General features: G+C 71.6%; 52 protein-coding genes (2 of these 52 running past the window's edge). 30 read left to right on the forward strand and 22 right to left on the reverse strand.

All coding sequences use genetic code 11. The annotated features are described in order from the left end of the window. From ACIQU4_RS10900 to ACIQU4_RS10930, 7 genes are all read right to left on the reverse strand, one after another. A protein-coding gene (locus ACIQU4_RS10900) for a response regulator transcription factor (protein ID WP_403728529.1) crosses the window boundary here: on the reverse strand, positions 1-457 show its 5' portion. Its footprint begins 215 nt before the window's first position; only the first 457 of its 672 coding nucleotides appear in the window; the start codon lies at positions 455-457; the stop codon falls past the left edge of the window. 1 nt (position 458) lies between these two features. Then, positions 459-1,115, reverse strand: a complete 657-nt coding sequence (locus ACIQU4_RS10905; RefSeq protein ID WP_403728142.1) for a phosphatase PAP2 family protein — start codon at positions 1,113-1,115, stop codon at positions 459-461. Then, positions 1,112-1,717 (reverse strand): phosphatase PAP2 family protein, encoded by a 606-nt coding sequence (locus tag ACIQU4_RS10910; RefSeq protein ID WP_403728144.1) that lies wholly within the window; start codon positions 1,715-1,717, stop codon positions 1,112-1,114. The genes ACIQU4_RS10905 and ACIQU4_RS10910 overlap by 4 nt, the downstream gene beginning before the upstream one ends. A gap of 425 nt (positions 1,718-2,142) precedes the next feature. Beyond that, entirely contained in the window at positions 2,143-2,358 is a 216-nt protein-coding gene (locus ACIQU4_RS10915) for a DUF6243 family protein (RefSeq protein ID WP_403728146.1), read from the reverse strand. A 218-nt stretch (positions 2,359-2,576) separates the two neighbouring features. Next, positions 2,577-3,587, reverse strand: a complete 1,011-nt coding sequence (locus ACIQU4_RS10920) for a TauD/TfdA family dioxygenase (RefSeq protein WP_403728148.1) — start codon at positions 3,585-3,587, stop codon at positions 2,577-2,579. 41 nt (positions 3,588-3,628) lie between these two features. Beyond that, on the reverse strand, positions 3,629-4,627 hold the full coding sequence (locus ACIQU4_RS10925; RefSeq protein WP_403728150.1) for a hypothetical protein: 999 nt from the start codon (positions 4,625-4,627) through the stop codon (positions 3,629-3,631). A 363-nt stretch (positions 4,628-4,990) separates the two neighbouring features. Further along, on the reverse strand, positions 4,991-5,581 hold the full coding sequence (locus tag ACIQU4_RS10930) for a TetR/AcrR family transcriptional regulator (RefSeq protein WP_403728152.1): 591 nt from the start codon (positions 5,579-5,581) through the stop codon (positions 4,991-4,993). Positions 5,582-5,671: 90 nt separating this feature from the next. Here ACIQU4_RS10930 and ACIQU4_RS10935 point away from each other — a divergent pair, with 90 nt between their 5' ends. After that, positions 5,672-6,889, forward strand: a complete 1,218-nt coding sequence (locus ACIQU4_RS10935) for an alpha/beta hydrolase family protein (RefSeq protein ID WP_403728154.1) — start codon at positions 5,672-5,674, stop codon at positions 6,887-6,889. On the opposite strand, the gene ACIQU4_RS10940 is transcribed toward ACIQU4_RS10935, so the two are convergent. The 4 genes from ACIQU4_RS10940 to ACIQU4_RS10955 form a co-directional block, all read right to left on the reverse strand. Continuing rightward, positions 6,886-7,260 (reverse strand): nuclear transport factor 2 family protein, encoded by a 375-nt coding sequence (locus ACIQU4_RS10940; RefSeq protein WP_403728156.1) that lies wholly within the window; start codon positions 7,258-7,260, stop codon positions 6,886-6,888. The genes ACIQU4_RS10935 and ACIQU4_RS10940 overlap by 4 nt on opposite strands. A gap of 21 nt (positions 7,261-7,281) precedes the next feature. Further along, complete coding sequence (locus tag ACIQU4_RS10945; RefSeq protein WP_403728158.1) at positions 7,282-7,857, reverse strand: NADPH-dependent FMN reductase; 576 nt, start codon at positions 7,855-7,857, stop codon at positions 7,282-7,284. A 38-nt stretch (positions 7,858-7,895) separates the two neighbouring features. Further along, positions 7,896-8,363 (reverse strand): ester cyclase, encoded by a 468-nt coding sequence (locus ACIQU4_RS10950; RefSeq protein WP_403728160.1) that lies wholly within the window; start codon positions 8,361-8,363, stop codon positions 7,896-7,898. Positions 8,364-8,461: 98 nt separating this feature from the next. After that, entirely contained in the window at positions 8,462-9,115 is a 654-nt protein-coding gene (locus ACIQU4_RS10955) for a TetR/AcrR family transcriptional regulator (protein ID WP_403728162.1), read from the reverse strand. Between the two features lie 194 nt (positions 9,116-9,309). On the opposite strand from ACIQU4_RS10955, the gene ACIQU4_RS10960 reads away from it, so the two are divergent. Together ACIQU4_RS10960 and ACIQU4_RS10965 are read left to right on the forward strand one after the other, a co-directional pair. Next, positions 9,310-9,741, forward strand: coding sequence for an ester cyclase (locus ACIQU4_RS10960; protein WP_403728164.1), 432 nt, complete (start codon positions 9,310-9,312; stop codon positions 9,739-9,741). Between the two features lie 134 nt (positions 9,742-9,875). Then, entirely contained in the window at positions 9,876-11,711 is a 1,836-nt protein-coding gene (locus ACIQU4_RS10965; RefSeq protein ID WP_403728165.1) for a glycoside hydrolase family 15 protein, read from the forward strand. A 57-nt stretch (positions 11,712-11,768) separates the two neighbouring features. On the opposite strand, the gene ACIQU4_RS10970 is transcribed toward ACIQU4_RS10965, so the two are convergent. Then, the gene (locus ACIQU4_RS10970; RefSeq protein ID WP_403728531.1) at positions 11,769-11,981 is read right to left on the reverse strand and encodes a MarR family transcriptional regulator; all 213 of its coding nucleotides are present in this window, start codon (positions 11,979-11,981) and stop codon (positions 11,769-11,771) included. Positions 11,982-12,359: 378 nt separating this feature from the next. On the opposite strand from ACIQU4_RS10970, the gene ACIQU4_RS10975 reads away from it, so the two are divergent. Then, entirely contained in the window at positions 12,360-12,788 is a 429-nt protein-coding gene (locus ACIQU4_RS10975) for a nitroreductase family deazaflavin-dependent oxidoreductase (RefSeq protein WP_403728167.1), read from the forward strand. 42 nt (positions 12,789-12,830) lie between these two features. After that, positions 12,831-13,754, forward strand: coding sequence for an NADP-dependent oxidoreductase (locus ACIQU4_RS10980; RefSeq protein ID WP_403728169.1), 924 nt, complete (start codon positions 12,831-12,833; stop codon positions 13,752-13,754). A 196-nt stretch (positions 13,755-13,950) separates the two neighbouring features. On the opposite strand, the gene ACIQU4_RS10985 is transcribed toward ACIQU4_RS10980, so the two are convergent. Beyond that, positions 13,951-15,663, reverse strand: a complete 1,713-nt coding sequence (locus tag ACIQU4_RS10985) for a CocE/NonD family hydrolase (protein WP_403728171.1) — start codon at positions 15,661-15,663, stop codon at positions 13,951-13,953. A gap of 94 nt (positions 15,664-15,757) precedes the next feature. On the opposite strand from ACIQU4_RS10985, the gene ACIQU4_RS10990 reads away from it, so the two are divergent. The 5 genes from ACIQU4_RS10990 (at position 15,758) to ACIQU4_RS11010 (ending at position 23,218) form a co-directional block, all read left to right on the forward strand. After that, positions 15,758-16,474, forward strand: a complete 717-nt coding sequence (locus tag ACIQU4_RS10990; RefSeq protein ID WP_403728172.1) for a TetR/AcrR family transcriptional regulator C-terminal domain-containing protein — start codon at positions 15,758-15,760, stop codon at positions 16,472-16,474. 405 nt (positions 16,475-16,879) lie between these two features. Further along, positions 16,880-17,098 (forward strand): hypothetical protein, encoded by a 219-nt coding sequence (locus ACIQU4_RS10995; protein ID WP_053689200.1) that lies wholly within the window; start codon positions 16,880-16,882, stop codon positions 17,096-17,098. Between the two features lie 156 nt (positions 17,099-17,254). Continuing rightward, positions 17,255-18,061, forward strand: coding sequence for an HlyD family efflux transporter periplasmic adaptor subunit (locus ACIQU4_RS11000; RefSeq protein WP_403728174.1), 807 nt, complete (start codon positions 17,255-17,257; stop codon positions 18,059-18,061). A gap of 5 nt (positions 18,062-18,066) precedes the next feature. Beyond that, complete coding sequence (locus tag ACIQU4_RS11005) at positions 18,067-20,283, forward strand: NHLP family bacteriocin export ABC transporter peptidase/permease/ATPase subunit (protein WP_403728533.1); 2,217 nt, start codon at positions 18,067-18,069, stop codon at positions 20,281-20,283. 1 nt (position 20,284) lies between these two features. Continuing rightward, on the forward strand, positions 20,285-23,218 hold the full coding sequence (locus tag ACIQU4_RS11010) for an NHLP bacteriocin export ABC transporter permease/ATPase subunit (protein ID WP_403728175.1): 2,934 nt from the start codon (positions 20,285-20,287) through the stop codon (positions 23,216-23,218). A 15-nt stretch (positions 23,219-23,233) separates the two neighbouring features. Here the strand turns inward: ACIQU4_RS11010 and ACIQU4_RS11015 are convergent, their stop codons facing one another. After that, positions 23,234-23,923: a YitT family protein gene (locus tag ACIQU4_RS11015; RefSeq protein ID WP_403728176.1), complete on the reverse strand. Its 690-nt coding sequence runs from the start codon at positions 23,921-23,923 to the stop codon at positions 23,234-23,236. Positions 23,924-24,179: 256 nt separating this feature from the next. Here ACIQU4_RS11015 and ACIQU4_RS11020 point away from each other — a divergent pair, with 256 nt between their 5' ends. Then, a complete protein-coding gene (locus ACIQU4_RS11020) occupies positions 24,180-25,976 on the forward strand; it encodes a VanW family protein (protein ID WP_403728178.1) in 1,797 nt (598 codons plus the stop codon). 27 nt (positions 25,977-26,003) lie between these two features. Here ACIQU4_RS11020 and ACIQU4_RS11025 read toward each other — a convergent pair whose 3' ends face one another. Together ACIQU4_RS11025 and ACIQU4_RS11030 are read right to left on the reverse strand one after the other, a co-directional pair. After that, complete coding sequence (locus ACIQU4_RS11025; RefSeq protein ID WP_403728179.1) at positions 26,004-26,225, reverse strand: acyl-CoA carboxylase epsilon subunit; 222 nt, start codon at positions 26,223-26,225, stop codon at positions 26,004-26,006. After that, complete coding sequence (locus tag ACIQU4_RS11030) at positions 26,222-27,496, reverse strand: cytochrome P450 (protein ID WP_403728181.1); 1,275 nt, start codon at positions 27,494-27,496, stop codon at positions 26,222-26,224. The genes ACIQU4_RS11025 and ACIQU4_RS11030 overlap by 4 nt, the downstream gene beginning before the upstream one ends. Before the next feature lie 204 nt (positions 27,497-27,700). On the opposite strand from ACIQU4_RS11030, the gene ACIQU4_RS11035 reads away from it, so the two are divergent. Genes ACIQU4_RS11035 through ACIQU4_RS11050 form a run of 4 tightly spaced genes read left to right on the forward strand, consistent with a single transcriptional unit; the run spans position 27,701 to position 31,484 of the window. Then, positions 27,701-28,762: a type III polyketide synthase gene (locus ACIQU4_RS11035; RefSeq protein ID WP_403728183.1), complete on the forward strand. Its 1,062-nt coding sequence runs from the start codon at positions 27,701-27,703 to the stop codon at positions 28,760-28,762. Positions 28,763-28,778: 16 nt separating this feature from the next. Continuing rightward, entirely contained in the window at positions 28,779-29,996 is a 1,218-nt protein-coding gene (locus ACIQU4_RS11040) for a cytochrome P450 (RefSeq protein WP_403728184.1), read from the forward strand. Continuing rightward, positions 29,993-30,529: a cupin domain-containing protein gene (locus tag ACIQU4_RS11045; protein ID WP_403728185.1), complete on the forward strand. Its 537-nt coding sequence runs from the start codon at positions 29,993-29,995 to the stop codon at positions 30,527-30,529. Before ACIQU4_RS11040 ends, ACIQU4_RS11045 begins: the two co-directional genes overlap by 4 nt. A 49-nt stretch (positions 30,530-30,578) precedes the next feature. Further along, the gene (locus ACIQU4_RS11050) at positions 30,579-31,484 is read left to right on the forward strand and encodes a hypothetical protein (protein WP_403728187.1); all 906 of its coding nucleotides are present in this window, start codon (positions 30,579-30,581) and stop codon (positions 31,482-31,484) included. On the opposite strand, the gene ACIQU4_RS11055 is transcribed toward ACIQU4_RS11050, so the two are convergent. The 3 genes from ACIQU4_RS11055 to ACIQU4_RS11065 all read right to left on the reverse strand — a co-directional run bounded on the left by ACIQU4_RS11055 (position 31,473) and on the right by ACIQU4_RS11065 (position 35,019). Beyond that, entirely contained in the window at positions 31,473-32,990 is a 1,518-nt protein-coding gene (locus ACIQU4_RS11055) for an MFS transporter (RefSeq protein WP_403728188.1), read from the reverse strand. The two genes, ACIQU4_RS11050 and ACIQU4_RS11055, sit on opposite strands and share 12 nt — an antisense overlap. 154 nt (positions 32,991-33,144) lie before the next feature. Further along, positions 33,145-34,296 carry an NUDIX domain-containing protein gene (locus ACIQU4_RS11060; protein WP_403728189.1) on the reverse strand — a complete coding sequence of 384 codons (1,152 nt, stop codon included), beginning with the start codon at positions 34,294-34,296 and terminating at the stop codon, positions 33,145-33,147. 99 nt (positions 34,297-34,395) lie between these two features. After that, positions 34,396-35,019, reverse strand: a complete 624-nt coding sequence (locus ACIQU4_RS11065; protein WP_403728191.1) for a LysE/ArgO family amino acid transporter — start codon at positions 35,017-35,019, stop codon at positions 34,396-34,398. Between the two features lie 69 nt (positions 35,020-35,088). On the opposite strand from ACIQU4_RS11065, the gene ACIQU4_RS11070 reads away from it, so the two are divergent. From ACIQU4_RS11070 to ACIQU4_RS11105, 8 genes are all read left to right on the forward strand, one after another. Next, positions 35,089-36,045 (forward strand): LysR family transcriptional regulator ArgP, encoded by a 957-nt coding sequence (locus ACIQU4_RS11070; RefSeq protein WP_403728192.1) that lies wholly within the window; start codon positions 35,089-35,091, stop codon positions 36,043-36,045. Positions 36,046-36,074: 29 nt separating this feature from the next. Then, a complete protein-coding gene (locus ACIQU4_RS11075; protein ID WP_403728194.1) occupies positions 36,075-36,467 on the forward strand; it encodes a molybdopterin-binding protein in 393 nt (130 codons plus the stop codon). A 66-nt stretch (positions 36,468-36,533) separates the two neighbouring features. Beyond that, positions 36,534-37,616, forward strand: a complete 1,083-nt coding sequence (corA, locus tag ACIQU4_RS11080) for a magnesium/cobalt transporter CorA (protein ID WP_403728196.1) — start codon at positions 36,534-36,536, stop codon at positions 37,614-37,616. Between the two features lie 114 nt (positions 37,617-37,730). Next, positions 37,731-38,576 (forward strand): chitosanase, encoded by an 846-nt coding sequence (locus ACIQU4_RS11085; protein WP_403728197.1) that lies wholly within the window; start codon positions 37,731-37,733, stop codon positions 38,574-38,576. Between the two features lie 431 nt (positions 38,577-39,007). Then, positions 39,008-39,361, forward strand: a complete 354-nt coding sequence (locus ACIQU4_RS11090) for a DUF805 domain-containing protein (RefSeq protein WP_403728199.1) — start codon at positions 39,008-39,010, stop codon at positions 39,359-39,361. A 225-nt stretch (positions 39,362-39,586) separates the two neighbouring features. Further along, positions 39,587-41,806: an NADP-dependent isocitrate dehydrogenase gene (locus ACIQU4_RS11095; RefSeq protein WP_403728201.1), complete on the forward strand. Its 2,220-nt coding sequence runs from the start codon at positions 39,587-39,589 to the stop codon at positions 41,804-41,806. Between the two features lie 127 nt (positions 41,807-41,933). Further along, entirely contained in the window at positions 41,934-42,482 is a 549-nt protein-coding gene (locus tag ACIQU4_RS11100; protein ID WP_403728203.1) for a GNAT family N-acetyltransferase, read from the forward strand. Between the two features lie 70 nt (positions 42,483-42,552). Continuing rightward, entirely contained in the window at positions 42,553-43,041 is a 489-nt protein-coding gene (locus tag ACIQU4_RS11105; RefSeq protein WP_403728205.1) for a hypothetical protein, read from the forward strand. Positions 43,042-43,069: 28 nt separating this feature from the next. On the opposite strand, the gene ACIQU4_RS11110 is transcribed toward ACIQU4_RS11105, so the two are convergent. Then, complete coding sequence (locus ACIQU4_RS11110) at positions 43,070-43,528, reverse strand: hypothetical protein (RefSeq protein WP_403728207.1); 459 nt, start codon at positions 43,526-43,528, stop codon at positions 43,070-43,072. 193 nt (positions 43,529-43,721) lie between these two features. Between ACIQU4_RS11110 and ACIQU4_RS11115 the strand changes: the two genes are divergently transcribed. Then, complete coding sequence (locus ACIQU4_RS11115) at positions 43,722-44,657, forward strand: cation diffusion facilitator family transporter (RefSeq protein WP_403728208.1); 936 nt, start codon at positions 43,722-43,724, stop codon at positions 44,655-44,657. A 12-nt stretch (positions 44,658-44,669) separates the two neighbouring features. Here ACIQU4_RS11115 and ACIQU4_RS11120 read toward each other — a convergent pair whose 3' ends face one another. Together ACIQU4_RS11120 and ACIQU4_RS11125 are read right to left on the reverse strand one after the other, a co-directional pair. Further along, entirely contained in the window at positions 44,670-46,886 is a 2,217-nt protein-coding gene (locus ACIQU4_RS11120) for a germacradienol/geosmin synthase (protein WP_403728210.1), read from the reverse strand. Positions 46,887-46,898: 12 nt separating this feature from the next. Then, positions 46,899-48,311: a family 2B encapsulin nanocompartment shell protein gene (locus ACIQU4_RS11125; protein ID WP_403728211.1), complete on the reverse strand. Its 1,413-nt coding sequence runs from the start codon at positions 48,309-48,311 to the stop codon at positions 46,899-46,901. Positions 48,312-48,652: 341 nt separating this feature from the next. On the opposite strand from ACIQU4_RS11125, the gene ACIQU4_RS11130 reads away from it, so the two are divergent. From ACIQU4_RS11130 to ACIQU4_RS11155, 6 genes are all read left to right on the forward strand, one after another. After that, entirely contained in the window at positions 48,653-49,990 is a 1,338-nt protein-coding gene (locus ACIQU4_RS11130) for a hypothetical protein (protein WP_403728213.1), read from the forward strand. A gap of 110 nt (positions 49,991-50,100) precedes the next feature. After that, positions 50,101-51,429 (forward strand): family 2 encapsulin nanocompartment cargo protein terpene cyclase, encoded by a 1,329-nt coding sequence (locus ACIQU4_RS11135; RefSeq protein WP_403728214.1) that lies wholly within the window; start codon positions 50,101-50,103, stop codon positions 51,427-51,429. Further along, on the forward strand, positions 51,426-52,844 hold the full coding sequence (locus ACIQU4_RS11140; protein WP_403728216.1) for a family 2B encapsulin nanocompartment shell protein: 1,419 nt from the start codon (positions 51,426-51,428) through the stop codon (positions 52,842-52,844). The genes ACIQU4_RS11135 and ACIQU4_RS11140 overlap by 4 nt, the downstream gene beginning before the upstream one ends. Before the next feature lie 80 nt (positions 52,845-52,924). Beyond that, positions 52,925-54,601: an endo-1,3-alpha-glucanase family glycosylhydrolase gene (locus tag ACIQU4_RS11145; protein WP_403728218.1), complete on the forward strand. Its 1,677-nt coding sequence runs from the start codon at positions 52,925-52,927 to the stop codon at positions 54,599-54,601. A 274-nt stretch (positions 54,602-54,875) separates the two neighbouring features. Next, on the forward strand, positions 54,876-56,435 hold the full coding sequence (locus ACIQU4_RS11150; RefSeq protein ID WP_403728219.1) for an alpha/beta fold hydrolase: 1,560 nt from the start codon (positions 54,876-54,878) through the stop codon (positions 56,433-56,435). A 12-nt stretch (positions 56,436-56,447) separates the two neighbouring features. Beyond that, positions 56,448-56,487, forward strand: partial view of an alpha/beta fold hydrolase gene (locus tag ACIQU4_RS11155; RefSeq protein WP_403728221.1) — the 5' portion only. Its footprint extends 1,571 nt past the window's final position; 40 of the gene's 1,611 nt are visible here — the first part of the coding sequence; its start codon is at positions 56,448-56,450; its stop codon lies off the right edge, out of view.

The raw sequence follows: 56,487 nt of genomic DNA on the forward strand, positions 1-56,487 counted from the left end.
TCAGCCGCACGGGCGCCCCCGCGACGGTGCAGGTGTAGCGGACCGGATCGAGCAGCAGGTCTCCTGCCGTGGCGGCCGTGGCGGCCGTGCGCGGGCCTGCCCGCCTGAGTGCGGCCCGAAGGCGGGCGGCGAGCTCGGTGAGGTGGAAGGGTTTGGCGAGGTAATCGTCGCCCCCGGCGGAGAATCCGGTCAGCCGGTCGGTGAGGTGGTGGTGGGCCGTCAGGAAGACGACGGGGGCGAGGAACCCGCGGGCCCTGAGGGCCTGGCAGACGTCCCGGCCGTCCGCGTCCGGCAGCCCGACGTCCAGGACGACCGCGTCGAAGCCGTCCCCGGCCAGCCGCAGGGCGCCGGCCCCGTCAGCCGCGGGGGCCGGGTCGAAGTCCTCCTCGCGCAGGCCGCGCAGCAGTACGTCCCGGAGCGCGTGGTCGTCCTCGACGACGAGGATGCGCCGGCGCACGTCAGACGGCGGGCGCCGGCTGGTCACCCGTACGCCACAGGTATACGAAGGCCAGGAAGGACAGCCAGGCGGTGGCGAAGAGCCAGCCCCCGATGACGTCCGTGAACCAATGGACCCCCAGATAGGCGCGGGTGAGGCCGACGGCCGCCCCCCAGGCCCCGATCAGGACGAGCGCGGTGCGGGGTACCGGGGAACCGCGCAGGAACAGCGCTGCGACCAGGAGTCCGGCGGTCATCGCGGCGGTGGTGGTGTGGCCGGAGGGGAAGGACCAGCCCGAGGCGTGCGCGGCCCAGTCGCCGACGGCGGGGCGCGGGCGGGCGATCACCGTCATGGCCGCGTACCGCAGGGCCTGGCCCACGCCGAGGCACACCATCAGGGCGGCCGCCGTCCAGGCGCGCTCCCGGGTGGTGCGGCCCGCGTACAGGCCCGCCAGCAGGAGAAGGGCGTACGGGACGACACCGGTGCCGGTGTCGGTGACCGCACGGGCCAGGGCCGAGGCGACGGCGGGGCGGTGCTCCACGGACCAGCGGTGCAGGCCCGCATCGGAGGGCAGCAGGTGGCCCGGGGCCCGTACGACCCACACCGTCAGCAGCGCGAAGAGCACTGCGGAGGTCAGGGCCACCAGCCCGGTCCGGCGGACGAGCCGGGCGCGGTTCACGCGGCGGCCAGGAGCGGGCGCAGCGGGCTGCTCTTCAACCGCCCGGCCAGTGCCTTTTGATGCCGCCGGACGGTCCGGGCCGAGACGAAGGCCACGAGCGCGCCGACAAGGAATCCGGCGAGGGCGTCGTGCGGGTAGTGCGCGCCCACCCAAACCCGGGAGGCGGCCATCAGGACGGCGGCGATCAGGGCCACGGCGCCGAGCCGGCGCGATACGAAGAGCAGCGCGACGGCCGCCGCGGCGGCGAGGGCGGCGTGATTGCTGGGGAAGGACCAGTCACCGGGCGCGGGGCACGCTTCCAGGGTGACCACCCGGAGGGTCCGGCACGGCCGGTCCTCGCGCACGGCGAGCTTGACCAGGGCATCGATACCGAAGGCGAGGAGCGTGATCAGTGGTACCGCGAGGGCTGTGACCGCCTCGGGCGTGCCCGCGCGCCGGGCCCGCCACCACCCGGCCAGCATCAGCAGGGCGAACAGGGCCAGTCCGTAGGTCGACCAGGCGGAGATCACCGTGTCCAGCCAGCCCGGAGCGCGGTGGGTGAGGCCGATCACGTCGGTGTAGGCGGAGCCGTCGATGCGCGAGCCATCGTACGGGGGTGACATCAAACGGTTCCGTTCTGGTACTTGCTGCCGGTCCGGTGGGAGCGGAGCGGCTCGATCGTCAGGGGCAGCGGAGATTGGGCGACGACCAGGCCGACGACGGCAAGAGGTATCCCCGCCGCACGTCTACTGCACTGTAGACGGTCGTGGGGTAAGGGCGGGATCAGTGGCCGTGTCGTCAGCCGATCGAGCACCCGCCGGTGATCTGGAACGGGCGGGCGACGCGGGATACGTCCGAGGACGGACCCCGCCGGAACGCACCCTTCCGTCAGGCGGTCAGAACGCAGGTGCGGCGGCTGCGCCGTACGCCGGCTGAGCGACATCCTGTTGTCCCGACCAGCGTTTACGCACGTCGGAGGCCGTTCTCTCACACGTGAGAGAACGGCCTTTTCCATGCCCGTGCGGTGCCGCCCTGCGGCGGCGGTGCGTCAGCTCTGTGCGGTGTCGTCGTCCGCCTGCCCGGCGCCCTCGCCTGCGGCTGCCTTCTCGCGCATCTTGCGCACCAGCTCCGCCTTCTGGTCGGCGGCACCCCGGCGGTCGAGGTTGCGGTGCGGACCGTTGTTCTGCCGTTCGGCGCGGGACTGCCTCTTGCGCTGGCCGCCGCCCTGGCCCACGGGGTTGTTGATGTTCTTGCTCACGGTCACGGGTTCTCCCGGTAATGATGTGAAGTGATCTACGGATTCATCGGTGGGGGACGGGCGGCGACGTCGAAGGACGTCAGCAGGGGCCCGTCACGCTCTCACTCGTAAATCGGCCTCTGGAAGAACATGACAAAGACGGTACCCGGTTCCGTCGGCCCCGCACACCAACTCTTTCGCAGCGGGCTGGTCCGCAGCCGGCCCCGCGGCGACGATTTGGCTGGTCAGCGGACGAGTATGTGGCCGTCTTGGGGGCGGTGGTCGCGGGAGCGGCGCAGGTCGGTGGTCACGTACGTGCGTTGCAGCCAGCGGTCCGCTCCGTCGTATCGAGGGTGGAAGGCGGTGCGGCCGTGGACGCTGACGCGGTTGTCGATGACGACCAGGTCGCCGGGTGTCAGGCGCAGAGTGCGGGCGGTCGCCTCGCAGGCGCGGCCGAATTCGGCCAGCGCCGCTGCGGCCCGAGGGGTGAGCGGGGTGGTGACGAGTTGGGCCATGCGTATGTCGGGATCCTCGACTGCTCCCGACAACACAGGTCGGGGCTTGACACCGGACTCGGTCGCGGCAGCGTCGGGGCCGAAGGAGGGTGGTGGTGTGGTGAGGAACTCCGACGCGAACAGGGCCTGGCGGTCGGCCGGAGTGAGGAGCGGCAGTGCTTGGCGGATGCCGGCGATGCGCATGCCCGCGCGTCGGTCGTGGTCGGCACGCAGGCACAGGAAGACCACATAGTCGGGTGGGTGGGGGTGGAAGCCGTTCTCGGTGTGGAAGGACAGCGGCACCGATCCGGCGTTGCCGTGGAAGGTCTCCTGCCCGGGGACGGGCACGACGTCCTGCACGAGGGCGCCGGATTTCTCCGCCAGGTAGGCGAGGGGCTCGCCGAGCCCGCATGCCACCATGGTGAGCACCGCCGCCGAGAGGGTGGCCTGGCGCTGGACCGATCCCGGTACGGTCGGTGTCGCGGGCAGGGCCCCTTGATCGACGGGCAGGCCGCGGATCACCAAGGTGCCGTACGGGCCGGAATGCCTTCTGAACCGGCGCACCTCACGGCGCAGCAGTAGCGGAAGGTCTTCCCACGCGTCCCGGGCCCGGGCCACCCACTCGGGGCTGTCGACCCGGTCGTGCCCGCGGGTGCACAGGGTGCGGGCCAGCCGCTCGCACGTGGCGGCATCGGCCGTATCCAGCTCCAGGTCTGCGGCGAGGACGGTGCTTCGGGTGGTGTCGGGTGTCGTCTCGGGCATCGGGCTCTCCTGCCGGGGGCGTGGGCGGCGGACGCGCGGACTCACGAGTGGCGCAGGCCGGCCACGGCGTCGGCGATGTAGTGGTCCCCGAATCGGATCAGCGAGGCGTACTGGGCCGCGCGGCGATGGCGCATGAGCCGTAGTTCGGCGACCGCGTTGTCGGGGCCTTCGGGCTTCTGAGCGATGGAACGGCGCAGATGCACCATCGAGTACGCGAGGGTGACGTGCCGTTCACCGTCCACGATGTCGGCTTCCAGGAGAGCACCCCGCGCCTCGGCCAGCTCCGGGGCGCGGGCCGCCAAGTGCTCGTAGGAGTCGGGAACCACCGACAGCAGGTCCTTCATCGCCGCCCGGAACAGCTTGTATCCGCGATGTTGGCGCCCGCTCAACGGGATGTCCACCGACGGAGGCGCCATGGTGTGGCGTATCGCCGCCATGTAGTAGTCGGCCGGGATCGTACTGGCGTGGGCCATCGCTGCGGGGAAGCCGCGCACGTACACCGTCGCATCGGCCAGCCGCGTGAGCGCGGCGTCGCCGTCGCCGTGCCGCAGATGGTGGGCGGCGTCGGCCACGGCGACCGCGGCGCAGACGTTGAACAGGACATGGACCTGGTGACCGATGAGCCACCGGGCACTCCACACGCTCTCCAACGACGATCCCGCACCGGCCTCGGGGACGGCCACCGGCGGGACGGAGTCAGGGTCGGCGCATGGCGCTGCGCCGGTGAGATCGAGCACCGACTGCCGCATCCCGGTCACCTCCAGCGCCAGGTCGGAACCTGACAGCGGAGCATCACAGAGATCTTCCAGACCTCGGTGGATGACCATGACACCGTGCAGGGCAGCCTGTTGATCCGACAGTTCCCCCTCACGGACCCGGAAGAACGACTGACTGGTCGACTCCGCCGGCAGCCCCTCACCGACCACGGCCGGAGCCAGATCCGTCAGCGCGGCCGCCAACTCGCCGGCGATCGTGGCAGCCTGCCGCAGCGCGAGGGTGCGCTCGGCAGGTCCGGCATGGGTCGACACCGCGGCCAGCACGCGCGCGGTCCGCTCCGCCTCGGTATCGACCCGTGGGCCCAACACCGGGACGGGCCGCCCGCCTCGGGGCTCTCGGAAGACAGCGACAGCAGGATGACCGGCAACCGGTGATAAGCCCATGGTTGAAGTACTTCGCCACGAACACTCCGCACGAAACCTGATCCGCAAGACCATTCCTGTGCGGTGCACCGGAGTTGGCCGGGGAGGCGGCGGCGGCGAGCCCGGTCCGCCCCGCGGACTCCGTCTTCTACCAATTGGCGTGGAGCCCCACGGGTCGGCGCAGGATCAGGCCGGCCGGGCCGGGCCGGGCCGGGCCGGGCGCCGGTGTCGTGGTGGTGAGCGTGGGGCCGGGCAGTACGTGGGTCAGGGCTGTGGTGTGGCCGTGCTGCCGAGGAGGCGGTCCACGAGGAGTTCCGGGTAGCCGGAGGCCGGCGGGTCGATGCCGAAGATCGCCCGCAGGTAGAGCGGCGCGACGAGCTGGTCGAGGATCTGGTCGAGGGGCGGGGGGACCTCGCCGCGGGCAGCGGCGCGGTCGCGGATGCGCTCGATCGCGCCGATGCGGCGCTCGAACTGCTGCGCGCGCTCCCCCTGCGCCGTGGCGCTGCCCGGCATCGACAGGGCGACAGCGCGGATGAGCAGTCGCCCTTCGGGCGTGCGGATGCTCGCGACGCCCGCTTCGGCCCACGCCGTCAGGTCGCCGCGCAGGGTTCCGGTGTCGGCCAGCGGCCAGTCCCGTTCGAGGCGGGTGACGACCACGTCGGCCAGGAGCGCCTCCCGGCTGCCCCAGCGCCGGTAGACGCTGGTGTGGTTCACCCCGGCGCGCTGCGCGACCGCGGGGATGGTGAGGTCCGCGCCCTCGGGGTCGGACAGCAGGTCGATGACGGCCTGGTGGACCGCCGAGCGGACCTGCTCGGGGCTCTTGCGAAGGCGCGGGGCCGGCTGTTTCGAAGTCACCCCCACATCGTAAGCACAACTATTTGCTTAACCGCGCCCGCAGGTCTACAGTCCTGCCATACGCACAGATCTGTGCTTAAGGAGAGTGTGATGAAGCCGCTGCTGTTCCCCGGCAACCCCCAGTTCTGGTACGAGACCCTGCGCTCGATGAGCCACATCGCCTACGGCGGCGCCGACTTCGGCGAGGTCGTCTCCACCGCCGAGCGCATCAAGGAAGGCGACTACGACAGCTGGCACGAGGAGTGGATGGCGACCGCCGACCGGGTGGCCGCCGAAGCCCAGCGGGCCCTGGACGCGGGCCACACCATCAGCGCCCGGGACGGATTCCTGCGTGCCTCGAACTACTACCGGTCGGCGGAGTTCTTCCAGCACGGCCACCCGTGCGACCCCCGCCACGACCACGCCTACGACCGCAGCGTGGCCTGCTTCCAGGCCGCGGCCGCGCTCCACACCCCGCGCATCGAACCGGTCCGCATCCCCTACGAGGACACCACCCTCCCCGGCTACCTCTACCGGGCCGACGACTCCGGCACGCCCCGCCCGACCCTGATCATGCACAGCGGTTTCGACGGCACCGCCGAGGAACTCCACTTCAGCGGCGCGCTGGCCGCCGTGGAGCGCGGGTACACGGTCCTGACCTTCGACGGCCCAGGGCAGCCCGGCCCCCGCCACCACCAGGGCCTGGTCTTCCGCCCGGACTGGGAGAACGTCATCACCCCGGTCATCGACTTCGCCGAAACGCTCCCCGAGGTCGACAACAGCCGGATCGCGCTGCTCGGGAGCAGCATGGGCGGCGTACTCGCCCCCAGGGCGGCCGCTTTCGAGCACCGCCTCGCCGCCCTGATCGCCGTCGACGGCGTCTACGACCTCGGCCAGATATCCACCCGCCACGTCCCCGGCGACCGCGACCAGGCCGAACGGCTCCTGCGCGCGGACTCCGCCCCCGAACTCGACGCACGCTTCGAGCAGATCACGGCCCAGGACGCCACCGCGCGATGGGCGATCAACCACGGCATGTACGTGATGGGCGTCGACACTCCCCGGGCCTTCAGCGCCTCCTACCTCGACTACACCCTCGACGGCGGCATCGCCGAGCTGATCCAGTGCCCCACCCTCGTGTGCGACGCCGCCGAGGACGAGTTCTTCAAGGGTCAGCCCGAGCAGCTCTACGAGCACCTGACCTGCCCCAAGACCCTGATGCTGTTCACCGCCGAGGAAGGCGCCGGCGCTCACTGCCACCCCGGCGCCATGCGCCTGGCCCTCGCCCGCATCTACGACTGGCTCGACACCACCCTCGCGACCGCCTAGGACGGCTGGCGGATCTCCGTGACGATCGTGTAGAGCTCGATGATGACGCCGTCCCTCGTGCGGGCGATGTCCATGCCGCTGACCAGCGGCGGTTCACCGTCGGCCGGGCCGTACCGGAAACCGAGCTGACCGATGTCGTCGAGCCCTGACGCGGCGCCTGCGGGTCGGAAGACCCAGTCCGGGTTCTCGGCGAGCAACTCTGTCGCGCGGCGCGCGAAGTCCGTGCGCCCACGGATGATGCGGTCCGGTTCGTGCCACACCACGTCTTCCGCGTAGTTCTCGGCGATGACCGCGGCCCGGCGATCCGGGTCGGGTTCGCTGAACACCTCAAGGAGGTTGACTCGCATCAGATCGGCGGCAGATCTGGTCATGGTGGAGTCCGTTCGTGTGGGTCAGTTCGCGACAGCTGGGGCCGTCCGTAGCGGGGCGAGAGCCGAGGTCCAGGCGATGACCTGGTCGAGCATGGTGTTCAGCGCATGGAGGTTGTGGTCGCCGGGTTCGAAGACGCTGAAGTTCTCGAAGTCGGTGTGCAGGGAGAGCGTGACTTGCTGGCGTACGTCGGCCATCTGGAGTTCGGCGGCGACCAGGCGCAGTTGTTCGGCGGAGCGTGCGCCGCCGGCGGCCCCGTAGGAGACCAGGCCGAGGGCCTTGTTGTTCCACTCGGCGTAGAGGTAGTCCAGGGCGTTCTTCAGCACGCCGGGGACGCCGTGGTTGTACTCGGGGGTCACGATGACGAATCCGTCGTACGCGGCGATGGCCTGGGCCCAGCGCCGGGTGTGCTCGTTCTGGTACTGGCCGAGGGACGGCGGCATCGGCTCGTCGAGGTGGGGGAGGGGGTGGTCGCGCAGATCGATCAGCTCGAAGCCGGCGTCGGTCCGGCGCGAGGCGTGGTCGAGGACCCAGCGTGCCACCTGGTCTCCGACGCGGTTGGGCCGCGTGCTGCCGAGGATGATGCCGATGGTGGGCATGGTTGGCCTGCCTCTTCGTAGTGCCCTGCGTCTGCGGTTCAGCTCGGCACGGCGGTCGACGCCGCGACGGCGGAGGCGAAGTCGGGCTCCACGCCGAGCTGGGCGAGCATGATGCTGAGCCCGACGTAGCAGTTGAACTCCTTGATCTTCCCGTTCTCGACGTACCAGAAGTCGGCGGTGGGGATGTTGAGCTTGGCGCCGGTCGGCCGGATGGTGCCGGCGGGTGTTTCGAACGGGCCGGTGAAGGTGCCCTGGATCGTCAGCTCGACGGTGACGACGTTGCCCATGACGTGGAATCGGTGCAGGTCGCGGTGTACGTCGGGGGCGAGCGCTCCCATGAAGGCGACCAGGTCGCCAAGGTGCTCACCGCGGTAGCTCTCGCCGGCGACGACGTTGTTGAAGACGCCGTCCTCGGCGAACAGGTCCCTGAAGCCCTGCACGTCCAGGACGCTGCCCTCGGCCGCTCGGTACGCCGCCCGGACCACGGATTCCGTGCTGGTGTGCATGGTGCCCTCCCGCGTTGAGAGAATCCATTCAAACCTTTGATTTAAATTGTGAGGAGGGGGTGGCCGTCTTGTCAAGCAACCGATTGAATTCTTCGCGCTCACCGGACTCCTTGAAGCGCCCCGGCCACCACGGGGATGAGCATCCGCTCCACCTCCTCGGCGGGCTCGGCGCCCAGCTCGGCCCCGATGGGTGCCACCGCGAGCCAGTTCAGCATCCCGGCCGCACAGCGCACACGGAAGACGAGCTCCCGCTCGTCGACCTCGGGAAGGTTCGCCGCCAGTACGCGCACCGCCTGCCGCCGGGCCTGCTCGAACTTCCCGGCCAGCCTCTCCCACCCTTCGGGCGGATCGATCCCCACCCGCGCCACGGTCCGTATCACGGCCAGATCCCGCCCCCCGGCCACGAGGGCGCTCAGCATCGGCCGCGCGAAGGCCTCGGCCAGCTCGCTCAGCGTCGCGCTTCCCGCCAGAGCGTCGAGCTCCCGGATCTGCGCGTCCAGGTACCGCTCCAGCGCGTGCTCGATCGCCACATCGCACAGCGCCTTCAGCGATCCGAAGTGGTAACTCACCGCCGCGACGTTGGCTCCGGCGCTCTGGGTGATCTCGCGGAGGGTCACCCCTTCCTGTCCCCGCTGTGCGAGCAGCTCAAGGGCAGCCGCCAGCAGATCGCCCCGCGTTCGCTGACCGGCCTCGCGGCGAAGGTCCGTTTTCTCTGGCCTCACGATAGAACTCAAGCGACTGCTTGACTTCATTGTCAAGTGCTCGCCTGAACACGACTTCCGACGCTGACCCGCGACCCCGCGACCCCGCGGCTCTCGCGGCGGAGCCCGAGCGCGAGCCCAGTGGATCCCTTGACCTTGCCGCGACGTCAGGGTCTGTACTGAGTGGCATCCCGGCCCGGAGCAAACACCGAGCTCGCGGGACGGTCCCCAGAAAGGACATCGAGATGACCACCGCGCCCGAGAAGAACATGACCCTGCTGCGCACCGCGTACCAGGCGGTGGAGAGCGGCGACCTCGACGCGGCCGAGCAGATGCTGACGGAGGACTTCATCGCCAACGTTCCGGGCAGCCCCGCGCCGCTGGTCGGCCGCGACGTCTGGCGCCTGGGCACGCAGGCGATGAAGGACGCCTTCCCCGACCTGAAGATCGAAGTCCGGGACATCTTCGGCGTCGGCGACAAAGTGACGGTGCTGCTCCACTTCGAGGGAACCCATCGGGGCGCGTTCCAGCAGATCGGGGCGACGGGCCGACAGGTCGGCTTCGGAAGTATCGAGGTCTACCGCATCGAGGGCGACAAGATCGCCGAGGAGTGGGTCGCCCCCGACATGATCAGCCTCATGCAGCAGATCTCGTCCACCGCCGATCAGACGCGGTGAGCAGGGGTGGCCTGAAGCGAGCCGGCCGCCGAGTCCTGTCCGCGCCGCTCCGCCAGACCCCGCTTCGAGTAGCGGTCTAGCATGAAAGCGAGACTTCATCTCCAGGCCCGGGCCACAGCGGCAGGGAGGCCGGTATGGCGTTCGCAACGACTGGTTTCGAGCAGGCGGACGGCTGCCGTTACACCCCGATCTCCGAGCACGGCCTGATCGGCGACCTTCGTACCACCGCCCTGGTCGGCACGAACGGCACCATCGACTGGTACTGCTGCCCGCGCTTCGACGCGCCCAGCGTGTTCGGGTCCATCCTCGACGCCGACCGGGGCGGGTCGTTCGAGTTGGCCGCCGAGGTCCCGACCCGCACCAGGCAGTTCTACTTCCCCGACACGAACGTCCTGATCACGCGGTTCTTCGCCGCGGACGGGGTGGCGGAGATACAGGACTTCATGCCCGTGGTCGACGAGTCGCGCGAGGCGGCCCGCCACCGGCTGATCCGGCGGGTGATCTGCGTCCGCGGAACCCTCCCCTTCAGGGCGCGGATCGCCCCCCGCTTCGGCTACGGCACCGAAGCGCACACCACGCACCTCGAAGGCCACGTGGCGGTGTTCCGCTCCCCGTCACTGACGCTCGCGCTGACCGCCACGGCACCCCTGGAGAGCGACGGCCTGGACGTGTGGTCGCACTTCAAGCTCCTTCAGGGCGAGTCCCACGTGTTCGCCCTCGACCGGATCGGCGACGACGTCCCGCCCCGGTCGTGTCCGCGCGCCGAGGCACAGGAGCAGGCCGAGGCGACCGTCCGCTACTGGCGCCACTGGCTGGCCGGTTCGCGCTACCACGGGCGGTGGCGGGAGATGGTGAACCGCTCCGCGCTGGTGCTGAAGCTGCTCACCTACGCGCCGACCGGTGCGATCGTCGCCGCACCGACCACCAGCCTGCCCGAGCAGATCGGCGGCGCGCGCAACTGGGACTACCGCTATGTCTGGGTCCGCGACGCCGCCTTCTGCGTCTACGCGATGCTTCGCCTGGGGTTCACCTCGGAGGCCGAGGCGTTCATGGGATTCCTCTCCGAGCGGGGCATCCTGCGGGGCACGGGGGAGAGCGGTCCGTTGCAGATCATGTACGGCATCGACGGGCGCATCGACCTGCCCGAGTACGAGCTTCCGCACCTGGAGGGATATCTCGGCTCCGCACCGGTCCGGGTGGGCAACGCCGCCACCGGCCAGCTCCAGCTGGACATCTACGGTGCGCTGATCGACTCGATCTACCTCTACGACAAGTGGGGGCAGCCGATCAGCAGTGACCGCTGGGACGAGGTCGGTGCCGTGGTGGACTGGCTCTGCGAGCACTGGGACCAGCCCGACGAGGGGATCTGGGAGACCCGCGCGGGCCGGCGGAACTTCGTGTACTCGCGGCTGATGTGCTGGGTGGGGCTGGAGCGCGCGATGCGCATGGCGAACCGCCGCGGTCTGCCGGCGGACCTGACCCGCTGGCGGGAGTCCCGGGACGCGATCTACCGGCAGATCATGCGGCGCGGCTGGTCGGCGCAGCGGGGCACGTTCGTCCAGGCCCTGGACGGCGGTGAGCTGGACGCCTCGCTGCTGATGATGCCGATGGCCAAGTTCGTCTCGCCCACCGACCCCAAGTGGCTCTCCACCCTGGACGCCCTCACCACGGACCTGGTCTCCGACTCGCTGGTCTACCGCTACGACCCGACCGCCAGCCCGGACGGCCTGCACGGCCCCGAGGGCACCTTCTCGATCTGCTCCTTCTGGTACGTGGAGGCGCTCGCCCGCGCAGGCCGGCTGGAGGAGGCGAGGCTCGCCTTCGAGAAGATGCTCACCTACGCCAACCACCTCGGTCTGTTCGCCGAGGAGATCGGCCCGACCGGAGAACAGCTGGGCAACTTCCCCCAGGCCTTCACCCACCTCTCGCTGATCAGCGCCGCCTTCAACCTCGACCGCGCGCTGGGCTGACGCAGCATCACCGCCGGGACGGCGATTCGGTGACGTCGCAGGAGGCAGCGGCGGCGGTCAAGTCCGTGTCCCGGACGTCGCAGGCGATCCGGCCGAGCAGGGTCCGGAACGCCTGGCGCTCATGCGGAGGGCGTCGACGCCCGGGGCGGTGACGATCTTGCGCTGGCGCCGATCTGCGGGGTTGAGCCGGCGCTCGACCAGGCCGGCCGTGACGAGGTCGTCGATCAGGTAGGTCATCACCGTGCGGTCGATCCCGAGGTACGTGGCCAGGGCGAGGTGGTTTTGCTGTTCACCTCGGACGACGACGGCCGCGTCTGGTAGCCGCGGGCGCCCTGCGGGACGTCATCGAGGGCGTCATGGTCAAGATCGGCATCATCCTCGGCGGCGCCGCCCCGGCGTACTGAACGATGCTCGACCAGGTCATCGCCTGGAGCGCCGCGCTCGCACCGCTGCGCATGGCCTCGGCCGCCGCAGCCTGAGCCGCCCGCCGGGCTCTGTTCACCCATTTGCGGCGCCGATGATGCATCCTCACCTGCCTGGTGGAAGGGATCACAGGGGCCCGCCTCCCGGCAGGAGGCCGCCGGCCGAAGGGAGATCCTCCCTGAGCACCGAACAGCGAGAGAGCCTCGAAGCAACCAGGAGTCAGACATGAGCGAAGCAGTCGACCAGAACGCGAAGACCATCGAGGAGTTCCGAGCGAACGAGGGCAGGGTCGGCGGGATCTTCGAGGGCGCTCCGCTGGTCATCGTCCATCACCGCGGCCGCAAGAGCGGGCAGGAACACGTCAGCCCGATGATGTACCTCGCGCACGACACGGATCCGGACATCGTCTACGTCTTCGCAAGCAAGGGCGGAGCATCCACCAACCCGGATTGGTACCGCAACCTGACCGCCGCCGGTGAGGGCACCATCGAACGCGGCACCGCGACCTACCAGGTGACCGTCCGCGAAGTGACCGGCGCCGAACGCGACCGCATCTACGACGAGCAGGCGCGGCGTTACCCCGGCTTCGCCGAGTACGCCCGCCAGACCGCCGGAATCCGCATCATTCCCGTGCTCGAACTCCGGCGGGCGTAGCCCACACCCCCGTCAGCTTCAGCGAGTCGAAGGAGAGAGATCATGCCCAAGGCAGTCAGGTACGACGAGTTCGGCGGGATCGACGTGCTGCGGGTCGAAGAGGTGGAACGCCCGGTGCCCGGGGACGGGCAGGTCCTCGTACGCGTGAAAGCGGCCGGCACCAACCCCGGTGAGGGGCTCATCCGCGCGGGGGCATTGGCGGACGTGTTCCCGTCGACGTTCCCGTCCGGGCAGGGCAGTGACCTCGCCGGGGTCATCGAGGAGGCCGGCGCCGGGGTTGCCGGATTCTCGGCCGGCGACGAGGTGATCGGATTCAGCCAGGAGCGGGCCTCCCAGGCCGAGCTGGTCCTGGTCGAGGCGGGTGACCTCACGCGCAAGCCGGAGAAGGTCTCATGGGAGGTGGCCGGCAGCCTGTACGTCGTCGGCGTGACCGCAGTGGGGGCCCTACGCGCCGTCCAGCCCGAGGAGGGCGAGACCGTCGTCATCTCCGGTGCCGCCGGGGGAGTCGGCTCGCTCGCGGTCCAGCTCGCGCGCCGTACCGGGGCCACGGTCATCGGCCTGGCGAGCGAGAGCAACCACGAGTGGCTGAAGAGCCACGGGGTGATCCCGGTCGCGTACGGTGAGGGCGTCGCGGACCGCATCAGGGCCGCCGCGCCCAGTGGCGTGGACGCCTTCGTCGACACCTTCGGCGACGGGTACGTCGAGCTGGCCCTCGCCCTCGGCGTAGCGACCGATCGGATCGACACCATCGCCGATTTCGCGGCAGCCGAGAAGCACGGGGTGAAGACTGACGGCGGGATCGAGGCCGGGCCGGGCGCCAAGGTACTCGCCGAGCTTGCCGGCCTGATCGCCGACGGACACCTCGAAGTGCCGATCGCGAACGTCTACCCGCTGGCGCAGGTCCGCGAGGCCTACACCGAGCTCGAACGCCGCCACACCCACGGCAAGATCGTCCTCAGGCCCTAGGGTGTGTCTACGGATCATCCCGGCCCGCGTTCGCCCCCTGGTCCACCCGGGAGGCAGTTTCTCGATCTTCGATGACAGCAGGGTCGAGGTCGAGGGATACGGCGGGGCCGAGACGATCACGGATCAGGGACGGGCCGGCGTGTTCCGCGGGGCGTTCGGGCTGCTTCAGCCCTCCGGCCGTTCGCCGGGCTGGTGGTCAGCCGTTGGGTGCAGCACTGGGGTCGGAACCGCGGGTGTCCATCGCCAGTATCAAGGCCGAGTCCGCGTGGAGCGTGATGCGCACCGGTGTGAAGGTGGTGGCGTCCACCGGCGACTCACCGGTGCCGGGATTGCGGGCGTAGCGCGGGTGGGCGCCTCCGCTGATCTGCCAGCGTATGCGGTGGCCGACGGCGAAGCGGTGGGCGGTGGAGCTCATCGGCACGGTGATCTGCGACGGCTCCCGCCCGTCCGTCCGCAGGCGGCCCAGCCCGTCACAGATGTTGACGGAGCGGCCCTGCGCGTCCACGTCGCACAGGCGGGTGAAGACGTCGGCGTGACCGGTGTCCGTGGAGATGCTCAGGCGGGCGGAGACGGGGCCCAGGATGTCCAGCGGCTCGGTCAGCGGGGGGCTGGTGAAGATGAGGACGTCGTCCCGGGCCTCCAGGGTGCCGTTGTCCCGCGGACCGGCGGTACGGGAGAGGAGAGGGCCGCCGAGGGAGGGGGTCGGGTCCTCCGGGTCGTAGCGGAACGACGCCAGGGGTGCGGAGTCCGTGGGAGCCTCCTCGGTGAGGTGCCCCTGCGGGGTGGGGAACCGCGGGTTGACGTCCGCGGCCGGAGGCCAGTCGTCGAGGTTCCGCCAGGCGTTCTCGCCGCCGACGTGCACGCGCACCCTCGTGGGGCGCAGGCCCGAGGGGTCGGCGTTGAGGTGGGCGCGCAGCCAGGCGAGGCTCTCGGCGAACACCTCGGGCCATCCCTGTTGCAGGGCGGAGGTGTGGGTCCAGGGGCCGACGAGCAGGGCGGTCTCGCAGCCGGCCGCCCGCAGCCGGTCGTACTGCCCGAAGGTCTGGTCGGCCAGGGCGTCGTGCCATCCGGTGATCAGAGCCGTGGGCACGCGCAGTCGCTCCGCCGACTGCGCCAACGATGCGCCGCGCCAGTAGGCGTCCTCGGCGTCCGGGTGCGTCATTACGCCGTCCAGCCAGGGCGGCGGTTCGCTCCCGAGGGCTGACACGTGCGCCCCGCGCAGCGGCTTCGCGGTGGTGACGTCGCGCAGTCGGCGCTGCAGGCGCAGTGTCGCCTTCAGGAACGGTCCCATGCCCTGGTGCTGGTAGGTCATGCCCACGCCGACGGCGAGGGCGGTTTCCAGGTGCAGCGCACCGTCCCTGTGGAACAGGGCATGCGGATCGTGCAGGCCCAGCTGCACCACCATCGCCTTCAGTTCCGGCGGCGGGTCCAGGGCGAGGGCCCACTGTACGTAGCCCAGGTAGCTGGGGCCGACGGTTCCCAGCGTTCCGTTGAACCAGGGTTGCTCGCGCAGCCAGGACACCGCGGCCGCGCCGTCGGCGACTTCGTTGCGCCACAGGTCGAACGTCCCCCCGGAACCACCGGTGCCGCGGCAGCTCTGCAGGACCACGTGGAAGCCCTGTTCGGCGAAGAGCAGGCCGTACATGGGGGACCAGGGCAGGCCCCTGCCGTACGGCGAGCGCACGAGGAGGGTGGGGAAGTCGCCCTCGGCGCGCGGGAAGTAGTGGTCCGTGATCAGCGGGCTGCCGTCGGCGGCCGGCACCACCAGTCCGGGCTCCCACCCGACATCGTGCAGTTTGGCCGGGAGGCGACGCCAGGTCGCCCTCATCATCCGTGCGGACAGCGGCGGTTTCCCGGCAGGCGGTGCCCAGGTCGGCCTCGACACAGGACCGTGCGTGGGTGACGTCATCGTTGCCCTCCTTGATTTCCGTACGATGTACGAGAATAGAGCATGCTTGACTGGGCGAGCACAGGGCCGCCGATCAGGGAGAGGGGCGTGGGCCGTGTCCCGCGAAGGAAGTGCCGGCGGCCCGGGCGTCGACCCCCAGCAGCTCTGGCTGAGCTCCGACCAACCCCGCAGGGGCCGCAGGCCCGCCTACAGCCGAGAGGTGATCACCGCCGCGGCCGTCGCCCTGGCGGACGCGGAAGGGCTCGAAGCGGTCACCATGCGGAAGGTGGCCGCACAGGTCGGAGCCGGCGTCATGTCGCTCTACAGCTACGCCCCCGACAAGGAGACGCTGCTGAACCTGATGGTCGACCACGTCAGCGGCGAACTGCCGACCGCGCACCCGCTCACCGGTGACTGGCGCGCCGACCTGAAGGCGATCGCAGGCCTCCAGCGCGCTCACATGCTGCGCCACCCCTGGCTGCCCGCCGCCCTGACCACCCGCCGCGTCCCCGGACCCCACGCCCTGGCCTTCCTGGAACGCGCGCTCGTCGCCCTGCGGCCCGCCGGACTGGGCGGTGCGGCGAAGCTGGAAGTCTTCGCCCAGCTCACGGCATTCGTGGCCGGGCACGTCGCCTACGAGATCGCACAGGCCGCAACCTCGCACTCCCCGGACCGAGCCGCGGCCGAAGCCCGCTACCTCGCCGCCGTCGCGACGGACGGCCGCCACCCGGAACTCGCCGAAGCCCTCTCCGCGCCCGGAGGCCCCCTCGCCCCGGACGCCACCTTCACCCGGTTCCTGAACCGCCTGGTCGACGGCCTCGACGCCGACTGATCCCGTAGGCCGCCACGGCGCAGCAACATTACGGAGCGTTTCCGGTTCGTTGCGTTGTGTCGCTCCTGGAAATCTTCACCCGGTGAAAGTGGAGGGGGTGCCTCCCATTACATTCCTCCTCGGTGCGGGCGGGGGGATGGGGGAGTTTGGACCGATTTGGGTACGCAGGGTCGCATGCCGCCCTTCTTTGTTACGCGATCTTGTGGAGAACCCGTGGTGATCCGCCGAATCAATCGGAAAGCCCCTCGGGTGAATGGCCATATCGCTTGATCGAAGCCGTCAACACGGTTCGCCCGGTCGCCTGTTCGCGTGCTTACATCTGGCCTCGGGAGTGGTCGAACCGCCTTGTCGCGGAACGGCCACGCCATTTGAGAAACATTCAGACGACTGAAGGGTGCGCACATCATGCGTAACGACATCGAGACCCGTGAGATCGCCGACGACGAACTGGACGCGGTTTCCGGCGGTGTCAGCATCTCCGGTGGGCTTCTCGGCGGCGTGACCGGCGACGTGTTCCACGTCCTGAACACGGTGACCTCGCTCCAGACGGTCCAGGGCGTGCAGGCCCTGCCCGGCCAGGTCGAGGGCATCGTCGGCGTTCGCGCCGGTGTCGCCGGCCTCTGAGCCGAGCCGGTACATCAGGGCGCGTGAACCCCGGGACGTACGCGTTCCGGGGTTCACGGGTGCCCATGGCCGCGTGCGTGCCCGTGCCCGTGCCCGTGCGCGTGCCCGTGCGCGTGCCCGTGTCGTGAAATGCATTCGAAGGACAGGTCGCTGGTCGTGCAGTTCCGTCAAAAGGCGCTCTCCAGGCTGCAATCGCCGGAAGAACTCGATCTGCCCGTACGGTTCGCGCGCCCGCAGGGGCGATTCGTTCTCGCCGTCACCGCCCTCGTCATGGCCGCGGCGAGTTTCTGGGCATTCACCGGATCTGTTTCCTCCAAGCTGAGCGCCCCCGGCATCCTCACCCGGGCCGAGGGCAGTTATCTGCTCCAGAGCCCGTACTCCGGACAGGTCACCGCCGTCCTCGCCAAGGAGGGCCAGAAACTCTCCCCCGGCGCACCCCTGCTCCAGCTCGCCACCGAGCAGGGCGACCGGACCGTGCGCGTCGTGGCCGGCGGGCGGGTGACGAGCCTGGCCGCCAAGACGGGTGCCGTCGTGACGACCGGTGCGGACCTTGCCGTCCTGGAGCGCCTGGGCGGCGCGGACGACCCGCTGGTGGCCGTGCTCTACGTGTCCGGCGCCGGCGGTGCGGAGATCCGCGCCGGGGCCGCCGTCGACCTGGACGTCCAGTCCGCCCCCCGGCAGCGGTTCGGCGTGGTGCGCGGGCGCGTCAAGGAAGTCGGGCGTACGCCCCAGACGCAGGAGCAGATCGCCGGCTTCCTCGGCGACGCCCGCCTCGCCGCCCAGTTCGCCCGCCAGGGCAATCCCGTCGCGGTGCTCGTACAGCTCGAACGTTCCTCCGCGACCACCTCCGGCTACCGGTGGTCCACCGCGGGCGGGCCCCCGTACGCCCTCGACTCCACGACGCCGCTCACCGGAGCCGTCCACCTCCCCGCACAGCGCCCCGTCGATTGGCTGCTCCCGTGACCACCGTGCCGCACGCCCCCCGAGTCTCCTCCCGCGGCCGACCGCGCCGACCCCGCCGCCCGCCGCGGCCCGTACGCACCCCCACCGTGCTCCAGATGGAGGCGGTGGAGTGCGGGGCCGCCGCGCTGGCCATGGTCCTCGGCCACCACGGCCGTTTCGTACCCCTCGAAGAGCTGCGCATCGCCTGCGGGGTGTCGCGGGACGGCTCCCGCGCCGGGAACCTGCTCAAGGCCGCCCGCGGTTACGGGCTGACCGCCAAGGGCATGCAGATGGACCTGGCCGCGCTCGCCCGGCTGGCCCCGCCTGCCATCCTCTTCTGGGAGTTCAACCACTACGTCGTCTACGAGGGCACGGGCCGACGCCTCGGCCGCCGGGGCGCGTACCTCAACGACCCCGCCAAGGGACGGCGGTTCGTCCCCATGGAGGAGTTCGACACCGCCTTCACCGGCATCGCGCTCGTCTTCGAACCCGGCCCGCGCTTCCGCCGCACCGGCCGCAGACAATCCGTCATGAGCGCCATGCCGGCCCGCCTGCGCGGCACCTCGGGCACCATGCTCGCCGCCGTGCTCTCCAGCCTCCTCCTGGTGGCCGTCGGCGCGACGGTGCCCGCGCTGAGCCGTACGTACATCGACATGTTCCTCATCGGCGAGCAGACCTCCCTGCTGGGCGTCCTGTTCTCCGCGATGGCGGCGGCCCTGGTGCTCACGGCCGTACTCACCTGGCTGCAGCAGGCCAATCTGCTGCGCGGGCGCGTCATCTCCTCCACGCTCGGCAGCGCCCGCTTCCTGCGCCACCTGCTCCGACTTCCGGTCGCCTTCTTCACCCAGCGCAACCCGGCCGACCTCGTCCAGCGCCTCCAGTCCAACGACGCGGTCGCCGAGACCCTCGCCCGGGACCTGGCCGCCGCGGGCGTGGACGCCGTGGTGGTCGTGCTCTACGCGGTCCTGCTGTGGACGTACGATCCGCAACTCACCGCCGTCGGGGTGCTCATCGCCCTGCTCAACCTCGTGGCCCTGCGGATCGTGATGCGTCTGAGGGCCACCGGCACGCAGAAGCTGCGCGCCGAGAGCGCCCGGCTCACCAACACCTCGTACAGCGGCCTCCAGCTCATCGAGACGATGAAGGCCACCGGCGGGGAGAACGCCTTCTTCCGCCGCTGGGCCGGCCAGCACGCCGTCACCCTCGACGTGCAGCAGCGGCTCGGCGTCCCCAGCGCCTGGCTGGCCGTCGTCGCGCCCACGCTCGCCGCGCTCAACAGTGCACTGATCCTGATGATCGGCGGCCTGCGGGCGGTGGAGGGGCACCTCACGGTCGGTCTGCTGGTCGCCTTCCAGGCCCTCGTGACCAGCTTCACCGCACCGATCACCCGCCTGGGCGGCGTGGCCGGACGGATCCAGGACTTCGCCGCCGACGTCGCCCGCCTCAAGGACGTCGAGAACTTTCCCGTCGACCCGCTGTACGTGCGGCACGCGCGCGGCGAGAGCCCGGCCGGCACCCGCCGCCTCAAGGGCCATCTGGAGCTGGACGGCGTCACCTTCGGCTACAGCCCGCTGGACGCTCCGCTGCTGAAGGACGTTTCGCTCGCGGTCGGCCCCGGGCAGCAGATCGCGCTCGTCGGCGGCTCCGGGAGCGGCAAGTCCACCGTCTCCCGGCTGATTTCCGGCCTCTACACCCCGTGGAAGGGCGCCATCCGCATCGACGGGATGCGGATGGAGGACATCCCGCGCGGCGCGCTGGCCGCCTCCGTCTCCTTCGTGGACCAGGACGTCTTCCTCTTCGAGGGCACCGTCCGCGACAACGTCGCGCTGTGGGACCCCTCCATCCCGGACGAGGCGGTCGTCGCCGCCCTCCAGGACGCCGCCGTGTACGAGGTGGTGGCGCGCCGGGCCGGCGGCATCCACGGCCGCGTCGAGCAGGACGGCCGCAATTTCTCCGGCGGCCAGCGCCAGCGCCTGGAGATCGCCCGCGCCCTGGTGCGCCGCCCCAGCGTCATGATCCTGGACGAGGTGACCAGCGCCCTCGACGCGGCGACCGAGCGGATCGTCATCGACAACCTGCGGCGCCGCGGTTGCGCCTGCGTGGTGATCGCCCATCGGCTGAGCACCGTACGGGACAGTGACGAGATCGTCGTGCTCGACCGGGGCACGGTCGTGGAGCGCGGCCGGCACGAGCAACTGCTCGCCGCGCGGGGCGCGTACGCCGCACTGGTCAAGGAGCACTGACGTGGCGACCCCGCAACAGGCTCATCAGCCCCACCCCGTATCGGATCCCGTCGTCGCGGCGCTCGGCGGGCTGGGCTCGGCCGTCGACTGCACGGGCCTGCGCAGCCTGTCCCTGGAGGGGCCGCTCGTGCTGTGGCTCGTCGTCCAGGGCGAGCTGGACCTGTTCGCCGTCGATGCCGCGCAGGCGGGCCACTGGCATTTCCTCGGCCGGCTGGAGTCGGGCGCGCTGCTCCTCGGCCCGGTCGAGGGCCCCGCGCACACGCTGACCGGGCGCCCGCTGCAAGGCTGCGTACTGCGCCGCATCGAGCTGCGCGAGTTGAACCGGCCCGCGTACGGCGGATCCTGGGGCGGGCACGGCGAGTACGGAGCGTACGGCGAGTACGGCGAGTACGGGGCGTACGGCGATCACGCCGACCCGTGGCAGACCGCGCCCAGCCCCCTGGAGGACGCCTTCGCCCGCGGCATCGGCCGCGGTCTGCGCGTGCTGTACCAGGCACCGCTGGAAGGCGGCCCCGACACCGCCGCCCGCGGCGGGGCCGACGAGGACATCCTGTGGATGCAGGTCCCGCCGGGGAGCGTGCAGTACGGGGCCGTGTACGAGGCACACGCATCGTACGAGGGCGCGGGCACGGCCGGCACGCTCCTCGTCGACGAAGCCGTGTGGCAGGGCATGGTCGACCGGCAGTACCGGCTGCTCTCCGCCCTGGACCGCCGCATCGAGCAGGACGAGCGCGCCCACGCGGACCGCACCGCGGCCGGCATCGAGGCCGGAGAAGCCGCCCGTACCCAGGCGGACCGCGCCCTGCTCGCCGCCATCGGCCGCCCCCGCCGGGGCTCCCGCCGCGCCGCCGGCGACGACGCGACCTTCGCCGTGTGCCGCCTGGTGGCCGCCGAAGCCGGCATGGCCCTCACCGAGCCCACGGGCGCGGACGCGGCCCCCGCCTCCGCCGCCTCCGCCTCCGCACGGACGGACCCGATCGAACGCATCGCCCTCGCCTCCCGCATCCGCACCCGCCCCGTCAGGCTCGGCGGCCGCTGGTGGCGGGAGTACGGCGGCCCCCTGGCCGGCCGGCGCGCGGACGACGGAACCCCCGTCGCTCTGCTCTGGCGGCGCGGCCGGTACGAGGCCGTCGACCCGGCCACCGGCGCCCGTGAGCGCATCCGCCAGGGCAACGCGGCCGCCTTCGCACCGGACGCCGTCATGTTCTACCGCCCGCTGCCCGACCGGAAGCCGGGCCTGCTGCACCTGATGCGCTTCAGCGTGCGCGGCAGCGGCCAGGACCTGCGCAGCCTGGTCCTGGGCGGGCTCGGAGCCGTCGGCCTCGGCGCGCTCGTCCCCGTGGCCACCGGTCGGGTGCTCGGCGCGTACGTACCGCACGCCGAGGACAGCCTCATCGTGCAGACCGCGCTGGCGCTCATCGCGACCAGCGTGGTCTCGGCCGCCTTCATGCTGCTCCAGAACGTCTCCGTGCTGCGGATGGAGGGCCGCATCGAGGCCACCTTGCAACCGGCCGTCTGGGACCGGCTGCTGCGGCTGCCGGTGACCTTCTTCGCCGGCCGCTCCACCGGGGAACTCGCCGCCGCGGCCATGGGCATCAGCTCCATCCGCAGCGTGCTGTCCGGCATCGTCCCGGTGTCGCTGCAGGCCGGCACCGTCGGCGCGATGAACCTCGCGCTGCTGCTCGTCTACAGCGTGCCGCTGGCGCTGGCGGCGCTCGCCATGCTGCTCGGCGTCGCCGTCGTCTTCCTGGGCCTGGGGCTCTGGCAGCTCCGCTACCAGCGCCGGCTGATCCGGCTCGGCAACAAGCTCGACAACCAGGCGTTCCAGACCCTGCGCGGACTGCCCAAGCTGCGCGTGGCCGCGGCCGAGAGCTTCGCGTACGCCGCCTGGGCGCGGGAGTTCGCCCGTACCCGCGAGCTGCACCAGCGCATCGGCCGGATCAAGAACGTCCTCACCGTCCTCAACGCGGTCTATCTGCCGCTCTGTACGCTCGTGATGTTCATGCTGCTGGCCGGACCGGCCCGGGGCAGCATGTCCGCGGCCGAGTTCCTCACCTTCAGCACCGCCGTGACGATGATGCTGTCCTCGGCCACCCAGCTGACCGGCGTCCTGCTCTCGGCAGCCGCCGTGCAGCCGATGTTCGAGCAGGTCAAGCCGCTGCTCCAGGCGGCCCCCGAGGTACGTGCCGCCGGCATCCGGCCGGGCGAGCTCAGCGGCGCCGTCGAGGTGCAGAACCTCTCGTACCGGTACGCCGACGACGGCCCGCTCGTGCTGGACGACGTGTCGTTCGCGGTGCGGCCGGGGGAGTTCGTCGCGGTCGTGGGGGCCAGCGGCTGCGGCAAGTCGACCCTGCTGCGCATGCTCATCGGCTTCGACCGGCCGGCCTCCGGCAGCGTGCGGTACGACGGCCAGGACCTGGCCGCACTCGACCAGGCGGCCGTACGCCGCCAGTGCGGTGTCGTCCTCCAGAACGCGCAGCCGTTCTCCGGGTCGATCCTCGACTGCATCCGCGGCTCCGGTACGTACTCCCTCGAAGAGGCGGCGGAGGCCGCCGCGCTGGCGGGCCTCGCCGAGGACATCAAGGCGATGCCGATGGGCCTGCACACCGTGCTGTCCGACGGTGGCGGAACCGTCTCGGGCGGGCAGCGCCAGCGGCTGATGATCGCCCAGGCCCTCATCGGCAAGCCGCGCATCCTGTTCCTGGACGAGGCGACCAGCGCGCTGGACAACGAGGCCCAGCGCGTGGTCATCGAGTCCACCCGCGCCCTGCGCGCCACCCGCATCGTGATCGCCCACCGGCTGTCCACGGTCATGGACGCCGACCGGGTGATCGTCATGGCGGACGGCCGGATCGCCCAGCAGGGCCCGCCCGCCGAGCTGCTCGCCGATCCGGCGGGCCCGTTCCACGAACTGGTGCGCCGCCAGGTCGGGTGAGCCCGGAGCAGACCGTCAGCCTTGGGCCGGGGCCGGGGCCGGGGCCGGGGTCTGCGTGTCGGCCTCATGGTCCGAACGGTCCGACGCGTCCCCGGCCGGGGACGGAAGCGCGAAGACGCGGAGGAAGAGCTGCGAGAGCGGGCCGATGGCCAGGGCGTACGCCACCGTGCCCACGCCGGCCGTGCCGCCCAGCAGGACTCCGGCCGCCAGGACCGTGAGCTCGATCCCGGTACGGACCAGCCGCAGCGAGCGCCCGGTCCGCCGGTGCAGCCCGGTCATGAGGCCGTCGCGCGGGCCGGGCCCGAAGCACGCGGCGATGTAGAGGCCGGTCGCGGCGCCGTTGAGGACGATGCCCGCCGTCAGCAGGGCGGCCTGCGCGACCGTGCCGTGCACGTCCGGCAGCACCGCGAGGGTGGCGTCCATGGTCAGGCCGACGGCGAACACGTTGGAGACGGTCCCGAGCCCGGGCCGCTGCCGCAGCGGCACCCACAGCAGCAGGACCAGCGCCCCGACGGCCACCGAGACCGTGCCGATGCTCCACCCCGTGCGCTCGGCGAGCCCCTGGTGGAAGACGTCCCACGGGTCCAGCCCCAGCCCGGCGCGGACGAGGAAGGCCGAGCTCGCGCCGTACAGCGCGAGCCCGACGTAGAGCTGCAGGAGCCGGCGGGGCAGACGCCGGGCGGGGCGGACGGGGGCGAGGGACACCGGTGGAGCCTTTCAGGGAGCCAAAGACCGACAGGTCTTACCGTGTGGCATCCCCTGAACGGCCCAACAGGGCCAATCCAAACCAAGTGGCCTTACTTTCTCCGATTCGATCCGGGGGCGCCTCAGCGCGTCCCGCCTCGTGAGAACTGGCACATTTTCGCCCCGTTTAGTCCGAATTGGTGAATGCTGGTTTCCGGGCCGCGACCCTCCACACGCGCCCCCACCAGCGCCACCGGCACCGGAAGAGACGAGAGACATGCGACGCGTACACGGCCTGACGGTCAACCGGCGGACAGCCCTCCCCCTCGTCGGCGGAGCCGCCGTCCTCGGCTTCGGCGGCCTCTACCTCACCGGTCTGGCCGTGGCGGGCGACGCCATCGCCGACGGCACCCACGTACGGGGTGTCGACATCGGCGGCATGAGCCGTACGGAGGCCAGGACCGCGCTCGACCGCGCGCTCGGCCCCGCCGCGGCCGCCCCGATCGAGCTGCGGATCGGCGACCGCGCCGAGCAGGCCGCCCCCGCCGCCTTCGGGCTGTCGCTGGACACCGCCGCCACCGTCGACCGCGCCGCGCAGACCGGATCCGACCCCTTCACCGTGATCGGCCGCCTGCTCACCCCGGCCGAGAACCGGGACGTGGAGCCCGTGGTCCGTACGGACGGCCCCACGAGCACCGCCGAGGTCGACCGGATCACCGCCGCCGGCCGCGAGGCCCGCGACGGCGACATCACCTTCGAGGGCGGCACGGCCCGGGCCACCGCCCCGGTCACCGGTGTCGCCGTACGGGCCGACCGGGCGGCCGACACCGTACGCGCCGCCTACCTGCACCCCCAGGGCGGGCCGGTCGCCCTCCCCGTGGACCAGAAGCCGCCCGCCGTGGGACAGCAGGAGACCGCGCGGGCCCTGACGGAGTTCGCCCAGCCCGCGATGTCCGGCCCGGTCACGCTCAAGGTGGCCGGAAAGACGGTCACCCTCACCCCCGCCGTGCTCGGCAGGCACCTGTCGGTCGATCCCGACGGGCAGGGCCGGCTGGTCCCGAAGCTCGACGCCAAGGGGCTGCTGGCCGAGCCCGCGGTCGCCCGGCAGGTCGCCGCGGCCACCAGCCCCTCCCGCGGGGCCACCTTCCGCGTGGACTCCACCGGCCGGGCGGTCGTCGCCCAGGACGGGCGCTCCGGGGTGCAGGTCACCGAGAAGGCCTTCGCCGACGCCGTCGTCCCGCTGCTGACGCGCACCGGCGCCGCCCGTACGGGGGAGCTCGCCGTGACGACGGTCCACCCGCGCCTGACCGCGCAGAACGCACAGCGCCTCGGCATCAAGGAGAAGATGTCCTCCTTCACGGTCAAGTTCCCGGCCGCGCCGTACCGCACCACCAACATCGGGCGGGCCGTCGAGCTGATCAACGGCTCCGTCGTGCTGCCGGGCGAGACGTGGAGCTTCAACAAGACGGTCGGCGAGCGGACCAAGGAGAACGGCTTCGTCGACGGCATCATGATCAACGACGGCCAGTTCGTGAAGTCCCCCGGCGGCGGTGTCTCGGCGGTCGCGACGACCATGTACAACGCCATGTTCTTCGCGGGAGTCCACCCGCTGGAGCACGGGGCCCACTCGTTCTACATCGAGCGCTATCCCGAGGGCCGCGAGGCCACCGTCGCCTGGGGCACCCTCGACCTGCGCTGGAAGAACGACTCCGGCCACGCGATCTACGTCCAGGCCGAGTCCACCGACACCTCGGTGACCATCAGCCTGCTCGGCACGAAGAAGTACGAGGAGATACGCGCGACCCAGGGCCCGCGGACGAACACCACCCCGCCGGCCAAGCGCACGGGCTCCGGTCCGACCTGCGAGGTGCAGACCCCGCTGGAGGGCTTCGACGTGGCCGTCGACCGGGTCTTCGTCCAGGGCGGGCAGGAGGTCAAGCGGGAGACCTACAAGACGCACTACACCCCGCGCGACGAGGTCACCTGCGACCCGCAGACCTCGCAGACCCCCGCGCCCCCGAGCCCCTCTGCGGCCCCGACAGGCCCGGCCGCCACGCAGCCGGGCCGCGCCTGACACCCGGGGTCCTTCCGGCGACACTCCCTAGACGAACCCGGCAGGCGGGCGCGCCCGCCAGGAGTGGGCGGGACAGTGCACGACCGACGACATGTTCCGGTCCCAGTGGGCCCGGTGGCGCCGGACGGAGTGGGGCGCGCACGGCACGGCGGCCGTGCGCGCCAGTATGAGCAGGGCGGCCGTGAGGGCCGCCAGTTCTATGTGGTCCGGGGTGCCCCGGACCACCCTGATCCGGTGCCGGCGTATCACCAGGTCACCGGCAGGGTCTTGGGCCCCCGGATCAGCGCCCCGGCCTGCCATTCGAGCTGCTCGGGCGGCACGGCCAGGGCGAGGCGCGGATAGCGTTCGATCAGCGTGGTGATGACGATCTCGGACTCCATACGGGCCAGCATCGAGCCCACGCAGTGGTGGGGCCCGTTCCCGAAGGCCATGTGGGCGATGGGCCCGCGGTCGAAGTCCAGCGCGTCCGGGTTCGGGAAGACCTCGGGGTCGCGGTTGGCCGCGAGGTACGAGGAGTACACCGTGTCCCCGGCCTTGATCGTGACGCCGGCGATGTCCACGTCCCGCGTCGCGATCCGCGGCAGACCGACCCCGCTGCGGTGCGGGATGAACCGCAGCAGCTCGTCGACGGCCTGGGGGATCATCTCCGGCTCCCTGCGCAGCCGTTCGTGGTGCTCCGGATGGGTGAGCAGGGCGTACACCATGTTCGCGCTGTTGTTGCGGACGGCGTGCGCACCGCTCACGAGGATCGCGGTGGCGATGGAGACCGCCTCCGGCTCGGTGATCTCACCGGCGTCGGCGGCGCCGGCGAGGACCCCGGCGAGGTCGTCGCTCTGCTTCTCCCGCCGCATGGCCAGCAGGGCGACCACGCATTCGCGCACCGTCTTCAGGGCGTCGGTGCTCTTGTCGGGGGACGGGCCCGGGGTCATGATCACGTTCGCCCAGGAGGTCATGTCCTTGCGCATGTCCTGGGGCATTCCCAGCAGGTCGGCGACGGCTGCGAGCGGGAACGGGCCGTGCAGGTGCTCGACGAGGTCCGCAGGCGAACCGTGCCGCTCCATCTCGTCCAGGAGGCCGTCGGCCGTCTGCTGCACGGTCGGCCGCAGCTTCTGCATGCTCTTGCCGGTGAACGCCCGGGCGACCACGCGGCGCATGTCGTTCAGGCGCGGCGGGTCGGCGTAGTTCATCGACGCCTGCTGCGAGGCGATCGCGTGCGGGGAGGAGGCGGTGATCGTCCGGCCGACCAGTTCAGAACGGCTGAAGCGCGGGTCGGTGGTCGCCGCCTTCACATCGGCGTAGCGCGCCATCAGCCAGGCGGTGCCCTGCCCGAACGGCAGCCGGATCCGGGTGGCCCGTTTGTCCCGCAGGCGGTCGTGCAGGAACGGGTCGAAGTCCAGCGCCTCGAAGTCGTCCAGGTTCCAGCAGTGCACCGGTTCGCCCGAGGCCGGGTCCAGCTCCGTGGCCGTCTCCGGGTCCATCTCCGGGTCCGGCCTGAGGGCGGTTTGCGGGTCTGACGTCATGGTTCATCTCCCTGCGTGGATGTCACCCCCCAAGGCGCGATTCCGCGGGAAATCGGCACAGCCATCCCTTCCCTCTCGTCACACGCTCCGCTGCCTCCACGGCTCAGCGTCACCGGATTGGCTCATGTCACCAACGCCGTAGTCCCGCGCGCGCTTCCGGCGGAGGTCGATGAGGCTGTGTCAGACACGAAAGGAGAGCCACCCATGGCGACTCTGTGCAGGCCAACGGTGTGCGTGCCCGAGCACGTGATCACGATGGAGCAGACCCTCGATCTGTGCCGGTCCGTGCACGCGGACCATCCGCAGCTCGACCTGGCGCTGCGCCTGATCCGCAACACCGGCGTCGCGAAGCGGCACATCGTGCGCCCCATCGAGGAGACCCTCAAGCACCCCGGTTTCGAATCGCGCAACGCCGTGTACGAGACCGAGGCCAAGGCGCGGGTCCCCGCGGTGGTGCGGCAGGCGCTGGAGGACGCGCAGCTGCGTGCCCAGGACATCGACATGATCATCTACGTGTCGTGCACGGGCTTCATGATGCCCTCGCTGACCGCGTGGATGATCAACGCGATGGGTTTCCGGACGGACACCAAACAGCTCCCCATCGCCCAGCTGGGCTGTGCGGCGGGCGGCGCGGCGGTCAACCGGGCCCACGACTTCTGCACCGCCTACCCGGAGGCGAACGCGCTGATCGTGTCCTGCGAGTTCTGCTCGCTCTGCTACCAGCCCAGCGACCTGGAGGTCGGCAACCTGCTCTCCAACGGCCTGTTCGGCGACGGAGTGGGCGCCGCCGTCGTCCGCGGCCGGGGCGGAACTGGCATGGAACTGCACCGCAACAGCTCGTACATCATCCCCCAGACGGAGGACTGGATCATGTACGACGTCAAGTCCACCGGGTTCCACTTCAAACTCGACCGGCGGGTCCCGGGGACCATGGAACCGCTCGCGCCGTCCCTCAAGGACCTGGCCAAGCTCCATGGGTGGGACGCCGCCGCGCTGGATTTCTACATCATCCACGCAGGTGGGCCGCGCATCCTGGACGACCTCAGCAAGTACCTCGGTGTGGCACCCGAGGCATTCCGCTTCAGTCGGGCCACACTGACCGAGTACGGCAACATCGCCAGCGCCGTCGTCCTGGACGCACTGCGCCGACTGTTCGACGAGAACGCCACCGCTGACGCCGCGCGGGGCCTGCTGGCCGGTTTCGGCCCGGGCATCACCGCAGAGATCTCACTGGGCAGCTGGACCTCGGGACGAGGGACCGGGTGAGGGAGGAATCCGAAGAATGCTGAAGGACGGCCCCGCAACCGCAAGGCCACCCATCACGCACTGGCCCACCCCGGCACTGGACGGGGTCGACTTCGACCCCGTCCTCGCCGAGCTGATGCGGGCGGGTCCGATCACCCGGATCCGCATGCCCAACGGAAGCGGGTGGGCCTGGCTCGTCTGCCGGTACGACGACGTGCGCATGGTGGCCAACGATCCCCGGTTCAGCCGCAAGCTGGTCGCGGAACACGATGTCACCCGGCTGGCCCCGCACTTCATCCCCGCGCCGGGTGCGGTCGGGTTCGAGGACCCGCCCGACCACACCCGGCTGCGGCGCACCGTCGCCGCGGCCTTCACCACCCCCGGGGTTGAGCGCCTGCGCACCCGAGCGAAGGAGATGCTCGACGCCCTCGTCGACGGGATGCTGCGCGACGGCCCGCCCGCGGACCTGACCGAGCGCCTGCTGGCGCCCTTCCCGCTCGCCGTCGTGTGCGAGCTGATGGGCGTCCCTGAGCAAGACCGGCCCATGGTCCACGAATGGACCACGCTGATCCTCTCCTCGGCCCAGGGCGTCGAACGCAGCGAGCAGGCGAAGAACGACATGTGCGCCTACCTGGGCGGGCGCATGCGCACCGGGGAAGTGGCCGGCGGCGACAGCGTCATCGGGCTCCTCGTCAAGGCCGTCGAGGCCGGCGAGGTCACCGCCGAGGAGGCGACCGGCCTCGCCCTGCTCATCCAGATCGGGGGCGAGGCCGTCACCAACAACGTGGGCAACATGGTCTACATCCTGCTCACCCGGCCGGACCTGATGGACCGGATGCGCAGGGAGCCCGGCCTGCGGCCCGCGGCCATCAACGAGCTGCTGCGCTACATCCCGCACCGCAACGCGGTCGGGCTCTCGCGGATCGCCCTGGAGGACGTCACCGTCGCGGGCCAGCTCATCCGGGCGGGCGAGGCGGTCTACGTCTCGTACCTCGCGGCCAACCGCGACCCGGAGGTCTTCCCCGACCCCGAGGAACTGCAGCTGGAACGCAGCCCCAACCCGCACGTCTCCTTCGGGTACGGACCCCACTTCTGTCCCGGGAACATGCTGGCCCGCCTCGAATCCGAGCTGATGGTGGACGCCCTGCTCGACCGCTTCGAGGACCTGCGCTTCAGCGTCCCCGTCGGCGAGCTGCGCTGGCGGCCCGGGGCCCTCATCCGCGGGCCCGAAGGTCTGCCCGTGACCTGGTCATGACCGCGCACGTCGCCCGCGACGGGCTGCTCGTGCCACCGGGTCACGGCCGCAAGCTGCACACCGAGGCCCAGCAGGTCACGTTCAAGGTCACCGGGGAGCACTCCGCGGTGGCCTCCAGCTTCGAGGTCGTCGTACCGCCCGGGTTCGACGTCGGGGCGCACCTGCACACCCGGAGCGAAGAGCTGTTCTACGTCCTGGAGGGTGAACTCGACGTCATGGCCTTCGAGCCGCGCGTCCGTTCCGCGGACGACTGGCGACACTGGGAGTCGCTCGACGGACGCCAGGTCGTCCGTGCCACGCCCGGAACCGTCATCGTGGTTCCGCCCGGTTGTCCGCACGCCTTCGCGAACCCCACCGGCGAACCGGCCCGGATGTTCTTCCAGGCCTCCCCGCCCCCCGATCACGAGCGGTACTTCGAGGAGCTCCTCGAACTGCTCGACACGAGCGCCACCCCGGATCCCGCCGCGATCCACGCACTCCGGAAGCGCTACGACATCGAACAGCTCACGCCGCTGCGCCACGAGCTGTCCTGACCACCACCGCAACAACCAAAACACACGCACACCACGCTCGGGAGAATTCATGCTGCGCACGCGCCGCAAACTTCGCACCGCCTCGTACGCCCTCGCGACCATGGTCGCCGCCAGTGCCTCGCTCGCCGTGGGCCCGGCCCGGGCCGCCGAACCCCTGCCGTCGCACTGGTGCTACGTCAACGGTGTCGAGGCGAAGCCCGGATCGCAGGTCAACGGCACATCGGCCGATGACACCATCGTCTGCGAGAACGACGTCGAGAACGCGATCATCTACGGCGGCGGCGGCAACGACAACATCCGCGTCAAGGGCATGCTGATCGACTCCCAGGTGCTCGGCGGCGAGGGCGACGACACGCTCCAGGTCAACAACCTCTCCCCGCGCAACGGCAGCTCCTCGGTGCGCGGCGGTGCGGGCAACGACACCATCATCACCGCGCTCGTCGTGGGCACGGCGGAGCACGGGGCGAGCGTCTACGGCGACCACGGCGACGACAAGATCACCACGGGCAGCGTGATGGGCCAGCCGGGCGAGTACGAGCGCGGCGGCGGCCAGGTCTTCGGCAACGACGGCAGCGACCTCATCCGCACGGGCAACATCGACCTGGGCGGCCGGGTGCTCGGCGGCAGCGAGAACGACGTCATCGAGCCCAAGTCGGTGGGCGCCGAGTCCGCGGGCATCGTCCAGGGCGGCCCCGGCAACGACACGGTCCGCGGCCTGAACGACACCGTCCTGACGATCGGACCGGGCTACGGCCAGGTCGACGGCGGGATCGGGACCAACTCCTGCCGGGTGAAGCACTTCTCCACCGGCGACCGGGTCCGCAGCTCGCTGTCGAACTGCCTGACGGCCGACGGCACCCCCGCGGCGCCGACCGCCCCCGCAGCGCCCGCCTCCCCCGCGAAGCCCGCCCAGCCGGCGGCTTCCGCGGCCCCCGGCGGCCACTCACCGCGCTGACGGGCGGCGGCCCCCGGGCGCGCCGTGCCGGCGCTCCACGGACAGGCCGCCGGGCAGCATGAACAGGGTCAGCACCGCGCCGACGGCGAAGATCGCCGCCGCTGCCGTGAAGACCGTGTGGTAACCCTCCAGGGCAGCCCGCGCCGCCAGTTCCGGCGTGGGCTGCCGGCCCGCCAGCGAGCGGGCGATGGCTCCGGCGGCAAGGGTGCTCATGAGCGCCGTGCCGACGGAGCCGCCCGTCTGCCGCATGGCGTTGACCGTCGCGGAGCCGACGCCCGCGTCCCGCGGGTCGATGCCGGCCGTGCCGAGGTTCATGGCGGCCGCCGTGATCAGGCCCATGCCCAGTCCCGTCGCCACCTGGCCCGGCAGCACGTCGACCACGTAGGGGCCGGTCGCCGTCACGTTCGTCATCCAGGCCATGCCGCACGCCGAGAGCAGCATGCCGGTGACGATGCGCGGGCGTCCGCCGATCCGGCCGAGCAGCCCCATGTTGCTGCCGATCGCGCCGATCATCGTGCAGCCGGACATCGGCATGAAGGCCAGGCCGGTCTGGGCCGGGCTGTAGCCGCGGGCGTGCTGGAGGTAGTACGTCAGGAACAGGAACACCCCGAACATGCCGACCCCGGTGATGAACACGGCGATCAGCGCCGCGCCCCGGACCCGGTCGAGCACGATCCGCAGCGGCAGCAGCGGGTGCGGGCTGCGGCGCTGCCACCACACGAACCCGGTGAGCAGCAGGGCGGCCATGACCAGGAAGCCCAGGGTGCGGACGGACTGCCAGCCGTGGGAGCCGGCCGTGGCCAGCCCGTAGACCAGGCAGAACAGCCCGGACGAGGCGAGCACCGTGCCCGGCAGGTCCAGCCGGGGCGGGGTGGTCGGCGCCGAACGCCCGAGCAGCAGCACACCGCCGGTGACGGCGACGGCGGCGAACAGCAGGTTCACGTACATCGTCGAGCGCCAGCTCAGGTGCTCGGTGAGGAAACCGCCCAGCAGCAGCCCCACGGCGCCCCCGGACGCGGCGAGCGACCCGAACACGCCGAAGGCCTTCGCGCGCTCGGCGGGCGCGGAGAACGTGGTGGTCAGCAGCGAGAGCGCGGCCGGAGCCAGCAGCGCCGCGAACACCCCTTGCAGGGCGCGGGCCGTGACGAGGGTCCCGAAGGTGGCCGCCGCGCCGCCGAGCGCGGAGGCCGCGGCGAAGCCGATCTGCCCGATGAGGAAGGCCCGGCGCCGCCCGAACTTGTCGGCCAGCCGCCCGCCGAGCAGCAGGAGACTGCCGAAGGTGATCGCGTACGCGGTCACCACCCACTGCCGCTGGCCGTCGGAGAACCCGAGGTCGGCCTGGGCGGAGGGCAGGGCGATGTTCACGATGGTGGCGTCGAGGACGACCATGAGCTGGGCCAGGCCGATGACGCCCAGGATCCACCAGCGGCGCGGATCGGGCGGCGCCGCGGCGTCGGGGGCGGCGGAAGCGGTGCTGGTTCCGGGACGGGTCGGCTCTGCGGACATGGTGGCGCTCTCCATGGGTTCCGCGCGTTCTCGCCGGTGGGAGGGCGTACGCGTTTGCGTGGACTGTCTGTCTCGACGATGCGTGAGACGGCCCCGTCACCCGCGCGCCACGCCATGACGCCGTCCGGATGGACCAGTGGAGCGGTCGTTTCTCCTACCCTTTCCCCTTCTTCTTCCTGTTCTTCTTGCGCGGGGCGTCGACCGGGCGGCCGGCGTGGAGTTCCAGCGGGCCCGTGCCCTCGCCGCGGGCGCGCAGGCAGGCCTCGATCTGACGGCGCAGGGAGGGTTTGACCAGGGCGCGCAGCTCCGAGGCGGGCACCGCCCGCCAGCTCAGCAGCTCGAAGGGGGCGAGCCGGATCCGGGCCAGGGTGGCGGCGTCCAGCACCCCGCCGTCGTAGAGGAAGCGGATGCGGGCCGGATAACCGGGCTTGTGGGCCCAGTTGACGCCGAGCAGCCGGCCCGGTGCGAGGTCGAGGCCGAGTTCCTCGTACACCTCCCGGCGGGCGGCGGCGCGCGGGGTCTCGCCCAGGTCGCTGTCGATACCGCCGCCCGGCAGGTTCCAGCGCCCGGACTTGTCGTACGAGGGCTCCACCAGCAGGATCCGGCCCGCGGCGTCGGTGAACAGCACGCTGGCCGCGGTGATCGCCTTGGGGCGGGCGGCCCGGTGGCTCGCGGCGTCGAAGGACCCTGCGTGTTCCAGGGCCGTACGCCGCTCCGGGTCCAGGCCGGCCGGGGAGCCGGGCTGCGGCACGCCGTCGACGAGGTGCGCGAGGGAGCCGGCGTACAGGGCGGCCAGGGCGGCGCGCAGCCGGGGCGCGAGCCGGGCGGGCAGCACCGCGTACGCCTCCTCCGGCGCGAGCCAGCGGGCCGGGGAGGCCTCACCGTCCGGGAGGGAGAGCGCACTGGCCTGCTTCGGCGAGAGCGGCCCGACCAGGTGGACGTGGGCGATGAGGGAGCGGCCGAGGGAGCCGGGCCGACGCGAGTCCACGGCGAGCAGCCGGCCGACCGGTACGGACAGGCCCAGCTCCGCCTCCAGCTCCCGGGCCAGCGCCTCCTCCGGGGTCTCGGTGTCCTCGACGGTGCCGCCCGGAAGCTCCGTCTCCGCCCGGTACGAGGGCGCCAGTACGAGGACCCGCCCGGCGGAGTCCAGGACGATCGCGGTGGCGGCGACGAGCGGGGACGGCCGGGCGGCGTAGTACAGGCGGACCTCGTCGGGGGAGGGGCCACCGGAGGGCCCGTCGGGCGGTTGGCCGTACTGCCGGACGGGAGGGCGGTCGGACGGGCGGTCGGACGGGCGGTCGGGCACTGGGGACTCCCATGATCTAGGGGGTGCCCGGCGGATCCCCGTGTCGTGCCACCGTACGGGGCGGATCCGTACCCCGCCCGGCCCCGCCGCGCTCGGCGGTCAGGCCCGGGCCAGGAGCATCCCGCCCATCGTGACCATGGTCGCCGCGACGAGCCCGTCCAGCACCCGCCAGGCCGCGGGGCGCGCCAGCAGGCCGCTCAGCAGCCGGGCGCCGTAGCCGAGGGTGCCGAACCAGATCAGGCTGGCCAGCCCGGCCCCGATGCCGAAGGCCCAGCGCAGGTCCCCGCGGTCGGCGGCGAGGGAGCCGAGCAGCAGGACGGTGTCCAGGTAGACGTGCGGGTTGAGCCAGGTCATGGCCAGGCAGGTCAGCACGGCCCGGCGGCGGGACCCGGCGGTGGCCCCCTCGGTGCCCAGGGCGGCGCCGGGGGTGGGCCGCAGTACCCGGCGGGCGGCCAGGAATCCGTAGCAGATCAGGAATCCGCCGCCGGCGATGGCGACCGCGGTCAGGGCGGCCGGCCAGGCGGTGACGAAGGCGCCGACCCCGGCGACGCCGAGGGCGATGAGGAGCGCGTCGGAGACGGCGCAGATCGCGACCACGGCGAGGACGGCGTGCCGGCGCACCCCCTGCCGCAGGACGAAGGCGTTCTGCGCGCCGATGGCGACGATGAGGGAGAGTCCGGTGCCGAAGCCGGCGAGTGCCGCCGCGATGATGCCGTGTGTCATGTCTCCGACCGTAGGCATCGGCGTGGTTTCAGTACAGCTAAAGATTTTTACGTACCCTTAGCGCTCGTGATGGACGAGCTACCCCTGGACCAGGTACGGACCCTGCTCGCCGTGGTCGACGAGGGCACCTTCGACGCGGCGGCCGCGGCCCTGCACGTGACCCCGTCCGCCGTGAGCCAGCGGGTCAAGGCGCTGGAGCAGCGGACCGGGCGGGTGCTGCTGATGCGCACGAAGCCGGTACGGGCGACCGAGTCCGGGCAGGTGGTGGTCCGGTTCGCCCGGCAGCTGGCCCGTCTGGAGCGGGACGCGCGCGCCGAGCTCGGCATGGCGCAGGAGTCGGGAGGTCCGGTGCGGCTGCCGATCGCCGTCAACGCGGATTCCCTCGCCACCTGGTTCCTGCCGGCGCTCACGCGGGTGCCGCAGGATCCGCCGGTCTTCTTCGAACTGCACCGGGAGGACGAGGGGCATACGACGGCCCTGCTGCGGGAGGGCCAGGTGATGGCGGCGGTCACCTCCTCGCCGGACCCGGTGGCGGGGTGCACCGTACGCGGGCTGGGGCTGGCCCGGTACCTGGCGGTGGCGAGCCCCGGATTCGCGGCCCGGTACCTGGCCGGGGGCCTCGAACAGGGCCTGCGGGAGGCTCCGGTGATCGTCTTCGACCGGCGGGACGAGCTCCAGGACGTGTTCGTACGGTCGCTGACCGGCGATCAGGACGCCGGGGCCGGGCCACTGCGCCACCACGTACCGACCTCGGAGGGGTTCTGCGACGCGGTGGCGGCCGGGCTGGGCTGGGGGCTGGTGCCGGAGCCCCAGTCGGAGCCGCTGCTGCGTGCGGGCAGGCTGGACCTGCTGGTGCCGCGGCGGCCGATGGACGTGCCGCTGTACTGGCAGCAGTGGAAACTCGACTCCCCGGCGCTGTCGACGGTGGCGGAGGTGGTCGCGGGCGCGGCGGCCGAGGCCCTCCGCCAGGACGGGACCCTCCGCCGGGACGGGACCCGCCACCCGGCGGGCCGGGGTCGGTCCTGATCCCTGCGGACACCCCCTAAGCTGCGGGTATGGAGTCCTACACGATCGGCCAGGCCGCCCGGCTGCTCGGCGTGAGCGTCGACACGGCCCGGCGCTGGGCCGACGCCGAGCGGTTCCCCACCCGGCGCGAGGGCACGCGGCGGATGGTGGACGGGCCGGACCTGGCCGCGTTCTGCGTACAGGCCGCCCAGGAGGCCGGCGAGGGCGAGGACGCCCCCTACACCTCGGCGCGCAATGCGTTCCCGGGCATCGTCACCGCCGTGAAGCTCGGCACGGTCGACGCCCAGGTCGAGATCCAGGCCGGCCCGCACCGCATCGTGTCGCTCCTGACCCGGGAGGCGGTGGAGGAGCTCGGCCTGGAGGTCGGCGCGCGGGCGGTGGCCCGGGTCAAGTCGACGAGTGTGTTCATCGACAAGGTCTGACGGGGGCCGGTCGGCGGCGGTGGCAGACTGGCCGCTGATCCGCCGAAGGGGAGTACCTCGTTGTCCATGTTCAGCAACCTGCGCCGGGCCGTGCGTCGCGGCTACCGTCGCGCCGTCGACCTCAGCCACCCGTCCCGCTCCCCGCTCGGAAGCGCGGTGGTCAACTGCGTGGTCTACGTCGACGGCGTACGGCAGGACGGCTGCGCCGAGGTGGAGGAGGCGCTGCGGCGGGTCCGCAAGACGGGCGACGGGTTCGTCTGGATCGGCCTCCACGAACCGACGAATGAGGAGCTCGCCGGGCTCGCCGAGCTGTTCGGCCTGCACCCGCTCGCCGTCGAGGACGCGGTGACCGCGCACCAGCGCCCCAAGGTGGAGCGGTTCGACGACATACTCTTCTCCGTCTTCAAGACGGTGCGCTACGTGGAGCACGAGGAGCTCACCGCGACCAGCGAGGTCGTGGAGACCGGCGAGCTGATGGCGTTCACCGGCGACGACTTCGTCATCACCATCCGGCACGGCGGCCACGGCACGCTGGGACCGGTCCGCGAGAGCCTGGAAGCGGCGCCGGACCAACTGGCCAAGGGGCCGGCCTCGGTTCTGCACGCCATCGCCGACCACGTCGTCGACGACTACGTGGCCGTCACGGACGCGGTGCAGAGCGACATCGACGCCGTCGAGACCGCGGTGTTCAGCGAGTACGGCGGCCGGGGCGACGCGGGCCGGATCTACCAGCTCAAGCGCGAACTGCTGGAGCTGCGCCGGGCGGTGGCCCCGCTCAGCCGCCCGCTCCAGCACCTGGCCACGCAGCCGATAACGGTGATCCCGGCGGAGGTCCGCGCCTACTTCCGGGACGTCTCCGACCACCTGACCCGGGCCACCGACCAGATCAACGCGTACGACGCGCTGCTCGACTCCATCCTCCAGGCGCACCTCGCGCAGGTGACCGTCGCGCAGAACGAGGACATGCGCAAGATCACGGCGTGGGCTGCCATCGTCGCCGTGCCCACCATGGTCTGCGGGGTCTACGGCATGAACTTCGACAACATGCCCGAGCTGCACTGGACGTACGGCTACCCGATCGTGGTCGGCGTCATGGCCCTCGCCTGCTTCGCCATCCACCGCGGCTTCCGCCGCAACGGCTGGCTCTGACTCCCGGCAGTCCTACAACACGCATGGCGCGCACGGGTATTGAGCTGTCCCGACCTCTGGTAGTAAAGTTTCCTAACGAAGCCGCTCAAGTCTCAACTTCCCCATGGAGGACTTGTGTTCGCCCCCCACCGCAAGAAAATCGCCATCAGCGCCCTGCTCGGTGGCGCGCTCCTCGCCGTACCGGTGACCGCCCACGCGACGGCGGCGCCCGCGTCCGCATCCGTGTCCCCCGCCGCGGCATCGGCGAAGGCCGTCGGCCTCGACGACCCGGCGAAGAAGGACATCGCCATGCAGATCGTCTCCAGCGCGGAGAACTCCTCCCTGGACTGGAAGGCGCAGTACAAGTACATCGAGGACATAGGCGACGAACGCGGCTACACGGCCGGGATCATCGGCTTCTGCTCCGGCACCGGCGACATGCTCGACCTCGTCGAGTACTACACCGACGTCAAGCCGGGCAACGTGCTCGCCAAGTACCTCCCGGCCCTCCGGAAGGTCAACGGCACCGACTCGCACAAGGGCCTCGACCCGAACTTCACGAAGGACTGGGCGAAGGCGGCCCAGGACAGCGAGTTCAAGAAGGCCCAGGACCACGAGCGCGACCGGGTCTACTTCAACCCCGCCGTCAGCCAGGGCAAGTCCGACGGGGTCGGCACGCTCGGCCAGTTCATGTACTACGACGCCATCGTCATGCACGGCGACGGCGACGACTCCACCAGCTTCCGCAACATCCGCAAGCGGGCCCTGTCCAAGGCCAAGCCCCCGGCCCAGGGCGGGAACGAGACCACCTGGCTGAACGCCTTCCTCGACGCCCGTGTCTGGGCGATGAAGCAGGAAGAGGCGCACAGCGACACGAGCCGTGTCGACACCGCGCAGCGGGTCTTCCTCAAGAAGGGCAACCTGAACCTCAACACCCCGCTCGACTGGAAGGTCTACGGGGACTCGTTCCACATCGGCTGAACCGGTCGGTGAGTTCAGGGTGAGTTCAGGGTGAGTTCGCGGCGTCCCGCGCCGGCCCCAGGGTCCGGCGCGGGACGCCGTTCGCGTACGTGACAGAGGCTGACAGGGTCGCGGAGGCGTAACGATGTGGGTGCGGATGGGCGTGCTCCGCCGGGGGTGAGGGCGTACGAGGGTTGCCGCCGAGCGGCTCAGGAGGCTCTCGGGCATCACGAATCGGTCCCTATCACCCCTGTTTCGTCACCCCGTGTGACCCGGCACGACCAGCGGGTTCCAAGTGGCCGTCGGGGCCCGTGATTTTGACCGGTGAACCCTGGAAAAGCGGTGATTCCGGCGTGTTGTGAACTGGCTTGACCGCCACATAAGCGGGGCATAAGTTCTGCCTCGGCTTGCTCCAGCAGGACGGGCCGACGAACCGTCCTCAGGGGGGACTCATGAACTACTACACCGACGTCCTGAAGAAGTACACCGTCTTCTCCGGCCGCGCCCGCCGCCAGGAGTACTGGATGTTCTTCCTGTTCAACTTCGCCGCCGCGCTCATCCTCGCCATCGTCGACGGTGCGCTCGGCACGTACCCGCTGCTCTACGCGATCTACGCCCTCGCGGTCTTCCTCCCGAGCCTCGCGGTCGCCGTCCGCCGCCTGCACGACACCGGCAAGTCCGGCTGGTGGATCCTCATCGGCCTCGTCCCGCTGATCGGTGGCATCTGGCTCATCGTCCTCATGGCGACCGAGGGTCAGCCGCAGCCGAACGAGTACGGCCCGAACCCGAAGGCCGTCCACGCCTGAGCAGGCTCGCACGCCTGATCGCCTGAGCGCCTCCCGCGGCTGGAAACAGCCGCGGGGCGGCGCTCTCGCCGTTTGCGGGGCCCGGCGGCGCCCCGGCCGGGCGAGGGTGACGCGCGTCTCCCCGGGACTCGGGCAGGGGGCTGTCCGGACCGGTCCGATCACGAGATATCTTGATGTCGAGCAATGTTGCAGACGAGAGACGCAGACTGTGGAGCGGAGCATCCGGTGACTGACTCGACCATCATCTACACGCACACTGACGAGGCCCCGGCCCTCGCGACGTATTCCTTCCTGCCTGTGATCCAGGCCTACGCGTCGACGGCCGGTGTGAATGTCGAGACCCGTGACATCTCCCTGGCCGGTCGGATCATCGCCAGCTTCCCCGAGTACCTGGAAGAGGGCCAGCGGATCGCGGACGCCCTCGCCGAGCTCGGTGAACTGGCGAAGACCCCGGGCGCCAACATCATCAAGCTGCCCAACGTCTCGGCCTCGATCCCGCAGCTGAAGGCCGCGGTCGCCGAGCTCCAGGGCCAGGGTTACGCGCTCCCGGACTACCCGGACGACCCGAAGACCGACGAGGAGCGCGAGAACCGCGCCCGTTACGACAAGATCAAGGGCAGCGCCGTCAACCCGGTCCTGCGCGAGGGCAACTCCGACCGCCGCGCCCCCGCCTCGGTCAAGAACTACGCCAAGGCCCACCCGCACCGCATGGGCGCCTGGACCTCCGAGTCGAAGACGAACGTCGCCACCATGGGCGCCGAGGACTTCCGCTCCACCGAGAAGTCCGCGGTCGTCCGCGAGGACGGCGTGGTGCACATCGAGCACGTCGCCGCCGACGGCACCGTCACCGTGCTCCGCCCGTCCGTACCGGTCCTCACCGGTGAGGTCGTGGACGCGTCCGTCCTGCACGTCGACGCGCTGCGCACCTTCCTGAACGACCAGATCGAGCGCGCCAAGGCCGAGGACGTCCTGTTCTCCGTGCACCTCAAGGCCACGATGATGAAGGTCTCCGACCCGATCGTCTTCGGCCACGTGGTCCGCGCCTTCTTCCCGAAGACCTTCGCCCGCTACGGCGAGACCCTGGCCGCCGCCGGCCTGTCCCCGAACGACGGCCTCGGCACCATCCTGAACGGCCTGGGCGCGCTGCCCGACGCCGACGCGATCAAGGCCTCCTTCGACGCCGAGATCGCCGAGGGCCCGGCCCTCGCGATGGTCGACTCGGACAAGGGCATCACCAACCTGCACGTCCCGTCCGACGTCATCGTCGACGCCTCCATGCCGGCCATGATCCGCACCTCCGGCCACATGTGGGGCCCGGACGGCAACGAGGCCGACACCCTGGCCGTCCTCCCGGACAGCAGCTACGCGGGCGTCTACCAGGTCGTCATCGACGACTGCCGCGCGCACGGCGCCTTCGACCCGTCCACCATGGGCTCGGTGCCGAACGTCGGCCTCATGGCCCAGAAGGCCGAGGAGTACGGCAGCCACGACAAGACCTTCGAGATCGCCGCCGCGGGCACCGTCCGCGTCGTCGACTTCGAGGGCAAGGTCCTCCTGGAGCAGCAGGTCGCCAAGGGCGACATCTTCCGCGCCTGCCAGACCAAGGACGCGCCGATCCAGGACTGGGTCAAGCTCGCCGTCACCCGCGCCCGCGCCACCGGCGTCCCGGCCGTCTTCTGGCTCGACGAGGGCCGCGCGCACGACGCGCAGCTGATCGCCAAGGTCAAGACGTACCTCGCCGACCACAACACCGACGGTCTCACCATCGAGATCCTCTCCCCGGTCGAGGCCACCAAGTACTCCCTGGAGCGCATCCGCCGCGGCGAGGACACCATCTCGGTGACCGGCAACGTGCTGCGCGACTACCTGACCGACCTCTTCCCGATCCTGGAGCTGGGCACCAGCGCCAAGATGCTGTCGGTCGTCCCGCTCATGAACGGCGGCGGCCTCTTCGAGACCGGCGCCGGCGGCTCCGCCCCGAAGCACGTCCAGCAGCTGGTCAAGGAGAACTACCTGCGCTGGGACTCCCTCGGTGAGTTCCTCGCGCTGGCCGTCTCCTTCGAGCACCTCGCGACCACCACCGGCAACGCCCGCGCCCAGGTGCTGGCCGACACCCTGGACCGCGCGACCGGCACCTTCCTCAACGAGGACAAGTCGCCGAGCCGCAAGCTGGGCGGCATCGACAACCGCGGCAGCCACTTCTACCTCGCCCTCTACTGGGCGCAGGAGCTGGCCAAGCAGACCGACGACGCCGAGCTGGCCACCGCGTTCGAGGCACTCGCCAAGACGCTGGGCGAGCAGGAGCAGACCATCGTCGGCGAGCTCATCGCCGTCCAGGGCTCCCCGGTCGACATCGGCGGGTACTACCAGCCCGACGCCGCGAAGGCCTCGGCGGTCATGCGGCCGTCCGCGACCTTCAACCAGGCGATCGCGACCCTCGCCTGAGGTCAGGTTGTCTTGATCGATTCCGCCCCGGTCGGCAGCAGCCGACCGGGGCGGACCCGTACGCCGCCGCCCGCGCGCGCAGGAAACCCGGTTGCGGGGCGGTTCCGCCGACGGCTAGGAAGTCCCCGTGATCCAGGGAACCCTGGCCGGGCTGCGCGCCCGGTGCGCCGATGACGTAGCCGTGCTCCACGCCGGGCTGTACGAGGACGTGGCGACGCGCTCGCGCGCTGAAGCCGGGCCGTGGCGTCCGATAACCCCGAGCACCGGCCACTCCCCGTACGAGCCGTCCGCCCCGTCCGAAACCGCGTCGTTCTTCTCGGTGGTCGAGGCCGGCTCCGGATCGCTCGCGGGCGACGCCGGGCTGTGGGGCATCGACACCCACAACCGCAACGGCCACCTCGGGATCTCCCTCCTGCCCGGCTCCCGCGGCCGCGGCCTGGGCGCGGAAGTCGTGCAGCTGCTGTGCCACTACGGGTTCACCGTGCGCGGGCTGCACCGGCTCCAGGTGGAGACCCTCGCCGACAACGCCGCCATGATCGGCGCCGCGACCCGCGCGGGCTTCACGCCGGAGGGCACGCTCCGGCGTTCCGCCTGGGTGGCGGGGTCCTTCGTCGACGAGGTCATCCTCGGGCTGCCGGTGGAGGAGTGGAAGCGGGGGGCCGAACCGCGCCAGTGACCGCCGGCGGCCCCTGGCGCCCCTGTGGCGGGTGCGTTAGCGTGCCGCCGGGAATCTGGGGGGAGTTCGGGTGGCGCGTCGCAAGAACACGTTCCGGGTCCGGGTGGCCGCCGTGCTCGCCGCCGTCGCGGCCAAGACGGTCGGCGCGCGCCCTCGGCCGGGCGAGGTCTGGCTGGCCATGGTGCCGCTGCGCGAAGACCCCGAGCAGCGGCTGCGGCACTACTGCGTGGTGCTGGAGACCGGCTCGGGCGCGGCCCGGGTCGCCCAGATCACCAGTAAGGACAAGGACGGCCGGCGTGACCACATCCGGATCCCGAACCACGGCTGGGACGAGTTCTCGGGCCGCTCCCACTGGGTGGAGATCGGCCGCGAGCCCCGTGTGGTGCCCTACCGCAGGTTCCTCAAGTTCCGGCCGCAGGGCCCCTGCCCGGACGCCGTCTGGTCCGAGCTCCAGGCCCGCCGTCCGGCGGCCGTCCGTACGGCCGTGGCGGCCGCGGGGGCCGCGGGGCCCGCGGGGACGCCCCTGCTGAAGCGGATCCTGCGCAAGTACCGGGGCTGACGGGACCGCTCGCGCGTCCGGCTCCTGGTCAGAGCCGGTGGACGCGTTCCCCCTCGAAGGCCAGCGGGGACCGGCCCGCGGCCAGGATGCGCAGCCCCGGGGCCGCCGTGAGCAGGCGCCGCAGCCAGGCAAGCGCCTCCGGCGCGAGGTGCTCGGTGCCGTCCAGGACGAGGAGCATGTCCCGCTCCGCGAGCCATGACACGGGGTCCGTCGTCCCGTACGGCAGGAACGGCATGCCCGGTACGCAGCCCAGCGCGGCCGTCAGCTCGCGTACGCCGAAGGGCCGGCCCATCGTGACGACGGCCGCGCCGTCGCAGAAATTGGACGCCAGCCGCTCGGCGATCTCCCGCACCAGCCGGCTCCGCGGCTCTCGGAACCGCCCCGTGATCGTCAGCACCCGTCCGCGCCGGACGGCGGTCAGCAGCCGCGACAGCTCGTCGGATGTCGCCGGCAGCGTGCCGGCCCGGCCCGAATCCCTCATCGGCACGATGCCCCCCATTGCATGCGTGTCCCATGCGCGGCCAAGGGTTCTTTCGAGCCGCGTAGCGATGATTATGCGCCAGTTCTGCCGGAAGGCCAGGGGAATGTCGGATTCCGGATAAGTTGTACACACGACGTGCTTTTGTCCATTCGTCCAGGTGGGGGACGATGGCGGGCGGGAGCGGCCGCCCTGTGCTCGGATGGTGATCATGGGCCATGACCACGGAGCTCCCTCGGCGGCCACCGGAACCGTCAGCGGGACGTTCCGCGCCCGCCTGCTCTGGACCATCGGCATCAGCGTCACGATCACCGTGATCCAGGTCGTCGGCTCCCTGCTCTCCGGCAGCCTCGCCCTCCTCGCCGACGCCGCGCACAGCCTCACCGACGCCGTCGGGGTCTCCCTCGCGCTCGGCGCGGTCACCCTCGCCCAGCGTGCCCCGACCCCCCGCCGCACCTTCGGCTTCTACCGGGTCGAGATCTTCTCGGCCGTCCTGAACGCCCTGCTCCTCCTCGGCATCTTCGTCTGGGTCCTCTACACCGCCATCCGCCGCTTCAGCGAACCCGTCGAGGTCAAGGGCGGGCTGATGTTCGGCGTCGCCGTGGTGGGCCTGGCCGCGAACGGCGTCGGCCTGTGGCTGCTGCGCGACGCCAAGGAGCACAGCCTCAACCTGCGCGGCGCCTACCTGGAGGTGCTCGGCGACGCCCTCGGCTCCATCGCCGTCATCATCGGCGGCCTGGTCATCCTGCTCACCGGCTGGGAGGCCGCCGACCCCATCGCCTCCATCGTCATTGGCCTGCTCATCGTCCCGCGCGCGTACGGACTGCTGCGCGAAGCCGCCCACGTCCTGCTGGAGGCCACCCCGCAGGACATGGACCTGGCCGACGTACGGCGCCACCTCCTGCAGGAGCCCGGCGTACTGGCCGTGCACGATCTGCACGCCTGGACCGTCACCTCCGGCATGCCCGTGCTCATCGCGCACGTCGTGGTCGCCGCCGAGACCCTGCGCGGCGAGGACCACGGGAAGCTGCTGGCCCGGCTCCAGGCCTGCGTGGGCGACCACTTCGACGTGGCCCACTCCACCCTCCAGCTGGAACCGGAGGGGCACACCGAGGACGCGCGGGCCCTGCACACGTGACCGCGGGCGCCGTCACCCCCACCCGGCCCGGTGCGGAGCGCGGGGCAGTGCGCCGGGCGCGGCCGCCACCACCGCCCCGGTCCGCCGCGCGTGGTGCCGTTTCAGGTCCTCCTCCCGGTAGCGCCGGGTCTCCGCGTGCCAGGTGGCGATCCCGGCCATCCACTGCTTGAGCTCCTCCGCGTACCGGTCCAGCGCCGCCCGCGCCGCCGCGTCCAGCCCGAAGTCCCGGTACATCGCGGGGAACTCGTGTCCCAGTACGTGCTCGAACTGCTTCATCCGCGAGGTCATCAGGTCGTTCACGACCCCGAGCGCCGTCGGGTAGTCGCAGTCGAAGAAGGTCTCCGTCACGACCAGCATGTTGAGCAGCTCGCCCTCGTACTCCACCTCCTTCTGGTACGAGTACACGTCGTTCATCAACCCCGAGTAGTCGAAGGCGGCCGCCTCCAGCGACTGCATCGCCGCACTCTCGTACACGGCCTCCGGTACGACGTCCATGTGCGCCATCCGGGCCAGCGAGGCCGTCATGGGAGAGCCGAAGGTCACCCGGCGCATCTCCAGGTAGTCCACCGGGTCGGGTACCCGGTGGACCGCCTGGTTCTCCACCTCCCACAGCCAGCCGTCGAGCACCGAGTCCATCGCCGCCCGGAACATGCGCCGCCCGGCCGGGGCCATCGGGGTGATCGTGCGCAGCCAGACGTCGGCGAGCCCCCGTTCCACCGCGTTCACCGGGGGAGGGGTGGGCTCCTGCGGCTCCAGCGGCATGAGCGCGCGCAGCCGGGCGTCCTGGGCCCGGGCCCCGGCCAGGTCGCGGGTGGCGCCGAAGCGGATGGGATAGAGGTCGTCCGCGTACGTGCCCCAGCTCAGCCAGGCCGCGCTGACGTCCAGGTCCTCGGCCGAGGCCTTCGGGTCGATGCCCGCCGAGCACAGCGCGAAGTCGAAGTCGACGGCCTTCTCCTCCCACCACAGGCCCTCGTCGAACATCCCCATCGCGCGGTTCCACTCCACCAGCCGCCCGCGGGCGCCCTCCAGGTGCGGGTTGAGCCGGTTCGGGTACGGCAGGTAGAACTCCGGGACCACCGACGGGCCCACCGGGTGCGGGGTGCGGGTGTGCCGCCGGCGCCGGTCCGCGCCTCCGGTGATCCCCAGCAGCGCCTTGAGGGCGGAGGCCGCGCTGCCCAGCCCCGGGGGCCCGGAGGGCAGCCCGGCCCGCCGGTTCATGTAGCGGCTGGAGCGCAGGTGCCACTCGTGGCCGCCGGACTGCCAGTCCTGGAGACCGCGCGCGTACGTGAGCACCGCGGCGACCTGCTCCGGGGTCAGGCCGGTCCGTACGAACATCGGGGGCAGCTCGGCGAAGAAGGTGTGCTCGAACTGCTGGAGCCGCGAGGTCAGCAGCCGGTTCAGCTGGTCGGCCGCCTCCTGGGTGGTGCACCCGAAGAACGTCTCCAGCACCAGCACCCCATTGCTGAGTTCGCCCTCCTGGCCGACCTCGCGCTCGTAGCTGAACAGGTCGTTGCGGAAATGCACCGAGTCCGCGAAGCAGTCGCGCAGCACGCGCAGCGGCCGTTCGCCGGAGACGGCGGCGGGTACCTCGGCGCCCACCGCGTGCTCGATGAGCCCCGCCGACCAGGGTGCTCCGCCGACCTTGCGGCGCTGTTCCACGTACTCGACCGGATTGGCGACCCGGCCGATGCTGATGTTGTCGAGCTCCCACAGGGACTCCACGAGGAGATTGCGGGTGCTGAGGGAGAAACGGGCGATCCAGTCCGGCGAATGCCCGGGGACGGTACGGGCCCACAGGTCGGCGAGCCCCGCCTCGACCGGGTTGCCGGGCTCCGGGCTCTGCGCCCCCACCCCGTGTGCGGGTGCGGTATCGGGCATGAACAGGGCCAGGCGCTCCAGTGCGGTGCGCCCGCCCTCCCGGTCGCCGCGCCGCTTGAAGACCTCCAGGAACCAGTCGTCGAAGAAGAACACCCACACGTACCAGTCGGTGACCAGCGAGAGCATCGACGCATCGCATTCGGGATGGGTGTAGGCGCACAGCAGCGCGTAGTCGTGGGCCTCCAGGTCGGCCTGGTCCCAGACGCCGGAGCCCTCCAGCATGCCCATGCCGCGGGCCCAGCCGAGGGCGTGGGCGCGGGCGCGGGCCAGGTGGGGATTGAGGCGGGCGGGATGCGGGACGTAGAACTCGGGCAGTTCGAAGGGCTGCTCGCTCCCTGTGTTGCTGCTCATCGGCCGCCGCCCTCAGTCCTCGAAGCGCGAGATCTCTACGTTCTCCAGCACCCCGACGGCGTCGGGAACCAGGATCGCCGCCGAGTAGTAGGCGGTGACCAGGTAGGAGACGATCGCCTGCTCGTTGATGCTCATGAAGCGGACGGACAGCCCCGGCTGGTACTCGTCCGGCAGGCCCAGCTGGTGGAGTCCGATGACCCCCTCGTTGTCCTCGCCGGTGCGCATGACCAGGATCGAGCTGGTCCGCTCCTTCGTGATCGGGATCTTGTTGCAGGGCAGCAGCGGCACCCCCCGCCAGGCGGGCATCATGTGCCCCTGGAACTCGACGGAGGCCGGGTACAGGCCGCGCCGGCTGCACTCGCGGCCGAACGCGGCGATCGTGCGCGGGTGCGCGAGGAAGTACTGGGAGCCGCGCCGCCGGCTGAGCAGGTCGTCCATGTCGTCGGGGGTGGGCGGGCCGGTGCGGGCGTAGATCCGCTGCTCGTACTCGGCGTTGTGCAGCAGCCCGAACTCCGGGTGGTTGACCAGCTCGCTCTCCTGACGCTCCTTGAGGGCCTCGATGGTCAGGCGCAGCTGCTGCTCCGACTGGTTCATCGGCTGGTTGTAGAGGTCGGCCACGCGGGTGTGCACGCGCAGCACGGTCTGGGCGACGCTCAGCTCGTACTCGCGGGGGCTCAGGTCGTAGTCGACGTACGTGCCGGGCAGCATGACCTCGCCGGTGTGGCCGGCCGACAGGTCCACGGCCTCGCTGCCCTTGCGGCCGACCCGCTCCGCCTCCAGATAGGCCTCGGCGTGCCGGCGCAGGGCGGGTGAGCGGTTCAGCGCCTCGTCCCAGTTGCCGCGGTTGTACGTCATGGTCACGACGTCGGTCTGGGCCCGGGCGGTGAACTCCCAGCGGGCGTCCGGCAGCGGGTGGTGGCCGAAGTGGTCACCGTCGCTGAGGACGCCGAGGCTCGCCTCCTCCCCGTACGCGCTCTCACCGAGCTGCTCGATGCGGCCGTGGGCGATCAGGTAGATCTTGTCGACGGGCTCGCCGCGGCGGACGATCACGTCGCCCTTGCGGAACTCCTCCTTGACGAACCGGTCCGCGATCGACTTGACGACGGCGTCGTCGGGGAAGTGCCGCAGCATGCCGAGCTCGCGCAGCATGGGCGGGATGACCCGCAGTTCGGATCCGGTCTTGACGAAGCTGATGCGCCCGTCGCCGAGGGTGTAGCTGACCGTGCGGTTGACCCGGTACGTGCCGCCGCTGGTCTGGACCCACGGCAGGATCTTCAGCAGCCAGCGGGAGCTGATGCCCTGCATCTGCGGGGCGGACTTGGTGGTGGTGGCCAGGTTCCGCGCCGCGTCGGTACTGAGGCTCTGGCGGGCGGAGCGGGTCTGCGGTGCGGCGGCGCCGGCTTCGGTCGTCGGGTCGACAGACATGACGGAACGTCCTCTCGGTCGGTCTTCCTCGCTCGGTCTTCCTCGGCCGGTGTTCCTCGGCCGGTGTTCCTTGGCCGGCCGGTCTTCCTGGCTCCGGATGCGGCGTCGGTGGCGGTCGCGTTCGTCGTGCACGGGGTTGATCGGAAGGAGCGGCCCCGCTTGTGCGTGATCCGCTGTGCTCCCACACGCCACGCACACCCGGTGTGACCGGGGGCCACGGTGTGCACACGTCTTAGTTAGAGGCAGGGCGGCCCCACCGGGTACACGGGCCCCTGTCCCACCCTGTTGAATCTCCGACCGTGTTGAAACGCTGGACACACGTACGAGTTGGGCGGTTCTGGATGGCGAAGCGTGACCCCAACGGACGACTCCGCACCCTCCTCACCGAAGCCCGCTGGAGCGGGCAGGACTTCGCACGGGCCGTCAACGGCGTCGCAGCCGAGGCCGGCCTCACCCTGAGCTACGACCGGACCTCCGTCTCCCACTGGCTCGCGGGCACCAAGCCGCCCGCGCACGTCGTCGCCCTCGCCGCCGAGGCCCTGAGCCGGCGCACCCGGCGCCGGATCGACGCCTCCGACACCGGGCTCGCCCGGCCGTCCGCCGCGCCGCGGGGGCGGGAACGCTCCGCGGACGCCGGCGGCCTCATCCCCGCCCTCGGCGCCCAACTGCCGGACAACGGCCCGGACTTCGGGGTCGGCGCGTTCGGCGAGATACCCGTGTACTCCTCGGCCTGGCGGCCGCCGGAGGGGCAGCACGCCGGTCCGGAGGCGACGGGCACGCGCACCGGGGTACGGATAGGGCAGGACCACGTACAGGCCGCCGAGGCGGTGCTCCCGGTCTTCCGCAACGCCGACATGATGTTCGGCAGCGGCCTCGCCCGGCCCGCCCTGACCGCCTACCTCGCCACCACCGTCGCCCCATGGCTGCGCGCCGACGCGCCGCCCTCCGTACGCCACCGGCTGCTGGGCGCCACCTCCCGGCTCGCCTACACCGCCGGGTTCCTGTGCTTCGACAGCAACCAGCACGGGGTGGCCCAGGCCTACTACCGGGCGGCGCTGCGGCTGGGCCGGGAGGCGGGCGATCCGCAGTGCCACGCACCCGTGCTGCGGGCGATGAGCGTGCAGGCCCACCACCTCGGCCACCGCATGCAGGCGCTGGAGCTCGCCCAGGCGGCCGCGCGGGAGGTGGGGCGGCTGCCGACGCTCCAAGCGGCCTTCGTCACCGGGCAGTTGGCGGTGGCGGAGGCCGCCTGCGGGGACCGGCGGGCCGCGGTCTCCCATCTGGCGGGCGCACAGCGGCTGTTGGAGCGCTCGGAAGGGCAGAGCGCGCCGATCGGCGACTACCACCAGGCCGCGCTGTGCCACCAGGAGGCGGAGGCGCTGGCCGCGCTGGGTGACGGCCGGGGCGCCATCGCCGCGCTCGGCGCCTCGCTGCGCCACCGGCCGGCGGCGGAGCGCCGGGCCCGGGCCGTCACCGCGGCCCGGCTCGCCGAACTCCACCTGGGCCAGGGGCACCTGGAGCGGGCCTGCGCCGCCTGGCACGAGGTACTGGACGCCGTACCGCAGCTGGAATCGGCCCGGGTGTCCGACGCACTGCGCCGGATGCGGGGGCGGCTGCGGGCGGTCCGCGCCAGCGGGGTCGTACGGCCGCTGCTGGAGCGGGTGGCGGCGGGAACGTAACGGGACCTCCCGTCGCACATCCGTGCAGAGCTTCAACCGCGCCGGATTTTCAACAGGGCCGACGCCGGCACGGCTACCGGTACGCCCGGCCCGCAACGCACTGTCGTGCCATGCAGAAGCATCCGCCCGCTGCCTACCCCGCCCACCCGCCAGACCCGTCCGACCTGTCCCGCGCCCCCGACCCCTCCGTTCCGCCGTCCCCTCCCGTCCCGTCCCGTGCGGCGTTGCTGGCCCGGCTGCGCGGGGGTCCGGGCGGACCCGGCACCAGCACCCTGCGCATCCGGCCCGCCCTCCCGGCCCCGGCCCCGGCGGCCGTACCCGCTCCGCGCCCCGCCTCCGTACCGGAGCGCCCATCGGCCGCACCGTCCGCCGTTCCAGCGGCCGCCCCCGCGGCGCCCGGCGGTTCCCGGGGGAATCCCGCCGTCCCCGAGCTGTACTGCCCGCCCCCGCAGCGCGACGACCCGGCCCTCGCGGAGGCGGTCGAGGACCGGCTCGTCGCCTGGGCCGAGGAGACCGGGATCTACGCCGGGCGGCCGGCCGACGTACGGGCGCTCGCGATGGGCCGGTACACCATGCTCACCTACGCCCACGTCGAGGACCCGGACCGGCTGCTCGCCCCCGCCAAGTGCACCCTCGCCCAGTGGGCCACCGACGACTACTACTGCGACGACGAGAGCGCCGGCGCCGTCCCCCTCCGGATCGCCACCCACCTGTCCCAGGCCCTGGCCGCCATCGACCCGGCGCACCTCCCGGCCGCCTACGCACCCCTGCTGGAGCAGGCCATGCGCGCCGACCCGGTCCTCGTCGCGCTGCGCTCCAGCAGCGAGCACCTGTCCCGGTACGCCACCCGCTGCCAGCTCACCCGCTACCGGCACGAGATGGCCGCGCTGTTCTCCGGATACACCGCCGAGGCGGGCTGGCGGGTCTCCGGACGGACCCCGCCCGTCTGGGAGTTCCTGGCCGTCCGCCAGGACAACAGCTTCATGCCCACGATGGTGATGCTCGACCCGGCCGGCGGCTACGAGCTCCCGGTCGAGGCGTACGCAGACCCGCGCGTGCGGGGCGCGGTCCTCAAGGCGGCGTCCGCCAGCGTCATCGTCAACGACCTCTACTCCATGCACCGCGAGGACGAGAGCGCCGCCGTCAACTACAACCTGCCCGCCCTGATCGAGGCGGAGGAGGGCTGCTCGCGCGCCGAGGCGGTGCGGCGCTCCGCCGATCTCCACGACGAGCTCGTCCACGCCTTCGAGGAGGAGTCGGCCCTCCTCGCCGCGGCCGGATTCCCGCCGCTGGTCCGCTTCCTGGCCGACGTATGGGCCTGGCTCGGCGGAAACCTCGAATGGCACCGCACCAGCGCCCGCTACAACCCGGCGGGCCGGGCCACGGCCCTGGACAGCACCCGGACACCCGGCCCGACGCACGGAGGGACCACGGCATGACCACCCCCGAAGCCCCCACCCCCGAGGCCGAAGCGGCGGCCCGGCAGGCCGCCCTCAGCACCGCGGCCGCCCGCAACCTCGCGACCACCACCAAGTCCGTGCCCCAGATGCAGGGCATCAGCTCCCGCTGGCTGACGCGCGTGCTGCCCTGGGTCGACGTCAGCGCCGGCACCTACCGCGTCAACCGGCGCCTGAGCCACGCCGTGGGCCGGGGCAGGGTCTCCTTCGTCCAGACCGGCGCCGACGACGTGCGGATCCTCGCGCCCACGCTGAGCGAACTCCCCACCCTCAAGGGCTTCCCGGACCAGGAGGTCTTCGAGGACCTCGCCGCGCGGTTCGTCAAACGCGACCTGCGCGCCGGCGACACCCTCGTCGAGGAGGGCGCGCCCGTGGAGGAGGTCTTCATCGTCGCCCACGGCCGCCTGGAGAAGAGGGCCCAGGGCAAGTACGGGGCGATCGACGTCCTCGGCGTCGTCGCCGACGGCGACCAGCTCGGCGACGACGCCCTCGGCCGTCCCGAACCGCGCTGGGACTACTCCGTACGGGCCGCGACCGCCGGCACTGTGATGGTGCTGCGCTGGCGCGCCTTCCAGGAGGTCCTGGAGCGCTCCGCCGCCCTGCGCGCCCACCTCGAACAGTACGTGGAGAGCGGCCGCCGCCCCGTCAACCGGCGCGGCGAGGCCGACATCGAGCTCGCCTCCGGCCACGCGGGCGAGGCCCTGCTCCCCGCCACCTTCGTCGACTACGACCTCAGCCCGCGCGAGTACGAACTCTCCCTCGCCCAGACCGTCCTGCAGATCCACACCCGCGTCGCCGACCTCTACAACGACCCTATGAACCAGTTCGAGCAGCAACTGCGGCTGACCGTCGAGGCGTTGCGCGAGCGCCAGGAGTGGGAACTGGTCAACAACCGGGAGTTCGGGCTGCTCCACAACGCCGCGTACGACCAGCGCGTCAACACCTGGTCCGGGCCGCCGACCCCCGACGACCTCGACGAGCTGGTCACCATGCGCCGCGGCACGAAGGTGCTGCTCGCCCACCCCAAGGCCATCGCCGCCTTCTTCCGCGAGTGCAACAAGCGCGGGCTGATCCTCGACAACGTCGAGGTGCAGGGGAAGTCCGTGCCCGCCTGGCGCGGGATCCCGCTGCTGCCCTGCGGCAAGATCCCGGTCGTCGGCGGCCACACCAGCTCGATCCTCGCGCTGCGCACCGGTGAGGAGCAGGAGGGCGTCATCGGCCTGCGCCCGACCGCGATCCCCGAGGAGTACGAACCCGGCCTGAACGTCCGCTACATGGGCATCGACCAGCGCTCGATCATGTCCTACCTGGTCAGCGCCTACTACTCGACGGCCGTCCTCGTCCCCGACGCCCTCGGGGTCCTGGAGAACGTGGACATCGCGGCCCCCCGCTCCTGACGGTTGTCCGGGAGCCGCCGATCGGCTGTACTGCTCTGCAGTCCCGTACCCGGGGCACCGTGCAGGGGAGGGCACCCACGATGAGTTCACACCGCCGCCGTCCGGGCTTCCGGGGCCGGCCGCTGCTGACTCTGCCGGCCGCCGCCTTCCTGCTCGTCGGCGTCTGCACCGCCGCCGGCATCGCCTGGGACCCGTTCACGGCCGACGCCCGCCAAGACGCCGCGTCCGCTCCCGCCACCGGCACGCCCTGGGCCGCCGGGCCCGACACGGGTACGGGGGGCCCGGCACCCGGCGCCACCGGCCAGGCCCCGACCGCACCCGGCCGGAGCCCGGGCGGCACGGACCAGGGCACCGGCAGCGTCCCGGGCGCCGGGGAGGCCGGTGGCGGGCGGCCCGCCGGCGCCCTGCCGTTCGACCTGCCCGGGCCGGCCGCCCTGCGCACCGGAGGCGCGGGCAGGAAGCTGGTGTTCGCGCACTACTTCACGCCGTACCCCCTCTCGTTGGACAACGCCGGCGCCGACGCCGACTACTACACCCGCAACTACCTGAACCCGGCCGGGGAGAACGGCAAGCACGAGCGGTACGGCGGCCTGCTGCGCGACCGGCCGCCGCCCGTCCAGCCCCGGGGCGGCAACTGGGAACTCGCCAACCTGGAGCAGGAGGTGCGCACCGCCCGCGCCGCGGGCCTCGACGGGTTCACCCTCGACATGCTGTCCCTGTCCGGGCAGAACCGGGACCGCGCCCACCTCCTGATGGAGGCCGCCCACACCGTCGACCCCGCCTTCAAGATCATGCTGATGCCGGACATGACCTCGCTGAACACCGACGACCCCGGCGTGCTCGCCGACGCCGTCGCGGCCCTGGGCAAGGCACCCGCCGCGCACCGCCTCGGCGACGGCCGGCTCGTCGTCTCCCCCTTCAAGGCCGAGGCCAAGAGCGTCGCCTGGTGGACGCAGGTCCTCGACCTCCTCAGGACCCGGCACGGCATCCGCACCGCCTTCGTCCCGACGTTCCTCGACTTCGAAGCCAACAACGCACGGTTCGCGCCGATCAGTCACGGCTTCTCCGAGTGGGGCAGCCGCAGCTACGTCGGCCAGGAGAGCGCCACCCGCGACGTGCAGCGGGCCCACGGCATGGGCAAGATCTGGATGCAGCCCGTGTCGGTCCAGGACACCCGCCCCAACCAGGGCGTGTACGACGAGGCCGGCAACACCGCCACCCTGCGCTCCACCTGGACGCACGCCATCGACGACGGCGCGGACTGGGTGCAGCTCACGACCTGGAACGACTACTCCGAGGGCAGCCAGTTCGCGCCCTCGCTGCACAACGGCTACGCCTACCTGGACCTCTCCTCGTACTACCTGACCAAGTTCAAGACGGGCAGCTGGCCCAAGATCGTCCGCGACACCCTGTACGTCTCCGCCCGCACCCAGTTCGCCGGCGCGGACCCCACCGGCGCCCAGTCGCTGGTGATGTCCTTGCGCAAGGGCAGCGCCGCGTCCCGCGACACGGTGGAGGTGCTCAGCTTCCTCACGGCCCCGGCGACCGTCCGTACGGTGGTGGGCGCGGCCGAGGACGCCCACGAGGCCCCGGCCGGCATCCACTGCGAACTGCTCCCGCTGCGCCCGGGCAGCAGCTCCGCGACGGTGGTCCGCGACGGGAAGGCCGCTGCGGAGGTGAAACTGCCCTACGCGGCGGACCGCACGGTGCAGGTCCAGGACCTGCAGTACTACGCCGTCACCAGTGGGCGGGACTAGGGAGTGTCGTCAAAGTAGCGTCGGCCGCCCGGAAGGGCGGTGGTCGGCGGGGTCTGGTGCGTGCGATCGCAAGGCGGAGGAGGGAATCGACGCGGAGCGTCGGTGACCGACGACAACGCGGCGAGCGTGCGTGCCAGACCCCGCCGACCAGACGGGACTTTGACGACACGACCCAGGCCGGTGGCGGGGCTTTTCCCACCGTGTGCGCGGTTTCGTGCCGGCCGGTACCGTCGTAGGGGTGGCTTTCACCAACCCGCTTCGGGAGCGAGAGCACATGGCAAAGCACCGTGTCGACGCGGCGGCCGCCGCGGCCGTGCTGGTCTGCCTGGCGGCGTTCGGCGGGACGCCGAGCAGTGCCGCCGGGTCACCACAGGCCCCGTCCACCGGGCCCGGCCCGAGCGCCGCGCCGCGGTTCGTGCCCGGCTCCTGCCCGAAAACGCCCGAGCCGATCGAGGCATTGAGCGGCGCGCGGTGCGGTTTCCTGGAGGTCCCCGAGAACCGCTCCCGCCCCGGCGGGCAGAAGACCATCAAACTGGCCGTGGCGGTCATTCCGGCCGTCAACCCGGCGAAGCCGGCGCAGGACCCCGTGGTGTTCATGGCGGGCGGCCCGGGTGCCGACACGTTCGACGACATCCCGTTCCTGATCGACTCCGGCCTGAACAAGGACCGCGAACTGATCGTCATGGCCCAGCGCGGCAACCTCTACGACAAGCCGAACCTCGCCTGCCCGGAGGTCGACCGGTTCAACGCGCAGGCCGTGGGCCTGGGATATGACGCGAAGCAGGCGCAGCAGCTCATGCTGAAGGCGGTGAAGGACTGCCGGGCGCGCCTGACGGCAGACGGCGTCGATCTGAGCGCCTACAACACCACCGAGAACGCGGCGGACTTCGCCGACCTCCGCAAGGCGCTGGGCATCCCGCGGTGGAATGTCTACGGCTACTCCTATGGCAGCAACCTGGCCCTCACGTACCTGCGGCTGCACCCCGAGGGAATCCGCGCGGTGGCGATCGACTCGATCACACCTCCCCAGGTCGTGACCCTGCCGTGGACATGGGCCAGCACCGCCGAGGGGATTCACAACGTCTTCGAGGCGTGCGCGGCGCAGCCCGCCTGCAAGGACCGGTACCCGGACCTCCCCCGCATGCTGACGGAGCAGGTGCGCAAGCTGGAGGCCCACCCCCTGACGCTGAACGTCACGCCGCCGAGCGGAGGAAAGCCGGTCAGGACCGTTCTCGACGGGGGCGCGCTGCTGAACCTGATCGTCGCCTTCACCCCCCGGCCCAAGGACATCCCGGCGGCGCTCGACGAGCTCAGCCGCGGAAACCCGGAGCGCTTCGCGCAGGCCCGCGCGGCCGGCTCGGTCCAGAAGGTCGGCGAGTTCGCACACGGTCTGACGAACTCGATAGCGTGCAGCGAGTGGGCTCCGGGGTACTCGGAAGCCGATGTCCTGAAGGCGGGGCGCAAGGCCTTCCCCGGATGGCCGGACACGGTCCTGGCCCAGGTGCCGCAGCTGCCCTTCCAGTACCCGATGTGCGGGATCTGGAACGTTCCGGACCGCGCGAAGGTCCAGCGGGTGGCCACGGTCAGCTCGGTGCCGGCACTCGTCGTCTCCGGCACGTTCGACGTGAAGACCGGGGCGAGCTGGGCGAAGGGCGTGGCCCGCAACCTGTCCCGCTCGACTGCCGTGCAGGTCCCCGGAATCGGCCACTGGGTGGTCCCGCAGTCACCTTGCGCGCAGCGCGTGCTGGCCTCGTTCCTCGCCCGGCCGACCGCGCCCGACACCGCTTGCGTGGACGACCTCCGGCCCGAACCGTTCACGATCGTCCCGAAGTGACCGGGAGGCCTCATGACACGCCGGCAAGCGCCCCGTCGTGGCCGCACCGTAC

The organism is Streptomyces sp. NPDC090741 (genome assembly GCF_044769045.1).
Taxonomy (GTDB): domain Bacteria; phylum Actinomycetota; class Actinomycetes; order Streptomycetales; family Streptomycetaceae; genus Streptomyces.

Bases quoted from the DNA above. Each gene is read 5' to 3' on its own strand.
- ACIQU4_RS10910 (WP_403728144.1), bottom strand. From the start codon at position 1,717: ATGTCACCCCCGTACGATGGCTCGCGCATCGACGGCTCCGCCTACACC.
- ACIQU4_RS10920 (WP_403728148.1), bottom strand. From the start codon at position 3,587: ATGCCCGAGACGACACCCGACACCACCCGAAGCACCGTCCTCGCCGCA.
- ACIQU4_RS10935 (WP_403728154.1), top strand. From the start codon at position 5,672: ATGAAGCCGCTGCTGTTCCCCGGCAACCCCCAGTTCTGGTACGAGACC.
- ACIQU4_RS10940 (WP_403728156.1), bottom strand. From the start codon at position 7,260: ATGACCAGATCTGCCGCCGATCTGATGCGAGTCAACCTCCTTGAGGTG.
- ACIQU4_RS10945 (WP_403728158.1), bottom strand. From the start codon at position 7,857: ATGCCCACCATCGGCATCATCCTCGGCAGCACGCGGCCCAACCGCGTC.
- ACIQU4_RS10950 (WP_403728160.1), bottom strand. From the start codon at position 8,363: ATGCACACCAGCACGGAATCCGTGGTCCGGGCGGCGTACCGAGCGGCC.
- ACIQU4_RS10955 (WP_403728162.1), bottom strand. From the start codon at position 9,115: ATGAAGTCAAGCAGTCGCTTGAGTTCTATCGTGAGGCCAGAGAAAACG.
- ACIQU4_RS10960 (WP_403728164.1), top strand. From the start codon at position 9,310: ATGACCACCGCGCCCGAGAAGAACATGACCCTGCTGCGCACCGCGTAC.
- ACIQU4_RS10965 (WP_403728165.1), top strand. From the start codon at position 9,876: ATGGCGTTCGCAACGACTGGTTTCGAGCAGGCGGACGGCTGCCGTTAC.
- ACIQU4_RS10975 (WP_403728167.1), top strand. From the start codon at position 12,360: ATGAGCGAAGCAGTCGACCAGAACGCGAAGACCATCGAGGAGTTCCGA.
- ACIQU4_RS10980 (WP_403728169.1), top strand. From the start codon at position 12,831: ATGCCCAAGGCAGTCAGGTACGACGAGTTCGGCGGGATCGACGTGCTG.
- ACIQU4_RS10985 (WP_403728171.1), bottom strand. From the start codon at position 15,663: ATGACGTCACCCACGCACGGTCCTGTGTCGAGGCCGACCTGGGCACCG.
- ACIQU4_RS10995 (WP_053689200.1), top strand. From the start codon at position 16,880: ATGCGTAACGACATCGAGACCCGTGAGATCGCCGACGACGAACTGGAC.
- ACIQU4_RS11020 (WP_403728178.1), top strand. From the start codon at position 24,180: ATGCGACGCGTACACGGCCTGACGGTCAACCGGCGGACAGCCCTCCCC.
- ACIQU4_RS11030 (WP_403728181.1), bottom strand. From the start codon at position 27,496: ATGACGTCAGACCCGCAAACCGCCCTCAGGCCGGACCCGGAGATGGAC.
- ACIQU4_RS11035 (WP_403728183.1), top strand. From the start codon at position 27,701: ATGGCGACTCTGTGCAGGCCAACGGTGTGCGTGCCCGAGCACGTGATC.
- ACIQU4_RS11040 (WP_403728184.1), top strand. From the start codon at position 28,779: ATGCTGAAGGACGGCCCCGCAACCGCAAGGCCACCCATCACGCACTGG.
- ACIQU4_RS11045 (WP_403728185.1), top strand. From the start codon at position 29,993: ATGACCGCGCACGTCGCCCGCGACGGGCTGCTCGTGCCACCGGGTCAC.
- ACIQU4_RS11050 (WP_403728187.1), top strand. From the start codon at position 30,579: ATGCTGCGCACGCGCCGCAAACTTCGCACCGCCTCGTACGCCCTCGCG.
- ACIQU4_RS11055 (WP_403728188.1), bottom strand. From the start codon at position 32,990: ATGTCCGCAGAGCCGACCCGTCCCGGAACCAGCACCGCTTCCGCCGCC.
- ACIQU4_RS11065 (WP_403728191.1), bottom strand. From the start codon at position 35,019: ATGACACACGGCATCATCGCGGCGGCACTCGCCGGCTTCGGCACCGGA.
- ACIQU4_RS11070 (WP_403728192.1), top strand. From the start codon at position 35,089: ATGGACGAGCTACCCCTGGACCAGGTACGGACCCTGCTCGCCGTGGTC.
- ACIQU4_RS11075 (WP_403728194.1), top strand. From the start codon at position 36,075: ATGGAGTCCTACACGATCGGCCAGGCCGCCCGGCTGCTCGGCGTGAGC.
- corA (WP_403728196.1), top strand. From the start codon at position 36,534: ATGTTCAGCAACCTGCGCCGGGCCGTGCGTCGCGGCTACCGTCGCGCC.
- ACIQU4_RS11090 (WP_403728199.1), top strand. From the start codon at position 39,008: ATGAACTACTACACCGACGTCCTGAAGAAGTACACCGTCTTCTCCGGC.
- ACIQU4_RS11115 (WP_403728208.1), top strand. From the start codon at position 43,722: ATGGTGATCATGGGCCATGACCACGGAGCTCCCTCGGCGGCCACCGGA.
- ACIQU4_RS11120 (WP_403728210.1), bottom strand. From the start codon at position 46,886: ATGAGCAGCAACACAGGGAGCGAGCAGCCCTTCGAACTGCCCGAGTTC.
- ACIQU4_RS11125 (WP_403728211.1), bottom strand. From the start codon at position 48,311: ATGTCTGTCGACCCGACGACCGAAGCCGGCGCCGCCGCACCGCAGACC.
- ACIQU4_RS11130 (WP_403728213.1), top strand. From the start codon at position 48,653: ATGGCGAAGCGTGACCCCAACGGACGACTCCGCACCCTCCTCACCGAA.
- ACIQU4_RS11135 (WP_403728214.1), top strand. From the start codon at position 50,101: ATGCAGAAGCATCCGCCCGCTGCCTACCCCGCCCACCCGCCAGACCCG.
- ACIQU4_RS11140 (WP_403728216.1), top strand. From the start codon at position 51,426: ATGACCACCCCCGAAGCCCCCACCCCCGAGGCCGAAGCGGCGGCCCGG.
- ACIQU4_RS11145 (WP_403728218.1), top strand. From the start codon at position 52,925: ATGAGTTCACACCGCCGCCGTCCGGGCTTCCGGGGCCGGCCGCTGCTG.
- ACIQU4_RS11150 (WP_403728219.1), top strand. From the start codon at position 54,876: ATGGCAAAGCACCGTGTCGACGCGGCGGCCGCCGCGGCCGTGCTGGTC.